57 protein-coding genes and 1 tRNA gene (1 of these 58 only partly in view) are annotated in these 56,247 nt (G+C 56.9%); 38 read left to right on the top strand and 20 right to left on the bottom strand.

Features of this window, described 5'->3' with window-relative positions; translation table 11 throughout:
* The 3 genes from ACFQDM_RS07750 to ACFQDM_RS07740 all read left to right on the top strand — a co-directional run.
* Positions 1-420 carry the 3' portion of an amidase family protein gene (locus ACFQDM_RS07750; protein WP_377377647.1) on the top strand. It extends 1,002 nt beyond the left edge of the window, so only the last 420 of its 1,422 coding nucleotides appear in the window; its start codon lies off the left edge, out of view; it ends in the stop codon at positions 418-420.
* Between the two features lie 23 nt (positions 421-443).
* Complete coding sequence (locus ACFQDM_RS07745; protein ID WP_377377646.1) at positions 444-1,226, top strand: tyrosine-protein phosphatase; 783 nt, start codon at positions 444-446, stop codon at positions 1,224-1,226.
* Positions 1,227-1,330: 104 nt separating this feature from the next.
* A complete protein-coding gene (locus ACFQDM_RS07740) occupies positions 1,331-2,836 on the top strand; it encodes an MFS transporter (protein ID WP_377377644.1) in 1,506 nt (501 codons plus the stop codon).
* A 22-nt stretch (positions 2,837-2,858) separates the two neighbouring features.
* On the opposite strand, the gene ACFQDM_RS07735 is transcribed toward ACFQDM_RS07740, so the two are convergent.
* From ACFQDM_RS07735 to ACFQDM_RS07725, 3 genes are all read right to left on the bottom strand, one after another.
* On the bottom strand, positions 2,859-3,398 hold the full coding sequence (locus ACFQDM_RS07735) for a TadE/TadG family type IV pilus assembly protein (protein WP_377377641.1): 540 nt from the start codon (positions 3,396-3,398) through the stop codon (positions 2,859-2,861).
* 5 nt (positions 3,399-3,403) lie between these two features.
* Complete coding sequence (locus ACFQDM_RS07730; RefSeq protein WP_377377640.1) at positions 3,404-3,973, bottom strand: TadE/TadG family type IV pilus assembly protein; 570 nt, start codon at positions 3,971-3,973, stop codon at positions 3,404-3,406.
* 125 nt (positions 3,974-4,098) lie between these two features.
* Positions 4,099-4,587: a pilus assembly protein N-terminal domain-containing protein gene (locus tag ACFQDM_RS07725; protein ID WP_377377637.1), complete on the bottom strand. Its 489-nt coding sequence runs from the start codon at positions 4,585-4,587 to the stop codon at positions 4,099-4,101.
* A 235-nt stretch (positions 4,588-4,822) separates the two neighbouring features.
* On the opposite strand from ACFQDM_RS07725, the gene ACFQDM_RS07720 reads away from it, so the two are divergent.
* The 10 genes from ACFQDM_RS07720 (at position 4,823) to ACFQDM_RS07675 (ending at position 14,231) form a co-directional block, all read left to right on the top strand.
* Positions 4,823-4,999, top strand: a complete 177-nt coding sequence (locus tag ACFQDM_RS07720; RefSeq protein WP_377378375.1) for a Flp family type IVb pilin — start codon at positions 4,823-4,825, stop codon at positions 4,997-4,999.
* A gap of 222 nt (positions 5,000-5,221) precedes the next feature.
* Positions 5,222-5,737, top strand: a complete 516-nt coding sequence (locus ACFQDM_RS07715) for an A24 family peptidase (protein WP_377377634.1) — start codon at positions 5,222-5,224, stop codon at positions 5,735-5,737.
* Positions 5,738-5,818: 81 nt separating this feature from the next.
* Positions 5,819-6,652 (top strand): Flp pilus assembly protein CpaB, encoded by an 834-nt coding sequence (gene cpaB / locus ACFQDM_RS07710; protein ID WP_377377631.1) that lies wholly within the window; start codon positions 5,819-5,821, stop codon positions 6,650-6,652.
* Complete coding sequence (locus tag ACFQDM_RS07705; RefSeq protein WP_377377628.1) at positions 6,649-8,190, top strand: type II and III secretion system protein family protein; 1,542 nt, start codon at positions 6,649-6,651, stop codon at positions 8,188-8,190. The genes cpaB and ACFQDM_RS07705 overlap by 4 nt, the downstream gene beginning before the upstream one ends.
* Before the next feature lie 13 nt (positions 8,191-8,203).
* Complete coding sequence (locus ACFQDM_RS07700) at positions 8,204-8,887, top strand: CpaD family pilus assembly protein (RefSeq protein ID WP_377377625.1); 684 nt, start codon at positions 8,204-8,206, stop codon at positions 8,885-8,887.
* A gap of 20 nt (positions 8,888-8,907) precedes the next feature.
* A complete protein-coding gene (locus ACFQDM_RS07695) occupies positions 8,908-10,311 on the top strand; it encodes an AAA family ATPase (protein ID WP_377377622.1) in 1,404 nt (467 codons plus the stop codon).
* 12 nt (positions 10,312-10,323) lie between these two features.
* Complete coding sequence (locus ACFQDM_RS07690; RefSeq protein WP_377377620.1) at positions 10,324-11,799, top strand: CpaF family protein; 1,476 nt, start codon at positions 10,324-10,326, stop codon at positions 11,797-11,799.
* Positions 11,799-12,815 carry a type II secretion system F family protein gene (locus tag ACFQDM_RS07685; protein WP_377377617.1) on the top strand — a complete coding sequence of 339 codons (1,017 nt, stop codon included), beginning with the start codon at positions 11,799-11,801 and terminating at the stop codon, positions 12,813-12,815. Before ACFQDM_RS07690 ends, ACFQDM_RS07685 begins: the two co-directional genes overlap by 1 nt.
* Before the next feature lie 9 nt (positions 12,816-12,824).
* Positions 12,825-13,799 carry a type II secretion system F family protein gene (locus ACFQDM_RS07680; RefSeq protein WP_377377615.1) on the top strand — a complete coding sequence of 325 codons (975 nt, stop codon included), beginning with the start codon at positions 12,825-12,827 and terminating at the stop codon, positions 13,797-13,799.
* Between the two features lie 24 nt (positions 13,800-13,823).
* Complete coding sequence (locus ACFQDM_RS07675; protein WP_377377612.1) at positions 13,824-14,231, top strand: hypothetical protein; 408 nt, start codon at positions 13,824-13,826, stop codon at positions 14,229-14,231.
* A 26-nt stretch (positions 14,232-14,257) separates the two neighbouring features.
* Here the strand turns inward: ACFQDM_RS07675 and ACFQDM_RS07670 are convergent, their stop codons facing one another.
* Positions 14,258-15,073, bottom strand: coding sequence for a tetratricopeptide repeat protein (locus ACFQDM_RS07670; protein WP_377377609.1), 816 nt, complete (start codon positions 15,071-15,073; stop codon positions 14,258-14,260).
* Positions 15,074-15,218: 145 nt separating this feature from the next.
* Between ACFQDM_RS07670 and ACFQDM_RS07665 the strand changes: the two genes are divergently transcribed.
* The gene (locus tag ACFQDM_RS07665; protein ID WP_377377606.1) at positions 15,219-16,595 is read left to right on the top strand and encodes a leucyl aminopeptidase family protein; all 1,377 of its coding nucleotides are present in this window, start codon (positions 15,219-15,221) and stop codon (positions 16,593-16,595) included.
* A 75-nt stretch (positions 16,596-16,670) separates the two neighbouring features.
* Here the strand turns inward: ACFQDM_RS07665 and ACFQDM_RS07660 are convergent, their stop codons facing one another.
* Positions 16,671-17,435 (bottom strand): Bax inhibitor-1/YccA family protein, encoded by a 765-nt coding sequence (locus tag ACFQDM_RS07660; RefSeq protein WP_377377604.1) that lies wholly within the window; start codon positions 17,433-17,435, stop codon positions 16,671-16,673.
* A 333-nt stretch (positions 17,436-17,768) separates the two neighbouring features.
* Between ACFQDM_RS07660 and rimP the strand changes: the two genes are divergently transcribed.
* The 8 genes from rimP (at position 17,769) to truB (ending at position 26,180) form a co-directional block, all read left to right on the top strand.
* On the top strand, positions 17,769-18,362 hold the full coding sequence (gene rimP, locus ACFQDM_RS07655; protein WP_377377601.1) for a ribosome maturation factor RimP: 594 nt from the start codon (positions 17,769-17,771) through the stop codon (positions 18,360-18,362).
* Positions 18,359-20,146, top strand: coding sequence for a transcription termination factor NusA (gene nusA / locus ACFQDM_RS07650; protein WP_377377598.1), 1,788 nt, complete (start codon positions 18,359-18,361; stop codon positions 20,144-20,146). The genes rimP and nusA overlap by 4 nt, the downstream gene beginning before the upstream one ends.
* Complete coding sequence (locus ACFQDM_RS07645; protein WP_377377597.1) at positions 20,124-20,822, top strand: RNA-binding protein; 699 nt, start codon at positions 20,124-20,126, stop codon at positions 20,820-20,822. Before nusA ends, ACFQDM_RS07645 begins: the two co-directional genes overlap by 23 nt.
* Positions 20,823-20,866: 44 nt before the next feature.
* Positions 20,867-23,446: a translation initiation factor IF-2 gene (gene infB / locus ACFQDM_RS07640; protein ID WP_377377594.1), complete on the top strand. Its 2,580-nt coding sequence runs from the start codon at positions 20,867-20,869 to the stop codon at positions 23,444-23,446.
* A 105-nt stretch (positions 23,447-23,551) separates the two neighbouring features.
* Entirely contained in the window at positions 23,552-24,136 is a 585-nt protein-coding gene (locus ACFQDM_RS07635) for a hypothetical protein (RefSeq protein ID WP_377377592.1), read from the top strand.
* Positions 24,137-24,179: 43 nt separating this feature from the next.
* Positions 24,180-24,587: a 30S ribosome-binding factor RbfA gene (rbfA, locus tag ACFQDM_RS07630; RefSeq protein ID WP_377377589.1), complete on the top strand. Its 408-nt coding sequence runs from the start codon at positions 24,180-24,182 to the stop codon at positions 24,585-24,587.
* A 132-nt stretch (positions 24,588-24,719) separates the two neighbouring features.
* Positions 24,720-25,085 (top strand): hypothetical protein, encoded by a 366-nt coding sequence (locus ACFQDM_RS07625; RefSeq protein WP_377377586.1) that lies wholly within the window; start codon positions 24,720-24,722, stop codon positions 25,083-25,085.
* A 141-nt stretch (positions 25,086-25,226) separates the two neighbouring features.
* The gene (gene truB, locus ACFQDM_RS07620) at positions 25,227-26,180 is read left to right on the top strand and encodes a tRNA pseudouridine(55) synthase TruB (protein WP_377377583.1); all 954 of its coding nucleotides are present in this window, start codon (positions 25,227-25,229) and stop codon (positions 26,178-26,180) included.
* 14 nt (positions 26,181-26,194) lie between these two features.
* Here the strand turns inward: truB and cobO are convergent, their stop codons facing one another.
* Both cobO and ACFQDM_RS07610 read right to left on the bottom strand, forming a co-directional pair.
* On the bottom strand, positions 26,195-26,827 hold the full coding sequence (cobO, locus tag ACFQDM_RS07615) for a cob(I)yrinic acid a,c-diamide adenosyltransferase (protein WP_377377581.1): 633 nt from the start codon (positions 26,825-26,827) through the stop codon (positions 26,195-26,197).
* Positions 26,828-27,001: 174 nt separating this feature from the next.
* Positions 27,002-27,172, bottom strand: a complete 171-nt coding sequence (locus ACFQDM_RS07610; RefSeq protein WP_377377578.1) for a DUF4278 domain-containing protein — start codon at positions 27,170-27,172, stop codon at positions 27,002-27,004.
* Between the two features lie 481 nt (positions 27,173-27,653).
* On the opposite strand from ACFQDM_RS07610, the gene rpsO reads away from it, so the two are divergent.
* The 4 genes from rpsO to udk all read left to right on the top strand — a co-directional run bounded on the left by rpsO (position 27,654) and on the right by udk (position 31,810).
* The gene (rpsO, locus tag ACFQDM_RS07605) at positions 27,654-27,923 is read left to right on the top strand and encodes a 30S ribosomal protein S15 (RefSeq protein ID WP_377377576.1); all 270 of its coding nucleotides are present in this window, start codon (positions 27,654-27,656) and stop codon (positions 27,921-27,923) included.
* Between the two features lie 66 nt (positions 27,924-27,989).
* Positions 27,990-30,122, top strand: a complete 2,133-nt coding sequence (pnp, locus tag ACFQDM_RS07600; protein ID WP_377377573.1) for a polyribonucleotide nucleotidyltransferase — start codon at positions 27,990-27,992, stop codon at positions 30,120-30,122.
* 25 nt (positions 30,123-30,147) lie between these two features.
* Positions 30,148-31,074, top strand: coding sequence for a CAP domain-containing protein (locus ACFQDM_RS07595; RefSeq protein ID WP_377377571.1), 927 nt, complete (start codon positions 30,148-30,150; stop codon positions 31,072-31,074).
* Positions 31,075-31,099: 25 nt separating this feature from the next.
* Positions 31,100-31,810, top strand: a complete 711-nt coding sequence (gene udk / locus ACFQDM_RS07590; RefSeq protein WP_377377568.1) for a uridine kinase — start codon at positions 31,100-31,102, stop codon at positions 31,808-31,810.
* Between the two features lie 38 nt (positions 31,811-31,848).
* Here the strand turns inward: udk and ACFQDM_RS07585 are convergent, their stop codons facing one another.
* Positions 31,849-32,298, bottom strand: a complete 450-nt coding sequence (locus tag ACFQDM_RS07585) for an NtrZ family periplasmic regulatory protein (protein WP_377377565.1) — start codon at positions 32,296-32,298, stop codon at positions 31,849-31,851.
* Between the two features lie 60 nt (positions 32,299-32,358).
* Complete coding sequence (locus ACFQDM_RS07580) at positions 32,359-33,504, bottom strand: porin (RefSeq protein ID WP_377377562.1); 1,146 nt, start codon at positions 33,502-33,504, stop codon at positions 32,359-32,361.
* 143 nt (positions 33,505-33,647) lie between these two features.
* On the opposite strand from ACFQDM_RS07580, the gene ACFQDM_RS07575 reads away from it, so the two are divergent.
* The 5 genes from ACFQDM_RS07575 to ACFQDM_RS07555 all read left to right on the top strand — a co-directional run bounded on the left by ACFQDM_RS07575 (position 33,648) and on the right by ACFQDM_RS07555 (position 38,489).
* Complete coding sequence (locus ACFQDM_RS07575) at positions 33,648-34,076, top strand: DUF3576 domain-containing protein (protein ID WP_377377559.1); 429 nt, start codon at positions 33,648-33,650, stop codon at positions 34,074-34,076.
* A gap of 36 nt (positions 34,077-34,112) precedes the next feature.
* A complete protein-coding gene (gene leuS / locus ACFQDM_RS07570) occupies positions 34,113-36,707 on the top strand; it encodes a leucine--tRNA ligase (RefSeq protein ID WP_377377556.1) in 2,595 nt (864 codons plus the stop codon).
* Positions 36,704-37,276, top strand: a complete 573-nt coding sequence (lptE, locus tag ACFQDM_RS07565; protein WP_377377554.1) for an LPS assembly lipoprotein LptE — start codon at positions 36,704-36,706, stop codon at positions 37,274-37,276. Before leuS ends, lptE begins: the two co-directional genes overlap by 4 nt.
* Positions 37,273-38,316 carry a DNA polymerase III subunit delta gene (gene holA / locus ACFQDM_RS07560; protein WP_377377551.1) on the top strand — a complete coding sequence of 348 codons (1,044 nt, stop codon included), beginning with the start codon at positions 37,273-37,275 and terminating at the stop codon, positions 38,314-38,316. Before lptE ends, holA begins: the two co-directional genes overlap by 4 nt.
* Positions 38,317-38,414: 98 nt before the next feature.
* A tRNA-Gly gene (locus ACFQDM_RS07555) sits at positions 38,415-38,489 on the top strand.
* 31 nt (positions 38,490-38,520) lie between these two features.
* Here the strand turns inward: ACFQDM_RS07555 and ACFQDM_RS07550 are convergent.
* From ACFQDM_RS07550 to ACFQDM_RS07510, 9 genes are all read right to left on the bottom strand, one after another.
* Positions 38,521-39,078: a hypothetical protein gene (locus ACFQDM_RS07550; RefSeq protein WP_377377549.1), complete on the bottom strand. Its 558-nt coding sequence runs from the start codon at positions 39,076-39,078 to the stop codon at positions 38,521-38,523.
* A gap of 230 nt (positions 39,079-39,308) precedes the next feature.
* Positions 39,309-41,702, bottom strand: a complete 2,394-nt coding sequence (gene pheT, locus ACFQDM_RS07545) for a phenylalanine--tRNA ligase subunit beta (RefSeq protein ID WP_377377547.1) — start codon at positions 41,700-41,702, stop codon at positions 39,309-39,311.
* Positions 41,699-42,334: a hypothetical protein gene (locus ACFQDM_RS07540; RefSeq protein WP_377377545.1), complete on the bottom strand. Its 636-nt coding sequence runs from the start codon at positions 42,332-42,334 to the stop codon at positions 41,699-41,701. Before ACFQDM_RS07540 ends, pheT begins: the two co-directional genes overlap by 4 nt.
* A gap of 18 nt (positions 42,335-42,352) precedes the next feature.
* Complete coding sequence (pheS, locus tag ACFQDM_RS07535) at positions 42,353-43,426, bottom strand: phenylalanine--tRNA ligase subunit alpha (protein WP_377377542.1); 1,074 nt, start codon at positions 43,424-43,426, stop codon at positions 42,353-42,355.
* A gap of 143 nt (positions 43,427-43,569) precedes the next feature.
* A complete protein-coding gene (gene rplT, locus ACFQDM_RS07530) occupies positions 43,570-43,935 on the bottom strand; it encodes a 50S ribosomal protein L20 (protein ID WP_377377540.1) in 366 nt (121 codons plus the stop codon).
* Between the two features lie 26 nt (positions 43,936-43,961).
* Positions 43,962-44,165, bottom strand: coding sequence for a 50S ribosomal protein L35 (gene rpmI, locus ACFQDM_RS07525; RefSeq protein WP_377377538.1), 204 nt, complete (start codon positions 44,163-44,165; stop codon positions 43,962-43,964).
* A 233-nt stretch (positions 44,166-44,398) separates the two neighbouring features.
* A complete protein-coding gene (locus tag ACFQDM_RS07520; RefSeq protein ID WP_377377536.1) occupies positions 44,399-45,244 on the bottom strand; it encodes an acyl-homoserine-lactone synthase in 846 nt (281 codons plus the stop codon).
* A gap of 188 nt (positions 45,245-45,432) precedes the next feature.
* On the bottom strand, positions 45,433-46,209 hold the full coding sequence (locus ACFQDM_RS07515; protein WP_377377534.1) for an SDR family NAD(P)-dependent oxidoreductase: 777 nt from the start codon (positions 46,207-46,209) through the stop codon (positions 45,433-45,435).
* A gap of 145 nt (positions 46,210-46,354) precedes the next feature.
* Positions 46,355-46,531: a DUF465 domain-containing protein gene (locus tag ACFQDM_RS07510; protein ID WP_377377532.1), complete on the bottom strand. Its 177-nt coding sequence runs from the start codon at positions 46,529-46,531 to the stop codon at positions 46,355-46,357.
* Between the two features lie 178 nt (positions 46,532-46,709).
* Between ACFQDM_RS07510 and ACFQDM_RS07505 the strand changes: the two genes are divergently transcribed.
* The 3 genes from ACFQDM_RS07505 (at position 46,710) to ACFQDM_RS07495 (ending at position 50,292) form a co-directional block, all read left to right on the top strand.
* A complete protein-coding gene (locus ACFQDM_RS07505) occupies positions 46,710-46,931 on the top strand; it encodes a YdcH family protein (protein ID WP_377377530.1) in 222 nt (73 codons plus the stop codon).
* A gap of 97 nt (positions 46,932-47,028) precedes the next feature.
* Positions 47,029-48,258 carry a TolB family protein gene (locus ACFQDM_RS07500; protein ID WP_377377527.1) on the top strand — a complete coding sequence of 410 codons (1,230 nt, stop codon included), beginning with the start codon at positions 47,029-47,031 and terminating at the stop codon, positions 48,256-48,258.
* A 264-nt stretch (positions 48,259-48,522) separates the two neighbouring features.
* Positions 48,523-50,292, top strand: coding sequence for a hypothetical protein (locus tag ACFQDM_RS07495; protein ID WP_377377524.1), 1,770 nt, complete (start codon positions 48,523-48,525; stop codon positions 50,290-50,292).
* A 2-nt stretch (positions 50,293-50,294) separates the two neighbouring features.
* On the opposite strand, the gene ACFQDM_RS07490 is transcribed toward ACFQDM_RS07495, so the two are convergent.
* Together ACFQDM_RS07490 and ACFQDM_RS07485 are read right to left on the bottom strand one after the other, a co-directional pair.
* Positions 50,295-51,665, bottom strand: a complete 1,371-nt coding sequence (locus ACFQDM_RS07490) for an ATP-binding protein (protein WP_377377521.1) — start codon at positions 51,663-51,665, stop codon at positions 50,295-50,297.
* On the bottom strand, positions 51,662-52,381 hold the full coding sequence (locus ACFQDM_RS07485) for a response regulator (protein WP_377377519.1): 720 nt from the start codon (positions 52,379-52,381) through the stop codon (positions 51,662-51,664). Before ACFQDM_RS07485 ends, ACFQDM_RS07490 begins: the two co-directional genes overlap by 4 nt.
* Positions 52,382-52,540: 159 nt before the next feature.
* Between ACFQDM_RS07485 and ACFQDM_RS07480 the strand changes: the two genes are divergently transcribed.
* From ACFQDM_RS07480 to pyk, 4 genes are all read left to right on the top strand, one after another.
* Positions 52,541-53,110 (top strand): hypothetical protein, encoded by a 570-nt coding sequence (locus ACFQDM_RS07480; protein ID WP_377377516.1) that lies wholly within the window; start codon positions 52,541-52,543, stop codon positions 53,108-53,110.
* Between the two features lie 137 nt (positions 53,111-53,247).
* On the top strand, positions 53,248-53,649 hold the full coding sequence (locus ACFQDM_RS07475; RefSeq protein WP_377377514.1) for an EF-hand domain-containing protein: 402 nt from the start codon (positions 53,248-53,250) through the stop codon (positions 53,647-53,649).
* A 66-nt stretch (positions 53,650-53,715) separates the two neighbouring features.
* Positions 53,716-54,555 carry an ion transporter gene (locus ACFQDM_RS07470; RefSeq protein ID WP_377377511.1) on the top strand — a complete coding sequence of 280 codons (840 nt, stop codon included), beginning with the start codon at positions 53,716-53,718 and terminating at the stop codon, positions 54,553-54,555.
* Between the two features lie 59 nt (positions 54,556-54,614).
* Entirely contained in the window at positions 54,615-56,060 is a 1,446-nt protein-coding gene (pyk, locus tag ACFQDM_RS07465; RefSeq protein WP_377377509.1) for a pyruvate kinase, read from the top strand.
* Positions 56,061-56,247 lie beyond the last annotated feature (187 nt).

Genomic DNA, 56,247 nt, shown 5'->3' with positions numbered 1-56,247 from the left:
CGCAACTGGGCGATCAAGGCAAGCCAGACCCATGTCGAGTGGATGCAGGCGGATGGTCGACGCGCCGCTCTGAAAGGCATGATGCGCGCCTTTTTTGAGTCGTACGATGCGCTGATCATGCCGGTCTCTCCGACACCGGCTTTCGAACACAAGCCGCGCGGCAATGTGCTGTCCCGCAAGCTCGATGTGAATGGCGAGAAAGTGCCTTATGGCACGCATCTCACCTGGATTGCCCTTGCGACAGCCTGCCATTTGCCGGTGGTCACCATTCCCATGGGACGGACCCGTGAGGGTCTGCCTGTCGGCATGCAGATTATCGGCGCGCAGGGCGAAGACGCACGTATTCTTGATATCGCGGAAGCTTGTGAAAGTGTTTTTGGGGGTTTCAGGCGCCCGCCTTCTGATTTAGGGCTCTTGTGAAAATCACGAAACAGGGGATGGAAATGGAAGATCGAGTCAAACCGCTGGAAGGTGTGCGCAACTTCCGGGATTTCGGTGGCTACGCCACGCCCAATGGTGTGATCCGTCCGGGTCTTCTGTTTCGGTCAGGCCATTACAATGAAGCGACCGACAAGGATGTAGCGTTTCTCGATTCTCTTGGCGTTTCCTATCACATCGATCTTCGCCGCCCTGATGAGCGCGACCGTCAGCCAAATCGCTGGCCAGCCGAGCATGTCGAGCAGATCAGCCATGAAGGTGGCCGCGAAGAAGTGCCAGCGCATATCGCTGCTCTCCAGGGTGACAATGTCACGCCGGAGTCCATCGAAGGCTATATGACGAAATACTATCGCGCGGCGCCGTTCAAAGAGCACCATATCGCGCTGTTCCGCGCCTGGTTTGACGGGCTGGCGCGTGAAGGCGGGGAAGGCGCTGCGGTGGTTCACTGCGCTGCCGGTAAAGACCGCACAGGCATTATCTGCGCGCTCACACATATCGTCCTGGGTGTGGATGAGAAGGATGTTGCAGAGGATTATATCCTGACCAATGAAGCCGTCGATATTGATCGCTTCCTGCCGGAGGCCCGCAAACGCTTTAACGAAGCGCTGGGCGCGAACCATGAAGCCGATGTCTATCGTCCTTTCATGGGTGTGCGGGACGTCTATCTCGAAAACGCGTTTGAAGTGATGTCAGATGCGCACGGGTCACCGCGCAATTATGCGCGAGAGGTGCTCGGCGTGGATGATGAAATGGGCGATCGCCTCAAGAAACGCTTCCTTCAGACATAACCCGGTCGAACTTCGGCCACGAAACTCTACTGGTTTTCTCCCGGTAAATGACGCAGTCTGCCTTTCGGAAGCGGCAGAAATAGTCGCGGGAGGAAGCAAAACCAATGACTCTGGCTAACAGCAATACCGGCAAGCCAGCCATGACGGCTGCGGTTGACGGCGATATGCCAACCAGCGTGCCACCCGAGCAGAGAGGCGGTGCGTGGGGCAAATCCGGAACAGCCTGGGTGCTGTTCGAATTCGCCCGGAATCCTTATTATCTTCTGGTCGTCGTTTACATCTTCGCGCCTTATCTGGCGCGCGATGTTGTGGGTGCGAATGCGCTCGCCGATGGCATGTTTGATGGCATGACGCCGGAAGCAGCTGCGCGCGCCGCCAATGCACATGGTCAGGCCTTCGTTGCAGGCGTCACGAAATGGGCAGGCTTTGCAGCGGCTTTGACCGCGCCGATCCTTGGGGCTGCGCTTGATCGCGGTGGCAAGCGAAAGCCGCTCGTCGCTGTGTTTCTGTTTACACTGGCCGCGATGGCGAGCCTGCTCTGGTTCGTTCAGCCGGGTGATGCCGGGATTTCCCTCTTTTGGGTCGCGGTGATCCTGATCGTCGGGTCGACCTGTTTCACCTATTCGGAGGTGATCCATAATTCCATGCTGGCAGATTCCGGGCGCCCGGAAGTGCTGCCGAGCATTTCCGGCCACGGGCTGGCTCTTGGTAATCTTGCCGGAACCCTGCTCATGCTCCTGATTGTGGTTGGGTTTGCCATGCCCGCCATGATGGGCTGGCCATTTGATGCACCGCTCTTTGGTGTGAATGTCGCTGAGAACGAGCATTACCGGCTGGCAGGGCCGATTGCGGCGGTCTGGCTGTGTGTGTTCATCTGGCCGTTCTTCATGAACTGTCCGGATTCCGGGCGTCGCGGGGCAAGCTGGGTGCGCGCCATCCGGGAAGGCATGCTGGGGCTCTGGAACACGATCAAGAAGGCGCGCGATCACAAGGAGATCATGAAATATCTCGTTGCGCGGATGATCTATGCAGATGGCATGCAGGCCCTTTTGGCACTTGGCGCGGTCTATGTGGCGGGCGCGTTGAACTGGAATGTGGTCGAGCTTGTGGGCTATGCGGTCTGGCTGTCCATCTTTGCGACGGTCGGCGGCTTTTTCGGTGCATTTCTGGACCGGGTCTTCGGATCGCGGAATGCGCTGATCGTGGAATTGTCAGCCCTGACCGTCATCCTGTTCCTGACCATTTCGATCACGCAGGAAAGCATTCTCTATGGCCTGATTGAATCAGAACGGGTTCTGCCGGGCAGTATTTACTCCCACACGCATGACTGGGCGTATCTGGCGATTGCCTCCCTGCTCGGGACGTTCGCGACGGCCTGTATTTCATCTTCCCGTGCCATGCTGGTGGGCATGGCGCCAAAACACATGATGGGGGAGTTCTTCGGGCTCTATGCGATTGCCGGCACGGTAACGGTCTGGCTCGGCCCGCTCCTGGTGGAGATTTTCACATCAGCGTTCAACAGCCAGCGGATTGGCATGTCGACCATCAGCGCGCTCTTCCTGATCGGATTGATTGCGCTCTTGCGTGTGAAATACCCCAAACAGACCTGAGGCGAGATTTGATAGAGCGGGGTTATCTCCGCTCTACCGTCTCCGTGCGACGCGGGCGCAGATAGAAGGTCTCATCGAGCACTTTGGTGGATGGCAGAAAGTATCCGAGCGTCGAGTCATAGTCATAACTGACCTCGGAAATGACCACGCTCTGTCCGTTTTCCAGAAGGCCGGACGGAATGGTGACGCTCGCACCCTTGCTATAGGCGGTCATGTTCTGCGCTTCTGACCAGAGCACTTCGGTTTTCGTGCCGTTCTGCTGCACGCTCGTGACACGCATCCGGGCCTTTGAGCCATCATAAGGCTGGAAAAGCGCGTTTGAGGCGTGAAAGATATCATCCAGATCACTGTTCGAGACCGCCGTTGCCCGGGCGACCAGGTCACCAAGTGTCGAGGCCGTCTGGGTCACTTTCCGGTCGACCAGCATCAGGAACGAGACCTCGATACTGGCGAAGAACAGAAGCGCGAAAACCGGCAGAATGAGCGCAAACTCAACCGCGGACACACCGGAGCGGTCTTCCCGAAACTTGCGCATCGCTTTGGTAAAAGGATTGATCAGCATGGGCCTTAGTCTCCGAACGGCTCGTTACGGAAGGCGACATTCGCCTGAAGCAGGCGCTTGTTTTCATCCATATTGGAAAGCGGGGCGCTGATAACGGGCGTGATCAGGTTCCACTCGTAAAAGACGCGAGCCAGAACGATGTCATTGCCTTCGCCCGCGTCGAATTGCAGGGCCGAATCGTCCACCTTGCCGTCCTTGATCGGGTTGTCATTGCTGGTGTTCGTGAAACTTTCGAACACACGCACATCGACTTTCAGGCGATCATTGCAGTCGAGAATGCCGAAGGAGTTATCGCAGACGAGCTGTTTGAAGGTTTCAGCAGACGCGCCGGATGACTGAAGCTCACCGGTGCGGATCTGGCGGGCCGCTTCAGACGCGCCGTGTTCCAGCGTCGTGGTGGCAATAAAGATCAGGCAGACTTCAAACAGGCCGATCAGCATGACGATAAAGGGGGCCGCAACGAGTGCGAACTCGACCACCGTTGATCCTTTTTCCTCACCCGCGAAGCGATGGAGGGCAGATCGGATGCGGTTTAGTCGGCGTTCCCCGCGTTTTCCCAGATGTCTTTCGACCAATGCGAACTCTCCTGACAAACAGTGAGCTCACATTAGGTGAACAGCGTTGGTTTCGCGTTTCATAAACCGGGTAAATTTAATCGAAATCGTCGCTCGAGGGTCGGCGCGAGGAAAAAACGAAGCGATTAGTCGCCGTCGTTCAGAACCCCGATCTGACCTGTTACGTCTTCGAAATAGGTTTTCTCATCGCCGGGTGTCGGTGCGACTTCACAGCCTGGTGCACAATCATATGTGTAGGTCGAGCCCGCTCTGACGAGGCTGAGCTTTGTCTGAGATCCGTCGACGACATGAATGACCGTATCAATGACGACACGTCCATCCTTATCAATCACATGCAGGCTGGTCCGCCCATAGGAACGCGCCGAGATGAAAAGTTTGTGCTCATCATGGACAGCGACATCTGCTATATATGGACTCCCCACGGAGACACCCGCAATGGTTTCAGGAATGTCGATGGACACCGCTTCCTGAAAGGAAAGGAGAATAGGTCCGACGCTTTCAGACGTCGTTTTCTGGACCTTCTGGACAGGAACCGGTGCACGACCCGCAACATCCGCTTGCGCGGCTGGCATGGCAGACAGTGAGAGTGCGGCAGCAAAAAACATCCATTTCATAGCGGAGCGGCTCCATTCGTTTTCGTCAAATTAAACGCAGAGCCTTGCTCTTTTGCTAACAAATACCGCTCTTCAGCGAAAAAGCCGTTTTATGGTGAACAGAATCCTTAACGGCAGGGGTCAAACTTTGGGGTCAGGTGAACCCTGTTTTCATTTCATTGCTGTAGCTTCCGAACATCCCGGGGCGAAAACCAAAACTTCCTCGGGTTGCCTTGCCAATGTGGGAGAAATGAAAATGAAAAACATCATGCGTTTTCTTAAAGACAAATCTGGTGCGACAGCTATCGAGTATGGCCTGATCGCAGCTCTGATCGCCGTTGCAGTTATTTCTGGCGTCACAGCACTCGGCGGCAACGCTGAGAAAACGTTCCAGAACGTTGCTACGGAAATCGGTAAAGGCGCTGGCTCTTAATAGCTGGTCGCACATACCACGATTTTCTTCGTGTTAAAGGAAACCGTCGGGCATTCGCCCGGCGGTTTTTCTTTTGTCCGCGCAGAATAGTTGACCGGTCTGTTAACGCGCCGGTGCCATTACTTAAGAAAATCGTTCAACTGCTTTTCGCTTCAGATCCCGCGTTCAGAAATTCTTGGCAGTTTTCGGGGCACACTCTGCGCAAGAAAATGAGGATCTGACATGCTTGCCTGGCTCATTCTGGCGCTATTCCTTTCAGGACTGGCATTCGCTGCCATTCACGATGTGGCGACCATGACCATCCCCAACTGGGTGTCGATTGCGTTTGCCGTTCTCTTCCTGCCAGCGGCGCTTCTGGTCGGAGCCGACTGGGCGAGCATTGGCTGGCATTATCTCTACGGTCTCATCGGACTCATTGTTTGTATTGGGCTTTTTTCCGTTGGCGTGTTCGGCGGAGGGGATGCAAAGCTCCTGCCTGCGGTGCTGATCTGGATGGGGCCGGGCGCAACGCTCCCTTATATATATGGTATCGCGCTATCGGGCGGCGTGCTCGCCCTGGTGTTTATTCTGTCCCGGCGGCTGATCCCCCAGACAGCGATTCCAGGTTTTCTGCACCGGTCCGTGGTGGAAGGTCCGGGGGTCCCTTATGCGGTCGCGATCGCCTTCGGAGCGATCTGGGCGGCCAAGTCCAGTGTCATCGTCAGTCAAATAATCGGCCTGACAGGCCTCGCTTATTAACGATGCCTTAGAGGCATTGTGCTTTTTTTACAGAAGTTTCCCGGAATATCGGCCGGTGGAGGAGCTTGAATCGTGTCAGTCATGCGCATCTTGATACTCGTTATTGCAGGGGGTGCTGCGCTCCTGGCGGCCATGCTGGTTCGGAATATGTCCAGTCAGCCAGCCGCGCCAGTCGTTCAGCTTGTCGAAGAAGGCCCGGAAGAACCGGCCATTCCACTCTCGCAGGTGCTCGTTGCCAATATCGACATGCAGGTCGGCCACCGGATCGCGCCGGATGATCTTGAATGGCAGTCCTGGCCGGAAGAGCGCCTGAGCGACGCTTATTTCACGGAAGCTTCCAATCCTGACGCCATGACGGAACTTGCTGGTGCGATTGTCCGCATTCCGGTGTTCTCTGGCGAACCTGTGCTTGCGCAGAAAGTTGTTCAGGTCGGCGACAAAAGCATGCTGACCGCGGTGTTGAGCGAAGGCATGCGCGCTGTGGCCGTTGAGATTTCGGTCGAAACAGCGGCAGGCGGCTTCATTCTGCCAGGCGACCGCGTTGACGTTATTCTCAGCTATGACCGCGAAGTCGCTGAAAACGACATGATTGTTGAGCGCCCTGCAACACGTACCGTGCTGCAGAATGTGCGCGTGCTCGCAATCGACCAGAGTTTCCAGAAAATTGAAGATGAAGACGTTGTTGTGGGCACGACAGCGACTTTGGAATTGAAGCCGGCGCATGCAGAAACCCTGATGCTGGCCACTCGGATGGGTGAGATTTCACTCTCTCTGCGTGGTCTGTCAGATTCTCGCGAAGATGCGCCGGATGTCATCGCAGCCGGCTCCCTGGAAGCGGCGCGCGATAATGGCGGCACTGTCCGGATTTACCGTAGTGGTTCCGTCGAACAGACGAGTATCGGAGGCAATCAATGATCGGCAAGATGATCGGGCCAGTGTTAACGGCTGGCCTCCTTGCTTTGTCAGGGCTGGGTGGGTTGTCTGCGACCGCACAATCAAATGTGCAGGTCGCTGTATCTGAATCCGGGAAAACCCCTGTCACACGCAATCTGTTATTACCGGTCAACAAATCCTCTGTGATTGAGCTGCCGGTTCCGGCGGCTGATGTGATCGTGACGAACCCGGCCATTGCAGACGCGGTCGTGCGAACCTCTCAACGCGTGATTTTCCGCGGTGTCAGCACGGGTGAAACCAATGCCTTCTTCTTTGATATCTATGGCAATCAGATTCTGGACCTGCAGATCCGTGTCGAGCAGGACCTGACAGGACTTGATGATCTGTATCGCCGCCTCCTGCCGGATGCGCGGATTAATGTTGAAGCGTCGAATGGCGCCATCATCCTGACGGGCCGGGTCGCGAATGCGGCTGAATCCATGCGCGCGGTTGAACTTGCGCAGAATTTTGTCGTCACGGCGAGCAGCAGCAGCGGTTCTGCCGGTTCAGGCGGCGCGGCTTCCGGATCTGGCGGCGGCGACGAATCCGACAGCAAGGTGATCAACCTGCTGAGCGTTGAAGGTAAGGATCAGGTGCTTCTGAAAGTGCGCATTGTTGAAATGCAGCGCACCCTGACCAAACAGCTCGGCGTCAATCTGAATGGCGGCAAGACGGTCGGCACGAACGGCGACTCCTTTATCAACGATGTGACCTTCTCGACGACCAACGCCTTTAACGTTGCAGGCCGCGTGCTTGGCGGTCTCGGCATCGGCATTGATGCCAATGACGCAGACTCTCAGTTCTCGCTCGGTGCAGAGGTGAATGCGCTGGAACGCGTCGGCCTGATCCGCACGCTGGCAGAACCAAACCTGACGGCGATCTCCGGTGAATCGGCGAAATTCCTGGCGGGTGGTGAGTATCCGGTTCCGGTTGGACAGGATGACAATGGCCAGATCTCGCTGGAATTCAAACCGTTCGGTGTCGGCCTTGGTTTCACACCGGTTGTCCTGTCAGAGGGTCGTATCTCTCTGCGCATTTCCACGGAAGTTTCAGAGCTGACGCAGGAAGGTGCCTTTGCGCCGCAATCGGTTGCCGGAACAGACGCCAATGGCAATGTGACGACGGTGCAGACCATCAACATTCCAGCGCTGACGGTGCGCCGCGCTGAGACGACGGTTGAGCTTCCTTCCGGCGGCAGCACGATGATTGCCGGTCTCATTCAGGAAAGCACGCAGCAAACGCTCGATTCCATTCCGGGCATCAAGAATGTGCCAATTCTCGGCGCGCTCTTCCGGTCCCGCGACTTCCAGAATGACGAGACGGAACTTGTCGTAATCGTCACGCCATATCTGGTTGATCCGACAGATCCGAACAAGCTGAAGACGCCGGGTGATGGCTATTCCACGGCCGGGGACCTCGCGACGATGTTCCTTGGACGCCTGAACGATATTTACGCTGTGCCGGGCGCAAACACCGAAGGCGAGACCTTCGATGCGCCAGTCGGTTTCATTATTGAGTAGCGGAGCGGAAAACATGAGCTATTTCAAACTCATTTCTGGTGTTGGCGCGCTCGCCCTTCTGGCGTCCTGCTCGACCTATGATCCGATGCTCAAGACCGGGCAGAATGATCGCTACAGCCACCAGATCGATGTGGTGGAAGAAACGGTCGTCATGGAAGTTGCCATGTCGGAAGCCGCACCGGGCCTGCCCTATCATGAAGTCAATCGCATGAAGGCTTTTCTGGCGGACTATAAATCACGTGGCGCGCGTCATGGCCCGCTTATTCTGTCTGTCCCGCAAGGCAGCCCATGGGCGGCCAAGCTCGAGCAGAGCGCTGAGCAGACTTATGACCTGGCTTATGATTACGGCGTTCGCGACGTGTCTCGCAGTGATTATGCGAGCAATGGGTCACCGGACGCACCGCTTGTGCTGGCGTATCGGGCCTTCAAGGCCGTTGGGCCGAACTGTCCTTCGCTGGCGCAGATTGATCTGTCCGCCACCAGCACAAACGACCCGACACCGGCTTTCGGCTGTTCTGTGAACGCAAACCTTGCTGCGATGATCGCCGATCCGGCTGATCTCCTGGGTGCGCGTCCGGAAGATCCGGCTGACACCGTCCGTCGTGTCGATGTTCTGACCAAATACCGAACCGGCCAACCAACTGCGACTGAGCGCACGGATTCTGAAACCGGCGCCATCAGCAACGCTGTTGAATAGTGAAGTGTGAGGATTAACCGATGAATGATCGCAACGCCTTACTGGACGACCTTCCATTCGAAGACGATTTCGACTCCTTTGGCGGATCGGATGACTTCGGCTCTGACGCGCTCTCTCTGGACGATCCGTTTGACGCGCCAATGAAGCGCACAAGCGAGGCAGGCATTGGTGGCAGCGCCAAGCTTGACCCGGATGCCATGATGCAGGTCGAGGCCGAAGGCGTCACGGGCAGCATCACGGTGCCCCGTATCACGGTGCATGCTTTCTGTGAGCGCGCAGCGACGGCGAAAGTCATCGAAGCCGCGTCCGGGGATCGTCGTCTTTCAAAAGCAAACTTCCAGATTGAGGAAGGCGGCCTCAGCCGCGCTGTCCAGTATTATCAGGAGGTCAACACACCTGATCTGCTGATCATTGAATCCAGCCTGCCAGCCAAGCAGATGCTTGCTCAGATCGATGCTCTGGCAGAATTGTGCGATCCGAACATCCGCGTGCTGGTCATCGGCGCGATGAACGATGTGCAGCTTTATCGCCAGCTCGTAAATCGCGGTGTCAGCGAATATCTCGTGCCGCCATTCCAGCCAACGCAGCTGATCCAGTCGATCAGCGCGCTTTATGTTGACCCGGATCGTCCGTTCGTCGGTCGCTCGGTGGCCGTTGTCGGTGCCAAGGGCGGCGTGGGCGCGTCCACAATTGCCCACAATCTGGCCTGGGCGATTTCTGAAAACATTCAGATCAACACAACCCTTGTCGATCTCGATCTCAGCTGGGGCACCAGCGCGCTCGATTTCAACCAGGAAAGCTCTCAGACGGTTGCGGACGCGCTGACCGATCCGGACCGGATTGATGATGCGGTTCTGGACCGACTTCTGTCCAAAGCGACCGAACGCCTGACCCTGTTCACGGCGCCAGCGTCTCTGAACACCATGTATGACATTTCCGACGAGGCGTATGACGAAGTCATTGACCGCGTGCGTCGCAATGTTCCGTTCGTGGTTCTGGACCTGCCGCATGTCTGGTCAGACTGGATGCGGTCTACGGTCGTGAACGCAGATGACGTCGTGGTGGTTTGTCAGCCGGATCTCGCATCGCTGCGGAATGGCAAGAATTTGATCGACTATCTGAAATCTGCGCGCGCGAACGAAGCGCCGCCGCGTCTCGTGGTCAATATGGTCGGCGTGCCAAAGCGCCCGGAAATTCCGGTGAAGGACTTTGCGGCTGCCATTGATATGGACCCGGCACTGGTTTTGCCTTTCGAGCCGCAGCTTTTCGGTCAGGCATCAAACAATGGTCAGATGATTTCTGAAACGGCGCCGGATGCCAAACCATCTGTTGGCATTGATCATCTGGCATCGCTTCTGACGGGCCGCGCGGTCGAGGAACGTCAGCAAAGTCTGATCAGCAAACTGTTGAAATTCGGAAAGTAAGGCTACGCCCACATGTTTGGCAAACGCACGGACTCCACACCTTCAAACGTCAAGGAAGCTAAGGCGCCTGTCGCACCGGCGCCGAAACCGGCTGCGAAAAAGCCGGAGGTGAAGAAAGAGAGTCTGCCGACCAAAGCCGCGTCCGCGCCAAAGCCGCGTCCGGAGAAGAAAAAGCGCTCTGAAAATCCGATCTCGCAGGTCGATGACCGTTCCGATGAATATTATCGCGTCAAGACGATGGTGTTCAACGCGCTGATCGACACGATCGATCTGGCGCAGCTCGCCCAGCTGGATTCAGACAGCGCACGCGAAGAAATCCGCGACATCGTCGTCGAAATCATTTCCATCAAGAATGTCGTCATGTCGATTGCCGAGCAGGAAAGCCTGCTGGAAGACATTTGTAACGACGTGCTTGGTTATGGCCCGCTTGAGCCTCTGCTCGCGCGCGATGACATTGCCGATATCATGGTGAACGGCGCGGGCACGACCTATATCGAGGTCGATGGCCGGATCGAACGGACAAACATCCGCTTCCGTGACAACGCCCAGCTGATGAATATCTGTCAGCGTATTGTGAGCCAGGTCGGCCGCCGCGTTGATGAAGCCAGCCCGATTTGTGACGCGCGTCTGCTGGATGGTTCTCGTGTGAACGTCATCGCGCCGCCGCTGGCGCTGGATGGCCCGACCCTCACCATTCGTAAGTTCAAGAAGGACAAGCTCAAGCTTCAGAACCTGGTTGATTACGGTTCTGTATCCGAAGCTGGCGCAGAAATCCTGCGTATTATCGGTGCCTGTCGCTGTAATGTCCTGATCTCGGGCGGTACCGGTTCTGGTAAAACGACGCTGCTGAACTCGCTGACCGCCTTTATCGATCCGACCGAGCGCGTCATCACCTGTGAGGACGCGGCCGAGCTTCAGCTCCAGCAGCCGCACGTGGTGCGTCTTGAAACCCGCCCGCCGAATATTGAAGGCACGGGCGCGGTGACGATGCGTGATCTCGTGAAAAACTGTCTGCGTATGCGTCCTGACCGGATCATCGTGGGCGAGGTGCGTGGCCCGGAGGCATTCGACCTCCTGCAGGCCATGAACACCGGTCACGATGGCTCCATGGGTACGCTGCACGCCAACACGCCGCGTGAGGGCCTGTCCCGTGTGGAGTCCATGATCACCATGGGTGGTTTCGCCCTGCCGGCCAAAACCATTCGCGAAATGATTGTCGGTTCGATTGATGTCGTGGTTCAGGCGTCGCGTCTGCGTGATGGTTCGCGTAAAATCATGTCCATTACCGAGGTGATGGGCCTTGAGGGCGAAGTCATCGTTACGCAGGACATCATGAAGTTCGAAGTCGATGGCGAAGATGAAAACGGCAAGGTTCGAGGCACGCACCGCGGTCTTGGCGTCGGTCGCCCGCGTTTCTGGGAACGTGCACGCTATTACAATATGGAGCGTGAGCTTGCCGAGGCGCTGGATGCGCTTGAGGGGGCCTGATGGACACCAACACCCTTCTGATTGCGGGTCTCGCTTTCGTCGTCATCGCCTGTATCGGCTTTCTGCTCGTCGGCGGCGATAAAAATGAAGCCGCTTCGAAGCGCGCCAAGCAGATTGCGGCCAGCACGCGTTCGCAAGGCAAGGCCAATGATCCGATGGCTGCGCGCCGTCGCCAGACCCAGGATCTTCTGAAGAATCTGCGCGAAGGCGAAGCGGAAAAGAAAAAGTCTCTGGTCCCGAAAGACATTGGTGCCCGCCTGGAACAGGCTGGCATGACGATTTCGCCGAGCATGTTCTGGATTTTCTCTGCGTTGACGGGGATGGGGCTGGCGGCCTTTGGTTTCATCATGGCGCCATCGAGTGTGACGAGCACGTTTCTGGGTGAGAGCGCGCGCATTCTGATCGCTGCCGGGTTCGGCATTGCAGGCTTTCTGGGTCTGCCGCGCTGGATTCTCGGCATGATGACGAAGGTGCGCCACCAGAAAATCACCAATCAGTTTGCTGATGCGCTGGACATCATTGTGCGCGGCGTGAAATCAGGTCTGCCGCTGAATGAGTGTCTGCGGATTATTGCCGTTGAAAGCCCTGAACCCCTGCGATCTGAGTTCAAGCAGATCACGGACGGTATCTCCATGGGCCAGTCCATTCCGCAGGCGCTGCAGAAATTCTATTATCGCGTACCCCTTCAGGAAGTGAACTTCTTCAACATCGTTCTGGGCATCCAGGCGACGACAGGTGGTAACCTTTCAGAGGCGCTGGGCAATCTGTCCACCGTGATCCGGTCCCGCAAAATGCTGCGTGAGAAGATCAAGGCGCTGTCTTCTGAGGCGAAAGCCTCGGCCATGATTATTGGCGCGCTGCCAATCGCGGTCATGGTGCTCGTTTATATCACCACGCCCGATTACATGATGGAGCTGTTCCTCAAGCCGACAGGACACCTCATCCTGCTCATTGGCGGGCTCCTGATGGGGCTTGGTATTTTCATCATGCGCCGCATGATCAACTTTGACTTCTAGGGGGACGCCATGGGCTCGATTGATGACATCGCATCCTATCTGACCGATCCGGGCTTTCTTGCGGCGGCTGCGGCCGCCATTGCCTGTTTCGCGACGATCATGACGGTCGCGCTCCCGGCCTTTCAGTCAGACAAGCTCGAAACGCGCCTGAAGGAAGTCACCAACCGCCGTGAACAACTGCGTCGCCAGAACCGCGCATCCCTGAACCAGCGCGGACTGAAGCAGAACCAGGGCGAAGGCTTCATGAAGAACACGGTCGACAAGCTCGACCTGCAAAAACTGCTCGAAGACCCGAACGTGAAGGACAAACTGCTTCAGGCGGGTCTGCGCGGCGGGGCGCCGGTTGCGACCTTCTACTTCTTCCGCTTTGCGCTTCCGATCGTTTTCGGCATTGCGACCTTCTTCTACATGTTCGTGCTGAATGTGGTCGACTGGATGCCGCAAATGAAGATTGGCGCCGTTCTGGTTGGTGTTGCCGTCGGATTTTACGGGCCAAATCTTTACGTCTCCAATCTGGTGACCAAGCGCAAGCAATCCATCATGCGCGCCTTTCCCGATGCGCTGGACATGATGCTGATCTGTGTCGAGGCGGGCATGTCGATTGAAATGGCGTTCGACAAGGTCGGTTCTGAAATTGGCCAGGCATCGACCGAGCTGGCCGAAGAGCTGAAGCTCACCAATGCTGAATTGTCCTATCTGCAAGACCGCCGCGTTGCCTATGACAATCTGGCCAAGCGGACCGACCATCCAGGCGTGAAAGCCGTTTGTATGGCGCTGGCACAGGCGGAACGATACGGTACGCCGCTGGGCTCAAGCTTGCGGGTCATGGCGAAGGAAAACCGCGACATGCGGATCGCTGAAGCCGAGAAAAAGGCGGCAGCTCTGCCGGCCAAGCTGACGGTTCCGATGATCGTCTTCTTCCTGCCGGTGCTGTTCCTGGTTATTCTTGGCCCGGCCTATATCAAATTCACCGAGATGGATTAGCAGAGAATTGCGGCTGGACAGACCATGACGCTCAAGAAGCACTTTGAATCGGTATTCGGCATGCTGGCCATGCTTCTGGCGCTCATCATGGCGCAGGCCGCAGCCTATAATCTTGGCGGACGGATCGGCGATACGCTGGTGCCGCTCCTCTCTCTCATCCTGACCGGTTATGCCATTCAGTACGCTATGCGCCAGCCGGGCAATGTCCTGCCGAGCATTGTTGCCATGACGGTGTCTTTTGGCCTGCTCAGCGTGTTTCTGTCTTTCAGCTGGTATCTGCGCCGTATGCTGTTCGACCTGAATACAAACTATTTCCTGACAGGTGAGCGCGACAGTCTGATCCTGTATGTGGTGCTGCCGCATATGATGCTGGCCATTCTCGCGCCGGTGCTGATCCGACGCGCGGGTCAGCTATCGCGCGATAAAGGCTGACCTGTCTTTCGTCATTTCTTGAAAAACTAGTCGTCCATCGAGCCACGAAGCTGGCCGTACACCCGTGTTGATGGTGTCAGCATGGCGCGGAAATAATCAATATTCTTGTCGACCTGACTGTCTGGCAGATCACCTGCGCTCAGCTCGCGGGCTTCATCAAACCGGCCAAGCAGGCTCAGCACCATGGCAAGATTCTGACGCTCGCGAACGCCGGCATTTGGCTGCTCGACGGCGCGGCGCAGAAAGGTTTCAGCCGCTTCCGGTTCACCTGACAGGGTCAGCGACAGCCCAAGATTGGAGAGGCTGGACGTCGAGGCGGGATTGCGCTGAAGGATCTGGCGATAGGTGGCCTGTGCTTCACGGTGGCGCCCGGTCTGATCATAGGCCACACCCAAGGCGCCAAGCACGGTCAGGTCTTCCGGATTGGCGGCATAAGCCTGACGCAGTGCATCGACGGCGTTTTCCATATCACCGGCTTTCAGAAGCGCCTTGCCCAGCAGGGTCAGCAACTCCGCATTGCCGGGATCGAGGGACAGGGTCTGTGAAGCGATTTCGGCGGCGCGTTTGTCACTGCCAATAGCGCGCAGGGATTTGGCAAACTCCGTGGCGGCTTCGACATCGCCTGGGTTTTTCTCATATTCGAGGCCCCAGAAGGTTGCCTGGGTCATCGGGTCCTGACGCTTGATCAGCGCGCGGTCATCCGCGGACGCTGGCATGATGGTTTCACTCTTCACCTTCGCTTCATAGGCTTTTTCTTCGGCAGTCGGCGCGGTCGCGCAGGCCGCAGCCAGCGTTCCCATGGAAACGGCGCAGAACAGGCGAGAGAGTTTGTGAAAGACCATGTGTCTGTCTCCGGAATTTTCCATCTATTTTGCGCGATAGGTTCAAGGATTCGTTAAGGCTTGCGGAAAAGACGGCTTTGTTTGCTGCTATCCATTGGAAGTCATGCGAACCGCCTCTAAGTTTGATGGAAAATGGAGTTACCGCATGCCTTCTTCCTGTTTCGTCGCCGACCATTCCGCACCAACGCCAGTGGACCTCGTGCCTGCGAGCGCGGTCGAAGCTTATCTGGAAGCGCATTCGGAATATGCCGCCACGGTTCTGCGTAGCGAAGGCTTTGCCGCAAAGGCTGGCGAGCTGGTGCGTCTGCCGGATATGACGGGCAATCTCTCGCGCATCGTGTTTGGTGTTGGCGACAACAAGGATGCGCTCTGCGTGGCGAAACTCTCCGCCTCTCTGAAAGAAGGCGTGTATCGCTTCGATTATATCCCTGAAGACTGCGATCCGCAGATGCTCGCGGTCGCCTGGGCTGATGGCGCCTACAAGTTCGATCGATATCTCTCGAAAAAGCACACCCCGCCGCAACTCGTCATCGCCGATGAAGCGGCGCTTGAAATCGCGACGAACTTTGCCGATGCGATCCATCTTCTGCGCGACCTCGTGAACACGCCTGCGCAGGATATGACGCCGGAAATTCTGGCCGGTCAGGTCGCCGACCTGGCAGAAGAATTTGGTGCAGACCTCACGGTGACCGCGGGTGATGATCTGGTCGAGGCCAATTTCCCATTGGTGCACGCTGTTGGGCGCGCCGCCGCAGATGCACCGCGTGTGATTGAGCTTTCCTGGGGCAATGCCGACCATCCCAAACTCGCTCTGGTCGGCAAGGGCATCACCTATGATACGGGCGGGCTCGATATCAAGACGGGTGGTTATATGCGCCTGATGAAAAAAGATATGGGCGGGTCAGCCCATGCGATTGCGCTGGCACGTCTGGTCATGAGCTTCAAACTGCCGGTTCGACTGAAACTGGTTGTGCCAGCGGCTGAAAACGCGATTGGCGCTGGCGCGTTCCGTCCGGGCGATGTCCTGTCCAGCCGCAAGGGCCTGACCGTGGAGATCGACAATACGGATGCGGAAGGCCGCCTTGTGCTCGCTGATGCGCTTGTGCGTGCGCAGGAAGAGGGTGATCCGGATCTCCTCATCGACTTTGCGACCCTGACAGGGGCTGCGCGCGTGGCGCTCGGACCGGAAGTTGCGCCGTTCTATACGCCGAGTGATGACGTTGCGAACGCGATTGCCGCGGCGGCTGAAAAGGCGGGTGATCCAGCATGGCGCATGCCGCTCTGGGAGCCCTATTATGAGATGCTCTCCAGTCCGATTGCGGACATGAAGAACTCTGCCAGCGGGCCGATGGGTGGCTCGATCACAGCCGCGCTCTTCCTGAAGAAATTCGTGGAAACCGAAAACTGGGTCCACTGGGATGTCTGGGCGTGGCGCAATGCCAAATACGGCAATTCCGAAGGTGCCGCGGCGCAGGGCCTTCGCGCCATGTTCGGCGTGCTATCGGCGCGCTACAAGGCTTAGAGCCAGCCTGAAGCGGACAATAAAAAACCCCGGCACTGCCGGGGTTTTTCGTATTCTGTCATCTGGTGAACCAGCTTATTCGCGACCGCTCATCAGCGCGAGAATGAACTGGAACATGTTGATGAAGTTGATGTACAGGCTCAGCGCACCGTAAGTGGTTGCCACAGACATCGCACGCTCATTGCCGCCCAGTTCATAATACTGGAACTTCAGGCGTTGCGTGTCGAATGCGGTGAGGCCCGCAAAGATCAGAACACCTGCCAGTGAGATGATGAAGCTGAGCAGGCTGCTGGCCAGGAACATGTTGACCAGAGACGCGACGATCAGGCCGATCACACCCATGATCAGGAATGTGCCCATGCCGGTCAGGTCTTTCTTGGTCGTGTAACCCCAGAGCGACATGCCGCCAAAGGCGATCGCTGTCGTCAGGAAGGCTTTTGCCATGGTGATCAGACCATCAGACATACCTGCGTAGATAAAGACCAGAAGGCCCATGCCTGTACCGATCAGGGAAACCACCGACCAGTACACGATATTGGCACCGACGGGTGACGGGTTCTTCATCAGGAAGGCCGATCCGAAAAGGATCGCGATCGGGCCAAACGCCACAATGTAGTAAAGCAGCGTCATGCCAGTGATCTGGCCGGCGCCATTTGTCGTGAAGAACAGATTGATCAGAGATGTGCTGCCAACAATAAAGGCCAGCACTGCCGTCAGGACGAGGCCGAGCGCCATCTTGTTGTACACGCCGAGCATGAATTTGCGCAGGCCTTTGTCGACCGACGCGTCCATGGCTCCTGCGGGCATCTGTCCGGCGCGAGCGAAATTGTGATTATTCATCGTTCTACCTATTCGATAACCGCCCGCAATTAAGCGGATTGCCTGAAATATCGTACGTCTCATATCGATTTGCAAGAAGATGCGGTGAGTCTGACCACGAATTCATCCATACGAATTTCTGGAGTTTTTGATCGGAAAAACCGATCGTTTCAGATTGGCGCGGCCAGAAATAGTTATGACTTGTGCGGCGTGCTGGTGATTCAATCAGCAGACGCCCCGGATGAAACGCTCGACAAGCCATCTGAAAAGTTTTATACGATAGGAAATCGCTAGAACACATGGCGGCGGCTCGGGATAACCCGGGCCGCCGTTTTCATTGCCGGAAGCTGTGACTTGAGAACCATTAAGGACAATGAACGCCGTATCCTGAACGCCATCGAACCCGAAGCGGAAGCGATGGGGATCGAGATTGTGCGCGTGCGCATGATGGGCGGCAAGACGCCGACGCTGCAGCTGATGATCGAGAAATCAGAAGGCGGCACGGATGTTGAGGATTGCGCGGACTTCTCGCATGCGATCTCGCCATTGCTGGACGTGGTGGACCCGGTATCGGGCGCCTATCATCTGGAAGTCTCCACACCGGGTATTGATCGTCCACTGACGCGTGCAAAGGATTTCGCGAAATGGGTTGGCCATCTGGCCAAGATCGAGCTGAAAATTCCGGCACCGAACGGTCAGCGTCGTTTTACCGGCGAACTGACAGAGGAAAAAGATGGCGTCATCAAGCTGTTGCTGGATGACGAAACAGAGCTGGAGTGCGCTGTCGACGAAATGTCGAAAGCCAGCCTCGTGCTCACCGAAGAATTGATTGAAGCCGCCCGCAAGGCAGGAACGCTTGCGCCGCAACCGGGCGATGAAGGCTTTGAAGGCATGGAAACTGATGACGACGATGAGTCGGACATCGATGAGAAGGAAGAAAACGCATGAGTGCGATTGGCGTTTCCGCAAACCGTCTTGAAATCCTGCAGATCGCAAACGCGGTCGCAGCCGAGAAAGGCATCGACAAGACCATCGTGATCGAAGCGATGGAAGAGGCGATCCAGAAAGCTGCGCGTTCGCGTTACGGTCAGGAACATGACATCCGCGCTCACATCGATGCGCGCACCGGTGAGCAGACGCTGTGGCGTGTTCAGACCGTTGTGCCGGAAGAAGAGCTGGAAGACGAAGTCCAGCAGCTCACGCTTGATCAGGCGCGCGAAATCGATCCTGACATCGAAATCGGCGGCGAGATCCGTGAAGAACTGCCGCCGTTTGATTTTGGCCGTGTTGCCGCGCAGACCGCGAAACAGGTCATCATGCAGAAGGTGCGCGACGCTGAGCGCGACCGCCAGTATGACGAATACAAGGACCGCGTTGGCGAGGTGATCAACGGCATCGTCAAGCGTGTTGAATATGGTCACATCATTGTCGACCTCGGCCGCGCAGAAGGCATTGTTCGCCGCGGCGATGCGATCCCGCGCGAAAACTTCCAGAACGGCGATCGTATCCGCGCTTATCTGTATAAAGTGAGCCGCGAGCAAAAAGGCCCGCAAATCTTCCTGTCCCGCGCACACCCTGACTTCATGGTGGCTCTGTTCGCGCAGGAAGTGCCGGAAGTTTATGAGGGCGTGATCGAGATCAAGTCCTGTGCCCGTGACCCGGGGTCGCGTGCGAAGATCGGTGTCTGGTCGAACGATTCGTCCATTGACCCGGTCGGTGCCTGTGTCGGTATGCGCGGTGCGCGCGTTCAGGCCGTTGTTGGCGAGCTGGGCGGCGAGAAAATCGACATCATTCCATGGTCTGAAGATCCGGCGACCTTCATTGTGAACGCGCTTCAGCCGGCGGAAGTCTCCAAGGTTGTTCTGGACGAGGACGAACAGCGTGTTGAGGTCGTGGTTGCTGACAGCCAGTTCCCGCTGGCGATTGGTCGTCGCGGTCAGAACGTCCGTCTCGCATCACAGCTTTCCGGCTGGCAGATCGATCTGATGACGGAAACGCAGGATTCCGAACGCTTCCAGCGCGAATTCCAGGAGCGCTCTGCTCTGTTCATGAAAGCGCTCGATGCAGACGAAACGCTTGCGCAGCTTCTGGCCTCTGAAGGCTTCGAAACGGTCGAGGAGATCGCTTATGTCGAACAGGAAGACCTGTCTGACATTGAAGGTTTCGACGAAGAGATCGCTGAAGAGCTGCAAACACGTGCCCGCGAATATCTTGAGCGCCTGAGCGAGGAGCTCAATGAGAAGCGCCGTGAGCTGGGCGTCGAGGATGACGTTCTGGAACTCGAAGGCATGACCCTGCAAATGGCCGTGACCTTCGGCGAGAACGACGTCAAGACGATGGAAGATGTTGCAGGTCTGGTTCCGGACGACATCACGGGCTGGCGTGAGCCGGGCAAGGATGGCAAGCCAGTCTTCCAGGCAGGTATTCTGGCCAAGGGCGAGATGAGCGCTGACGAGGCGCAACTCTTCATCATGCGTGCCCGTAACAAGGTGGGCTGGATTGATGACGAGGCGCTTGCCGCGATCGAACAGGAAGCTGAACCTGACGTCGAAGAGATCGAAGGTGAAGATGGCGACGAAGCGAGCGAACTGACAGAAGAAGAGCGCGCACTCATGGCGCTTGATGATCTGTCCGGTGATGTCAGCCTCGAGGAAATCGCTGAACTGGATGAGTCTGATTTTTCTGACGATGTAGACGAGGAGGGCGCCGATGACGACGCAGAGCCTCGATGAGTCGGGGAATGACGACACAATAGACTGGCTGGATAACGGCCCGGTAAAAGGAAAATCAGCTCCCACACGCATGTGTCTTGCCACACGCGAGCACATGCCTGTGTCGAGATTGATCCGATTTGTCCGCTCGCCTGATGGCGATGTGGTGCCGGACCTTGCCGCCAAACTTCCCGGACGTGGTGTCTGGGTCCGTGCGGACCGTGACGCGCTGGCAGGCCTTCTGACCAGCAAATCCGGCTTTGCGCGCGGCTTCAAACAGTCCGTTCAGGTGAGCGAAGATCTGGTCGAACAGGTCGATTTGCAGCTTTTACAGCGATGTCAGGCCAGTCTGGGGCTGGCAAAACGCTCTGGAGCTATTATCTTAGGGTTTGATCAGGTCCGTAACGAGCTGCAAAAGCGACGTCCCGGCTGGCTTCTTGAGGCAAGTGATGGCGCTCAGGATGGTCGGAGGCGCATTGTGGGCCTGGCGGTCGCGCTCTATGAGCGTGTTCGCGTTGCAACAGCACTTGCCGGTGAAGAATTAGGCATGGCCTTTGGCCGTGACCATGTGGTACATGGGCTGTTGAAAACGGGTCAGTTCACCGATGTGTGGACAAAAGACTATCGTAGACTGTACGAGTTTCGTCGATTGACGGACGACGTATGGGTTTCTGGGACGGTCGGAAAGAACGTATGACCTCGCCTGCTGGCGAGGATTGATGGTATGAGAATTGGTGGTCGATGAGCGATACGAAGAACGTAAATTCAGAGTCTGATGGTGGTCGTAAGCCCCTTTCCGTAGGTCGCGGAAAGGATTCCGGGACTGTGAAGCAAAGTTTTTCTCACGGACGGTCCAAGCAGGTTGTCGTCGAGAAAAAGAAAAAGCGTATCACTCAACCCGCGGGCAAAACCGGTAAGCCAGCTGCGGCTGGTGCATCTGGTGGCAAGCCAAAAGTGTCCAAGGCAGCGGAACTCGCGAAGAAGCTCGGTATCACCGAAGCAGAACTTCGCGCGCGCCAGATGGCTCTGAAGAAGCGGGAAGAGGACGAGAAGAAGCGTAAGGCGGAAGACGAAGCGCGCGCAGAAGCGCAGCGCCGTCTGGCTGAAGAGCAGGAACGCCGTCAGCAGGAAGAAGAACAACGCGTCGAAGAAGAAGCCCGTCGCAAGGCTGAGGAAGAAGCGCGTAAGAAAGCTGAAGCCGAAGCGGCTCGCCTTGCGGAAGAAGAAGCCCGCAAGCCGAAAGCCGAGCGCAAGGCACCTGCGAAACGCGAACCGGTACGCAATGAGCCTGTTCCGGAAGCTGAGCCGGATGCAAGCCCGCTCGCGGAACTTGGTGGCCGTGTCAAACGTGCGAAGCCAGCGGCGCCGCCGCCAGCCAAGCCGGCACGTCGCGGTGAGCCGAAGCGTCGTCAGGGCAAGCTGACCATCGCGGCAGCTCTTGACGGTGATGAAGTGCGTCAGCGCTCTCTCGCATCGGTACGTCGTGCCCGCGAAAAAGAAAAAGAACGCCGTATGGCGGGGCAGAAGGACAATAAGGAAAAGTCGAGCCGCGAGGTTATCGTTCCTGAGACCATCACCCTGCAGGAACTTGCAAACCGTATGACGGAACGCGTCGCTGACGTTGTGAAGTTCATGATGAAGCAAGGCGAGATGATGCGCGCCAACGACATGCTCGATGCCGATATGGCAGAGCTGATCGTTGAGGAGTTCGGTCACACTGTGAAACGTGTGTCGGAAGCCGACGTCGAGATCGGTCTGGAAGGACCGGATGATGACGAAGGAGATCTCGTTGGCCGTCCGCCGGTTGTGACCATTATGGGTCACGTTGACCACGGTAAGACATCTCTGCTCGACGCCATGCGCTCTACGGACGTTGTGTCCGGTGAAGCGGGCGGTATCACGCAGCATATTGGTGCCTATCAGGTGACGCTGGAATCCGGTGACAAGATCACCTTCCTCGACACGCCAGGCCACGCGGCATTCTCTGCCATGCGTGCGCGTGGTGCCGATATCACCGATATCGTCATTATCGTCGTCGCGGCTGATGATGGTGTCATGCCGCAGACAATCGAGGCGATCAGCCACGCGAAAGCCGCTGGCGTTCCGATCATCATTGCGGTGAACAAGATCGATAAGCCTGAAGCCGATGCGAACAAGGTTCTGACCGAGCTTCTGCAATACGACATTCAGGTCGAAGCCATGGGCGGTGAAGTCCAGGCGATCGAAGTCTCTGCGAAAGAGAAAATGGGTCTGGATAACCTGACAGAAGCGATCACGCTTCAAGCGGAAATCCTCGAACTTCAGGCAAACCCGGATCGTGATGCCGATGGCGTCGTGGTCGAGAGCCAGCTCGACAAGGGCCGCGGTCCTGTCGCGACCGTACTCGTCAAGCGCGGTACGCTGAAACGTGGTGATATTGTTGTTGCCGGTTCTCAGTGGGGTAAGGTCCGTGCCCTCGTGAACGAGCGCGGCCAGCAGCTGAAAGAAGCGGGTCCAACCGTTCCTGCCGAGATCCTTGGTCTCGACGGTGCGCCGGACCCAGGCGACCCATTCGTTGTTGTCGACAATGAGCAGCGTGCCCGCGAGATTACGGAATACCGTATCCGCATGAAGAAACAGGCGCGTGGTGCAGGTCCGACGGCAAAAGCATCTCTGGAGCAAATGCTCTCAAGACTGCAGTCGGGTGCTGGTGAAACATCTGAAGCTCCGCTTGTTGTCAAAGGCGACGTTCAGGGCTCTGTCGAAGCGATCACGCAAGCGGTCGAGAAAATGTCGACGGAAGAGGTTCGTGCACGTGTCATCTATGGCGCGGTTGGCGGTATCTCTGAATCCGACGTTCTGCTCGCTCAGTCGTCCGGTGCACCGATCATCGCGTTCAACACACGTGCGAACAAACAGGCGCGTGAACTTGCTGAACGTGAAGGCGTCGAGATCCGTTATTACTCAGTCATCTACGACCTGATTGATGACGTTCGTGACACGCTGTCCGGCATGCTGGCGCCAGAAAAACGCGAAACCTTCATCGGTTACGCCGAAATTCTGGAAGTCTTCAACATCACGAAGGTCGGCAAGGTTGCTGGTTGCCGTGTGACCGAAGGCGTCGTGAAGCGTGGTTGTGGTGTTCGCCTGCTGCGTGATGACGTTGTCATCCATGAAGGCATGCTGAAAACGCTCAAGCGCTTCAAGGACGAAGTTCCAGAGGTCAAAGAAGGCAATGAATGCGGTATGGCGTTCGAACGCTATGAAGACATTCGTGTCGGCGACCTCATCGAGTGTTTCCAGGTCGAAATGATCGAACGGAAACTCGAAGTCACCAACTAGACCATTCATCGGCCAGCCCCTCAAAAGGCTGGCCGATTTGCATTCCGGCAGAATTTCTGGCCCGATGTTTTCACCCCATTAGGGCTTCATGCTTAGGGTGGCTTTATGTTGCGTGCTGTCTCTTCCCCTTCATCCGAAGACGATCTTCAGGCCGACCAGGTTCTGTCGGCGGGCGGATCGTATAAACAGCGCGAGCTGAAACGCATTGCGCGTCGTATGCGCCGCAGCGTGCTGGGTCCAACCTCCGTTTATTATGCAGGCGTGACAGCGCCTGCGATTGCAGCCGGCATGGCGACGGTCTGTTCGGCGGCCTTCAGCCGTGCGGGCTGGGACCCTTACTGGGTGCTGATGGCGTCTGCCATTATGGCTTCGATGGCGGGCATTTCCTGGTATCTCATCTTCATGCGCCTTGCGTATCGCCATGGCTTTGGCCGCGGCACAGAGAAGAATGAAACGACCAATATGCGGTTTGACTGGCAGGGCGTGACCTGGGAGCGGGGCCAGATGCGGGCAGAAGTCGCCTGGCCGGGTATTTCCGGCATCGATCTGAAGAAAAGCTTCATCCATGTGCGTGTAATTGACGGCGAAGATCTGATCCTGCCGCGCAGCTGGTTTCAGCGCCGCACCGATATGAAAGATTTCGCTGACAAGCTGACCCGCATGCGCAAGGAATTCTCAGCGCGCGGCTAAACAGGCAGTGCCATTGCCGGGTAATTTCTGTTAGATAGCCCTCATGACAAAACACAAGAACATGTCCGCTCAAGGACCTTCACAACGACAGCTGCGGGCCGGTGAACTCATCCGCCACGCGCTTGTGGATATTATGGCGCGCGAAGAGTTCCGCGACCCGGCCCTGCAAGGGGTGTCCGTCACGATCGGCGAGGTGCGTACCTCGCCGGACCTGAAGCATGCGACCATCTTCTGCTCGCCTCTGGTGGGAAGCCAGGACGCTGATGGCGTTGCTGATGCGCTGAACCGGGCGAGTGCCTTTATCCGGGGCAAGCTTGGCCGCGTGATCGATATGAAGTTCACACCGCAACTGCGTTTTCTGGCTGACAAAAGCTATGACGATGCCAATGCGATGGAGCGTCTGCTCGACAATGTGGCCGAGCGCGAAGGCTTCCACGACGAAGACGAGTAACCCGCGCGTCTTTCGCGGATGCAGGCCTGTTTTCCAATGAAATTACGTTCATGCCGCGTTATGCGACATCCGTTCAACTTGTCCTGAATTGAGACAGTCGCTAGTTTGCTTGCCACTAGGGAAAGACTGGGCATGAAATCAAACACGATTCTGGCAGGCGTGATGGCGGTGTGCTGTCTTATGCCAACGGCGATGGGCCAATCCGTCTCTCCGGACGGCGAAACCTATCGTACGCCAGATCGCATGGAACAATATGACTGGGCTGCCAACGTCACCATGACCAATCTTGGTGAGGTGACGATCCCCTATGACGGAAACTCTGAGTGGGAAGTCGATGACCCGGCTTATTGCAGCCAGGCCTGTGGTGCTTTCATGGGGTGTGAAGCGTTTCTCTTTTCCGAGCCGCTCGTCAGAAACAAGCGGCCGACCTGCCGGATGCTGACCGGGCTGACCGATCTTGAGGTTGCGAGCGGTCGTCACCTCTATATTCGCAAATAAGCCGCTCAGGCAGCGCTTTACGCCGCTCAAGGACTTCGCTAGAAGCCGTCTCTTCTCGAAGAATAATTATGGAACGAAGTGTTCTATATTGAAAATGGGTGATGAACCGTCCGATCCGGTTCATGTCCTGAAAGGTGAATGATGGCACGACAACGCAAGCGCAAGGGCGATCCGGTTCATGGCTGGCTGAATCTCAACAAGCCTTATGAAATGACCTCGACCCAGGCTGTTGCCATCGTCAAACGTCTGTTCAATGCCCAGAAGGTCGGCCATGGCGGCACGCTCGATCCGCTTGCCGATGGCATTCTGCCCATCGCGCTGGGTGAGGCGACGAAAACCAGTGCCTACGCCATGGATGCAGACAAGGATTATACCTTTCGCATTGCCTGGGGCAGTTCCACGACCACGCAGGACAAGGAAGGCGAGGTCACCGCGACGAGCGATGCGCGCGCAAGCCTTGATGATGTCCGCGCGGCACTCGCCAAATTCGTCGGCGATATCGAACAGGTGCCGCCGCAGTTTTCCGCCATCAAGGTGAATGGTGAGCGTGCCTATGATCTTGCGCGCGACGGTGAAACGGTTGAGCTTAAATCCCGCGCTGTCACGCTTTATGAGGCGGAGCTCGATGATGCCTCGACGCAGGACGAAGCCATTATTCATGTGACCTGTGGCAAGGGGTTCTACATCCGGGCGCTGGTGCGTGATCTGGCTTTCGAGCTTGGGCTCGAAGGCCATGTGTCAGCGCTGAAGCGAACCCGCGTAGGTGCCTTTGAGCTCGAGCATGCGGTGTCGATTGACGATCTGGAAGCCATGGAAGACGCGCTTTCGCGCCGGGATGCGCTCATCCCGATTGAAGAGGCGATTGATCAGATTCCAACGGTGAATATCTCCGGTCAGGAACTCGCGCGGCTCCGAAATGGCAATGATGTCCTGATCATGCCGCATGACATGGCGAGCTATCGCGATCAGCGAGATGAGCTGTTCGGTGAGGATAGCGATGATCGCATCGCGCTTGGGCTGAGCGACGGCAAGGCCATTGCGCTGGGTGAGGTGCGTGCCGGGCGGTTCATGCCGTCACGCGTCTTCCAGATGTAGAGGCCGCGCGCGTCCTAAAACTCAATGCCTTGCTGAGCTTTCACGCCGTCCCGGAAGGGGTGTTTGATCTGGGTCATTTCGGTGACCAGGTCGGCGATCTCGATCAGACCTTCTTTCGCATTTCGACCGGTGATGACGACGTGAACGTCATCGGGCTTTTCCGTCTTCAGAAATTCAATCACTTCCTCGACGGGGATATAGTCATACCGCAGAACGATGTTGAGCTCGTCGCACATGACCAGCCTGTAGTCGCCGCTTCGGATCATGTCTTTCGCAGCTTCCCATGCTTTTCGCGCCGCGGCGATATCGCGCTGGCGGTCCTGCGTTTCCCAGGTGAAACCCTCACCCATGCGCTTCAGCGTGACGAGATCTGAAAACCGATCCAGCGCGAGGCGTTCGCCAGTGTCGATTTTGCCTTTCACGAACTGAACAACGCCAACCCTGTGACCATGGCCGAGCGAGCGGAACACCATGCCAAAGGCCGCCGTGGATTTGCCCTTACCCTTGCCGGTGTGGACGATCAGCAGACCTTTTTCGATGGTCTTGGATGCCATCTTCTTGTCGTGCGCTGCTTTATGCTTTCGCATTTTTTCCGCATGGCGTGCGTCCCGTTCGGCGTCATTCATGTCTCCGGGCGTTTTCGTCATGGGATGTCCTCTCATTGGGGCGGGGCTTGAGCTGAGAGGGGTAGCGGGCCTTGATGGCCTCCGTCCAGTGAGAAAGCGAACAGAATCGCGCACAAAAAGAAAGGACTGCCGGGTGGGGCAGTCCTTTCACAAGCCCTTGAGGGTGTGGGGGGACAGTCGGGCTTGGGGTTCGGTTTAAGCCGCGGCGCCGCGATACATCAGGCGCTTGGCTTTCCTGGAGTCTTTCGCCTTCTTCTCAGCAGGGGCGTAGTTCACGCCGCGATAGACCAGATTGTGTTTCTCGGTTGCAACTGGTGCATTGTCGTTCGCTGCAGCTTCGAAACCACGGTAAAATAGCTTGCTCATATCATGTCTCCTTTCGGGGCGGCTGCGGTTGTCTTATGTCCGCGCCGCTGTCGTTTCCTTCTATGCATTCATATATATGCAAGGTGTGTAAGTTTGTCAACATATCTATGAAAAAATTTCGACATCTCCACCTGCGCGCGTATATCTCTGTTTTTATGGGGAAATTGGCCTGCCACTCGGTGTCGCGCAAAAGACGGGCATGAAAAAAGTTTCGTAGGGGAAGCCTGGTTGAACACTGGCGCGCTGGTTCGGCGGAAGAGGCCGCGCTTCACAGGCCTGCATGTCAGTGTGCGATTGCGAACAGGCCTTTCCTTTCAGGCCATTTTCTGTCATATGAGCGCATCCGGCTGAGTAACTGCCACTCTAGCCTTGCTGGACGACATCCCGGCAAGCGCTGAATCGGTAAGACAGTCCGGGCTTCAACGCCAATTTGGCTATATCAACCGCCGTCCTCCGGGGCGACAGATAAGAAAGTATTGCGATGTCGATTACGGCTGAAAAAAAATCAGAACTGATCAAGAAGTTTGCTCGCGGTGAAGGCGACACAGGCTCACCAGAAGTACAGGTTGCGATCCTCACAGAGCGCATTGCGAACCTCACAGAGCACTTCAAAGACAACAAAAAAGACAACCACTCACGCCGCGGGCTCCTGAAAATGGTCGCAACGCGTCGTAAACTTCTGGACTATGTGAAGTCCCGTGACGAGAGCCGTTACCAGGCTCTTATTGAAGAACTGAATTTGCGCCGATAGCGCCAGTTCAACGCCCGCCAGCAGCAATCCGGCTCCTGGCGGGTTTTTGTATGAAAAGAGAGATGTATGTTCGATAAACATGTTGTGTCGACAGAATGGGCAGGACGCCCACTAATTCTGGAGACAGGCCGCGTAGCCCGTCAGGCTGACGGTGCGGTCATCGCCACCTACGGCGAAACGTCAGTCCTCGCCACGGTTGTGGGCGCCAAACAGGCGAAACCAGGCCAGGACTTCTTCCCGCTGACTGTCAATTATCAGGAGAAATACTCCGCAGCGGGCCGTATTCCAGGTGGCTTCTTCAAACGTGAAGGCCGCCCGACCGAAAAAGAAACCCTCACTTCACGTCTGATTGACCGTCCGATCCGTCCGCTGTTCGTTGATGGCTTCAAGAATGAAGTTCAAGTTGTTCTGACCGTCATGTCCTATGACGGCGAAAACGATCCTGATATTGTTGCCATGGTTGGTGCGTCTGCGGCGCTGACGCTGTCTGGCCTCCCATTCATGGGCCCGATCGGCGCTGCGCGCGTTGGCTATAAGGATGGCGAATACGTCATCAACCCAACGATCCAGCAAATGGAAGAAACCGACCTTGATCTCGTCGTTGCGGGTACGCAGGACGCGGTCATGATGGTTGAATCTGAAGCGAAAGAGCTTTCAGAAGATGTGATGCTCGGCGCTGTTATGGCTGGCCACAAATCCTTCCAGCAAGTGATCGACCTGGTCATCGACCTTGGCGAGCGCGCTGCGAAAGAGCCATGGGACTATGAACCAGCTGACCACTCTGCTGAGCTGAAGCAAATTCAGGATCTCGTTGGTGCGGACCTTTCTGCGGCTTACAAGATCAAGGACAAGGGCGAGCGTCAGGCGGCGGTCGCTGCGGCACGCGAAAAAGCTGTTGAAGCTCTGGTCGCAACGGAAGAAAAGCCAGAGGGCATGGACGCTCTGGTCTTCAAGGATCAGTTCAAGAAAGCCGAAGCGAAAGTCGTTCGCGGTGACATCATCAAGACCGGCGTTCGTATCGATGGCCGTAAGCTCGATGAAGTTCGCGACATCGTTTCAGAAGTCGGCATTCTGCCACGCACGCACGGTTCTGCACTCTTCACCCGTGGTGAAACGCAGGCGCTTTGTGTTGCAACACTCGGCACGGCTGATGATGAGCAGATGATTGATGGTCTGGACGGCCTCCGTAAGGAAGGCTTCATGCTGCACTATAACTTCCCGCCATATTCTGTCGGTGAAGCGGGTCGCATGGGCTCTCCGGGTCGTCGTGAAATCGGTCACGGCAAGCTCGCATGGCGCGCGACAAAGGCAATCCTTCCAACACGCGAAGAATTCCCTTACGTCCTGCGTGTTCTTTCTGAGATCACTGAATCCAACGGTTCGTCTTCCATGGCGACGGTTTGTGGTACGTCTCTCGCGCTGATGGATGCCGGTGTTCCGATCAAGCGTCCGGCGTCTGGTATCGCAATGGGTCTGATCAAGGATGATGACGGCGTTGCTGTCCTGTCAGACATTCTGGGTGATGAAGATCACCTGGGCGACATGGACTTCAAAGTGGCTGGTACCTCCGAAGGCATCACGTCGCTTCAGATGGACATCAAAATTGCCGGTATCACCGAAGACATCATGAAGACAGCCCTCGCTCAGGCGAATGGCGGTCGTATGCATATCCTCGGCGAAATGGCCAAAGCCCTGACGGAATCGCGCTCTGAACTGTCGGCGAACGCGCCGCAAATGGAGACAATGCAGATTCCAACCGACAAGATCCGTGAAGTCATCGGTTCTGGCGGTAAGGTCATCCGTGAGATCGTGGACACGACGGGTGCCAAGGTCAGCATTGAAGATGATGGCAGTGTCACACTTTCCGCAATGGATCGCTCTGCGATTGAAGCGGCACGCAAGTGGATCCTCGGCATCACGGCTGAGCCGGAAGTCGGCGAAATCTATCAGGGCAAAGTCGTTGCCGTGAAAGACTTCGGTGCATTCGTGAACTTCTTTGGTCCAAAAGACGGCCTCGTGCATGTCAGCCAGCTCGCTCAGGAGCGTGTGAAGCACCCGAAAGACGTTGTTTCCGAAGGCGATAGCGTTTGGGTAAAACTTTTGGGCTTTGATGATCGCGGTAAAGTTCGCCTGTCCATGAAAGTCGTTGACCAGGAAACCGGTCAGGCGATTGAAGAAGACAAAGGCGAAGACAGCTAGGACAGAGGACAAGGAGGGCAGTTTCATGCCGGCGTTACGGCGTTTCGGTCAAACCGACTTCCCTCCTGTTTTTGTGTCTTTGCTGGCTGTCATCAGTCTGTTTTTGATGGAGCCGTTTTCAGCTGTTCAGGCTGAAACGGCTCTTTCTGTATCTGCTTCGGTGCCGGATTATTCCCGTTCCCACACTGTGGAGTCGCCCTGTGATCCGACGCTCGACATTCCCATGTCGATCACGCCCTATGTCGCCTATGCCAATCTGTGCGTTTTCTCGGATCAGGAAGACATTACCGCGCTCAGCGGCGATGAAATCCAGATGTTCAATCGCCTGAACGAGATCCGAGAGGCAAATGGACTTCCCCGCCTGATGTGGCATCCGGGGGCGGCGCGTGCCGCGCGTATGCATGGCGTCGACATGATGAAGCGGGACTATTTTGCGCATGCCTCTCTTGAAGGATTACGCGCTTCCGATCGCCTGCGTCGTCTGAACCGGCGTGAAGTGTTCGGTGTGGTCGCCGAGAATCTGGCCTGGTTTCGCGATGGATATCCGCAAACCTATTCCGGCCTGACGCTGCAGCGCCAGCTCGAGCAAAGTCCCAAACATTATAAATCCATGGTGGATGGGTCCTATACCCATGTTGGTCTGTCGATTGTGCGCCAGGGCGATACGTATATTGCCGTGCAGGTCTTCCTGAGTTCCGAAGGTCAGCTGGAAGTGCCCGTTCCGAGCATGGTGCATTCGGGCGATGGCTTTGAATTGCCGCCGCGCCTCGGCCTGCGCGAAGTGGGCGGCTGGCGGCTGGTCGATGAAACCGGCGCAATTGTCGCAAAAGGCTATGATCGCATTGTTCGTATCCCGGAAATTCAGCACAAGCGCTTGCGTTTGATGATATTGGCTGCTGAAACGCCAACCTCATATCTGATCCTCAACGGACCTTCAGCGGATTACCAATAGGTCCCCTCATTTTCCGGGAGAACACATGACCCCTTATCTGATCGGCATTACGGGCGGTTCAGGGTCTGGCAAATCAACACTGGCGGATGCGCTAAAGCTTCGTCTGGGTGATGAGCAATGTACGCTTCTCGAAGAGGATCATTACTACAAGGCACGCACCGATCAGGCAGAGGGTGCCGAGACCTGGAGCCTTGAGGAAGTGGAAGCAAACGTCAATTTCGACGCCACCACCTCAAAGGATATGGCGCTGATGACATCCAATATCGCGGCGCTGAAGCGTGGCGAGACCATCCGTCAGCCGATCTATGATTTTGCCACCCATGACCGGGTGGCCGGTGAGAGCGTGACGGTGCGCCCGACGCCGGTGATCATCGTTGAAGGCATTCACGTGCTCAGCGAGCCGGAACTGGCGGATTTGTTCGACCTGAAAATCTATGTCGATACGCCTGATGACCTTCGTCTTTCGCGGCGCATTCTGAGGGATGTGATCCCGAAATCGGAAGGCGGACGCGGACGCAGTGTTGATCGGGTGATTTCCCAGTATCTGAAATTCGTGCGCGCATCGCACCACCGCTTCACAGAGCCTGCCAAGTTCATCTGTGATCTGGTGATTGCGGATGAAGGCCTGCCAGCTTATGGCAATGCCTGTCCATCCAAAGCGGCGATTGACCGTATGGTGGCGCCGGTCATGGCACAGATTCCAAAAGCCGTGATCAAATCCATTCATCGCGATTAGATGAAGGGTCTTCCGGTGTGCTCAGCCCTGGCTGACGACTAGAATTTGAAGGTAGATTTCAGCTGAACGCCGGCTTCGACTTCCTGCTCTTCCCAGGTCGAAACATCGTTCAGTTCCTGCGCACCGACGCTGACCTGACCGCCAACGCTGAAGCGTGGTGTGAACTGATAGCTTGCACCTGCGCGCATTTCCTCGCGTGGGAGCGGGGATTCTTCCGGGCGCGTCACCATGTGCAGATTCATTTTCCAGCGACCAATACCGCCCCATTGAAATGCGCGGGCATTTTCCTGGAAGGTCATATTGTTCGTTGGGTCTGCGTTCGGCACCTGCTCGGACAGGGTAAAGTTTTTATACCATGCCGGTGTCGGAGAATTCGCTGCGGTCGAATTTGCGTTCGCAATATCATCCTGCACGTCCTGCGATTGCGCAGACGCGGCCCCGCAAAGCAGGAGCACTGAAGCAGAACATATGACAGCAGCTAATTTCATGAGACCTATTAGGAACGGAAATGCGTAAATTTAAAGACAAATGCGAATTAAATTCCGGAATTATTCGGATATGCGGATTTCGAGCAACACTCCTTCACGATCAAGGCTCTGAGTTGTGCCAAACTGGCGCAAATTGGACTCTGTTTGGGCAAACCGATAGCCTAACGTAAAGTCAACATGATCGCCTAGCGAGCGGCCGAAACCAATGGTTGAAGTCCACCCTTCCAAGCCAAGCGCTTCATCTTCGCTTTTGTTCCCCGAAAGCTTGAAGGCCCAGTCCTTCCAGTACCAGGCGCCGCCCGCGGCCATGGAGTGATAGTCACCCAGCCCCCCATTGCTGGACGTCAGATAGCTTGCGCCAATCTGATAGACATCACGCTTTTCCAGCTCGAAGCCATAGCTCCAGGTTTCGACATCATCATAGATCGCGGTTTCAACGCTGGCCTGACTCCAGGTCAGAGAGCCGCGCAGGCGCAGATCGGCTTCGCGAAAGAAATGATAGCCCTGAATGCCGACTTCCCAGGCCTCGCCAAGTTCGGCCTCCAGCACATTGTCAAAGGTCTCGCCCGTGTTCAGATCAAGACGGCGAACGGAAGCATCCGGCGTGTAGGACCCGCCAATGCGAAAGCCCAGAATACGCGGACTGACGACGCTCACTTTTTCGGCCGTTGAAGATATATCGTTGCGAACGCGGGCAATGTTGATCCCGGACGGGTCCAGAATCGGATTTTCACTGCGCGCCAGGCTGAAGACAGTCGGTCCGCCTTCATAGAAACGCTGTGCGACGCCGGTATCGCGTCCGAGCACCAGCTCTCCCCAGCCGCCATCAAAGGCGAGATAAGCCGATTCGAGGCTGCCGCGCGCGCCGTATTCCTGGCCGTCGCTCGTGGAGGTCAGACGGGAAAAAGCGCCCTGAATGCCTTCGCCATTCACATTCGGGCATCCGGCGACGGTTGGCGGGCAGTCAATGACATGGCCAGCAAAGCCCGGACGGTCGGGGTGATCATTCTGTGCGCGAAAAGCAAAGCGCGCCGTCACTTCGACGCCGTTTTGCAGCACCTTGGACGCATGTCCTGACAATGAAAGCTCTGCCATGGCGTTTTCAGGCTGCGGTTCGCCGTCAATATCGCCATATCCGGAGAGGACTGTGACCAGTTCTGCATCAAGATCTGATTCGATCTGAGCCTGCGCTGAGGCGGTAAACACGGTGAAAGTGGAAAAGATTAAAAAGAATATACGCATTTCAAGGCCACTCATTGTCATTCAGGACTTTTAGCCTGAAAGTCACATGCTATACACCGAACGCTAAAAGTGTTGAACTGAGTGTTGCGAATTCGCCGGGAGTGATCATGAGCAAGTATCGAGCCTTAGCTGTAGCAATGGGTGCGTGTGCGCTCCTGACTGCTGGATGTATGTCTTCTGGCCGCAGTGATACTGTCGAGGCGGATACCGCGAAAGTCGGTGTCAACGCATTCCTCTGGCGCGCAACGCTGGACACATTGTCTTTCATGCCGCTGGCAAGTGCTGACCCTCAGGGCGGTATCATCATCACTGATTGGTATTCCAACCCGGATCTTGCCAATGAGCGCTTCAAGCTGACCGTTTACATTCTCGACACGCGCCTGCGCGCAGACGGTGTGAACGTCTCTGTCTTCAAACAGGTGAAGAATGAAGCGGGCGAGTGGATGGATGCGGCGACGGATCCGGACACAGAAATTCAGCTGGAAAACGCAATTCTGACGCGTGCGCGCGAACTTAAAGTCGGCGATTTCAGCTAACCCCAGTTTTAAAAAATATCCGGAAGGAGGACGCCAGTGGCGTCGCGATACAATCACCGCACCACAGAGCCGAAATGGCAATCTGTGTGGGCTGAGCAACGTATTTTTGAAGCGGGCGATCCGGAACCGGGTCGCCCGAAAGCCTATGTATTGGAGATGTTCCCCTATCCGTCGGGACGTCTGCATATGGGCCATGTGCGCAATTACGCCATGGGCGATGTCGTTGCTCGCTACAAGCTGATGAATGGCTTCAAAGTGCTTCACCCAATGGGGTGGGACGCTTTCGGTATGCCAGCGGAAAACGCAGCCATGCAGCGCGGTGTCCACCCGAAGGGTTGGACGTATGACAATATCGCCGCCATGAAGGCGCAGTTTGCGCTGCTCGGTCTGTCGCTCGACTGGACGCGCGAGTTTGCGACCTGCGATCCGAGCTATTACGCGCAGCAGCAGCGTATTTTCATCGCATTGCTCGAAAAAGGCCTCGTCTACCGCAAATCATCCAAGGTGAACTGGGACCCGGTCGATATGACCGTGCTCGCCAATGAGCAGGTCGTTGACGGCAAGGGCTGGCGCTCCGGCGCAGAGGTCGAGACCCGCGAGCTCGAGCAATGGTTCTTCAAGATCACCGAATATGCCGATGATCTGCTGGAAGAAGTCCGGAAACTCGAAAACTGGCCGGAGAAGGTTCGCAGCATGCAGGCGAACTGGATCGGTAAAAGCTTGGGCGCAAACCTGCGCTGGCCGCTGATTGGCGGCGATGCGGAACGTTTCGGCGACCATATCGAGGTTTTCACCACGCGTCCCGATACGCTCTATGGTGCGAGCTTTGTCGCGCTGGCACCCGATCACCCGATCACCAAAGAGCTGGCAAAAGAGAACCCTGCCATTGCTGACTTCCAGAAAGCCTGCGCAAAGCTGGGAACGTCTGAAGAAGCCATCGAAAAGGCACCAAAGCTTGGCATTGATCTGGGCATCAAGGTTCGCCACCCGTTTAATCCCGATTGGGAAATCCCGGTCTGGAGCGCGAATTTCGTGCTCTCAACCTATGGCTCCGGTGCCGTCTTCGGGTCACCGGCAGGTGATCAGCGCGACCTCGATTTCGCGCGCAAATATGACCTGCCTGTCCAGCCGGTTGTCTTGCCGCCGGAGGTGAAACCGGAAGATCATGAGATCACCGACGAGGCCTATACCGGCCCGGGCACGATCTATAATTCCGATTTCCTGAACGGCCTTTCGACAACCGATGCGATCCAGGCGGCGATTGCCAGACTGGAAGAAAATGGTCTCGGTGAAGGTGCAACGACTTATCGCCTGCGTGACTGGGGTGTCTCACGTCAGCGTTATTGGGGCTGTCCGATTCCGGTCGTCAAATGCGCAAGCTGCGGCACGCTGCCTGTGCCGGACGACCAATTGCCGGTTACTCTGCCGGAAGACGTGACATTCGATGTGCCGGGCAATCCGCTGGAGCGCCATCCGACCTGGAAGCATACGACCTGCCCGAAATGCGGCGGGGAAGCGGTCCGCGAGACGGACACGCTGGATACGTTTGCCGACAGTTCCTGGTATTTTGCCCGTTTCGCGGCGCCGGCTGATGACAAGCCGGTCGATCTGGAAGCTGCGAAATACTGGCTGCCGGTCGATCAGTATATTGGCGGTGTCGAGCATGCGGTTCTGCACCTTCTCTATTCGCGCTTTTTCTGCCGCGCGATGCGGGATGCCGGTCTGTTGCCGCTGGAATCGGGTGAACCCTTCCAGGCGCTCTTCACGCAGGGCATGGTCACGCACGAAACCTATAAATCGACGGATGGCCAATGGCTCTCTCCTGAGGAGATCGAAGAGTCAGACAATGGCTATATAGAAATCTCGACTCAGAAGCCGGTCACGACCGGTCCGATCGAGAAAATGTCCAAGTCCAAGAAGAACACGGTGGACCCGACCGAAATCATTTCAGATTTTGGTGCAGACGTCGCGCGCTGGTTCGTCCTGTCGGACTCGCCGCCGGAACGTGATGTGGAATGGACCCAGTCCGGTGTTGAGGGCTCCTGGCGTTTTGCACAAAAGGTCTGGGCCGTGGTCGATGCCTTGCCAGAGGGCGCGCCATCTGAAGGCGCGGCTCTGCCGGAAATGGATGATGCGGGTCTGGAACTTCGTAAGCTCAGCCACCGCGCCGTTCAGGCGATTTCGGACGCGATTGATGGTTTCCGTTTCAACTCGGCAATTGCGACGATCCATGAATGGATCAATGCGCTGCGCAAAGCGGAAAGTCAGGCAGAAACCGATGCCCTGCTTGCCGCGCGTATCGAGTCGATCTCATTCCTGGCGCGTGCGCTCACCCCTTTCATGCCGCACCTGGCGGAAGAAATCTGGGGCCGTATTGGCGGTGAAGGCCTTGTCAGCATCGCGAGCTGGCCTGTGGTTGATGAGGCGCTTCTGAAAGACGACACCATCACCTTGCCTGTTCAGGTGAATGGCAAGAAGCGCGCTGAGATCCAAGTCTCAGTCGATGCCGCAAAAGACGACATCGAAGCCATCGCCTTGTCACATTCCAATGTGAAAAGCTTTACGGATGGCCAAACCATCCGCAAGATCATTGTGGTGCCGGGGCGCATCGTCAACATTGTGGTGTCATGAAACAGCTTCTCCTCTCCGCCCTCATCTTCGGTTCAGCTGCGGCCTTGTCGGGCTGTGGTTTCACCCCGGTTTACGGGTCTTCGATGAATGCGGAAGAGGGCAGCATTCAGATCTCGCAGATTGACGGCCGCAGCGGTCAGATTCTGCGCCGTGAATTGCTGATGCTGTTGCGGCCGGGCCTGCCGAATGTTGATAGCGGCGCGCTGGATGTGACCTTGCAGATCCGTTCAACGGACTTTGCCATTCAGCCTGCCGGAGCGAACAGCCGGACGAATACCACGCTTCGCGCCAAATACACGCTGACGACGCCGGAAGGCACGCTTACGGGACGTGTTTCGGGCTTTACCAGCTTTGCGGCACCATCGTCACCTTACGCTGACATCATGGCGCGCCGTAATGCCGAAGACCGTGCAGCGGTTGATGTCGCGCGCAATCTGGTCACAGAGCTGCAGCTTCGTCTCGCCAGCGAGGAACGTTTTGCGGGTGAGGACACGGTCAATGAGGGCGACGCCGAAATCTTCGGTGATGAAGATGACTTCACCGATGTCGGCAGCGAAAGCGAGCTGTGAAACGACAAGGACGACAGGCTGAAGCGTTTTGCTCGGCGCCTGATCCACAGAGCGCTGCCATTCTCCTGTTCGGCAAGCCAGGCGCACCGATCGCAGAGCATGTCTCTCAGCTTGGTGATACCCTTCTGAAAGCCTCGAAAGACCCGATGGAGCGCAAACGGGTCTCTTATGAGGATGCCAAACAGGATCCGGGCTCAATCGTCGATGACCTGTTCTCGGCCTCTCTTTTTGGCGGCGTGAGCCTGGTGGAATACACCCTTCAGAAAGAGAGCGAGGCCGGGCCTGCACTCGACGCTCTGAAAGCGATTGATGAGCGCGGTGAAATGCCGGCCGGCCGCCTGATCGTGATCGCTGGTGACCTTGGTCCGCGATCCAAGACACGCAAGGCATTTGAAGCGTCCAAACATGCGACCGCGCTGCAGTTCTTTGAACGCACGCCTCAGGATTTTGCGCGATGGGTCGAAGATCATCTGCGCGAAAGCCAGATCGAGATCGAGCCGGATGCGCGCCAGCTGCTTGTTCAGATGCTGATGGAGGATCAGTCTCTGGCAGAGAGCGAGCTTGGCAAGCTGGCTCTGTTCTCAGACAGCCTCGGGCGTCCATTGACCACATCGGATGTGAACAATCTCGTCGCGCTGGAGGATCAGTCGTCACATTTCGAGCTGATTGATTTTGCGCTCGACGGCAAGACACGGGAACTGGCGAATATGCTGCCGCATATTGCGATGGAGACCGCGGCCATACCTTTGCTGATCGGGCTTTTGAACCAGCTGAAACGGCTCTCCACGGCGCATGAGATTTCGGCCAGCGGCATTCAGGGTGCCCGCATCGGTGAAAAGCTCTTCCCGCGTATATATGAGCGCCAATGGCCGGCTTTTGACCGTCGTATGCGGGTCTGGAGCCCGACGATTCTCTTGTCACTGGCCAACCGTGTTGCCGAAATTGATGGCGAGTGTCGGCGCGCTTCCAGTCCGCAGGACGCGCTGGTTGGCCACCTGCTTCTCGATATTGCGCGCACAGCACAGGCCCGCGCGAGATAATCGAAAAAAGAGTCGTTATTCCTGTATTTTTCCTCTTGCATCCGAGCGCCAGATGCGCTTTATCACCGCTTCCGGCGCTGCCGGACTACCCATTGTGAGCGGGCGTAGCTCAGGGGTAGAGCGCAACCTTGCCAAGGTTGATGTCGTGAGTTCGAATCTCATCGCCCGCTCCATTTTCCACTAAGAAAGTCAGTTTTCTATTCCCTAGCGTTTCAGGCGCCGGAGGAATGGAATGCGATCCGGCTTATAGCGATGGGGCCGGTTGTGCAGCCAGCTCTGCGCCAGAACCGGTACAAGGATCACCAGTCCAAGACTCATCACAGCGATCAGCCAGACAAACATGGTGACAATGGCAAAGCTGAGAATGCCAATCATGCAAACCAGCACAGCAAGACTGATGACAAGGCGGCAGAGAAAGACCGGCCAGCGCGTGAAGGAGCGATAGGCTGTGTCAGGGTTCGCCTGTGACAGCTCTGCATGCAGCTGCTCGATGAAGGCCGCGAACGCTTTGGAGCGATCCTCCACCTGGCCATCATCGCGCACATGCTTATTTGATAGCCAGTATTTCGGACCAGCATAAAGGCGCAGTGTGTAGCGGCCCGGCTTGTCGCGATGGGATTCATACTGATAGCTGACCGTTCGAATGGCGGAAAACGGCACTTTGCCCGACCGCCCGGTTTCATCGCGCCACACGAGACCCGTGCCGTTCAGATGCCAGTGTGTAACGGGTCGGGATGGATGAATACGCTGTGTGTAATCCATGTCTGTCCCCCAACAGGTGATTCCACAGTTCCAAACTTAGTGAAAAATGAAATCACCTGCGCGGGGGAGGTGCAAAGGAAAAAGCACCGAAACACGCCGGAGAAAGAAAATATCTGCGTTCACGAAAACGACAGGGTGAAAAGCAAGAAAATTCCCCTTATGTGTCGTGCGCGGGCATGAAAAAGCCGGCATTGCTGCCGGCTTCCTTGTTTGATGACGTTAGGATGCGATCAGCCGCGCAGCGTGCCGCCGATCTTCTCAGCTGATTTGATCACCTTTTTCGCGATCGCATCGATCTGCTCATCGGTGAGCGTGGCGTCTGATGGCTGGATGGTCACTTCGATCGCCACAGACTTGTGTCCAGGCTCAACGCCCTTGCCCTGATAGACATCGAACACATCAACGCTGGAAATCAGCTTCTTGTCTGCGCCGGCTGCGGCCTTGGCAAGTTCACCTGCGCTCATGGCTTCTTCAACGACAAAGGCAAAGTCACGGCGGATTGGCGTCAGGTCGAGCTTTTCCAGAACCGGTTTCGTCTTCACGCCAGCTGCGCGCGGCAGGGGCACGGCATCGAGATTGATCTCGAAGCCGATAATCCGGCCATCCACACCCAGTGCCTTGAGCACTTTCGGGTGGATCTCACCGAAATGGACAATCGTGTTCTTCGGGCCCAGGCGCAGGGTGGCCGACCGGCCCGGGTGCCAGTGTGCGCGCGTTGGCTCCATCACCATCAGCTTGTCGGGTTGCTGGCCGATGGCATCCAGAAGCTGGAAGACTTCTGCCTTCGCATCATAAATGTCGTAAGCGGCTGCCTTGCCGTCCCAATGGCGCAGGGTTTCCGGGCGAACAATCCCGGCAATCGTGCGACGCTGGTCTTTTGGGCCATCGCCGCGATAGACCGGGCCAGCCTCAAACAGGCGAATGTCACGCTGGCTGAAGTCAGCATTGCGCTGCGCCGCCTTGATCAGGTTTGGCAGAATGCTCGGGCGCATCCAGCCAAGTTCAGAGGCAACGGGGTTGGCCACCTGCAATTCGCGCTCACCACCGCCGAACAGCTTCGCTTCGGCTTCGGAGACGAAGCTCCAGGTCACGGTTTCGAGAAAGCCATTCGCGGCGAGCACGCGGCGGCAAGTGCGGACACGGCGCTGTGGTTCTGTCAGGACCTGGCGCACGCCGCCTTCCGGCGCTGGCAGAGACGTCAGCGGCAGGGCATCAAAGCCCTTCACGCGGATGATTTCCTCAACGATATCGGCAGAGCCTTCAATGTCATGACGCCAGCTTGGCGGGGTCATGTACCAGGCCTCGCCCGTGTCCTCGAGCGTGAAGCCAAGATCCTTCAGGATCTTGCGCATATCCGATGTCTTCATCTCCACGCCGGTCAGGCGCTTCACATCATTTGGATAGAATGCCACGGCTGCCGGATTGGCAGGCACAGCGCCAGCCATCGTAACTTCAGAGGCTTCGCCACCGCAAACATCCATGATGAGCTGTGTTGCAAGCTCCAGCCCTTCCAGGCTGCTCTGCGTATCAATGCCGCGCTCGAAACGATAACGCGCATCGGAAATGATGCCGGTCGCCCGGCCTGTGCGTGCGGTCCGCAGCGGATCGAAATAGGCCGCTTCGATGAACACATCCGTTGTGTCTTCGGAAACGGCCGTGCCTTTACCGCCCATCACGCCGCCAAGTCCGATCATGCCGGATTCGTCAGCGATCACGCACATGTCTTCACTGGCTTCATATTCCTTGTCGTCCAGCGCCATGAAGCGGTCGCCCTCGCGGCCAAGCCGGGCACTGACCTTGCCTTGGAGCTTCACCAGATCATAGGCGTGCAGCGGACGTGCCCGATCAATGGACAGATAGTTCGTCACATCGACCAGCATGTTTTTCGGATTGATGCCGACGGCTTTCAGGCGCGCCTGCATCCAGTCCGGCGACGGGCCGTTTTTAACACCGCGAATGACACGGCCAAAGAAAACCGGGCAGGCCTCTGTGTTCTCGGTCGCAATCTCGACCGGGCAGGGGAACCCGCCGACAACGGATTTCACAGCCATCGGGTCGAAACGGCCAAGACCGGTCGCGGCCAGATCGCGCGCAATGCCGAGCACGCCAAGCCAGTCCGGACGGTTTGGTGTGACTTCGAAATCGATCACCGGGTCATCATGGCCCACGGCGGCTGCCAGCGGTTCGCCAACCTTGTACTGACCTTTCAGGTCCATAATGCCGTCATGGTCTTCACCCAGCCCCAGCTCTTTTGACGAGCACAGCATGCCATGGCTCTCAATGCCGCGGATCTTGCGCGCCTTCTTGTCGAGCGTCATGTCATGGCCGGGAATGTAAGCGCCCAGCGGTGCGTAGGCGACCCACATGTCTTCATGCACATTCGGTGCGCCGCAAACGATCTGCAGCTCGCCGTCTTTCGTCGCGACGGTACAGATGTTCAGCTTGTCGGCATCCGGGTGCTTATGCACTTCGACCACATGGCCAACCGTGAATTCGGACAGTTCCGCAGCCGGGTCTTCGACGCTCTCGACCTCCAGGCCAGCCTTGGTCATGCTGTCCAGGATTTCGTCGAGGCTGGCTTTCGTCTGCAAATGATCCTGCAGCCAGGAAACAGTGAACTTCATTCTTGGGCCTCTTTCGGCTTTTCCATCTCAGTCGATGGCGGCATCAGTTTGTTTGCAACAGATGTGAGCTCTGTGCAGGCTTTGACTTCGGTTGGGCGCAGATTGTCCGTCATGGTCGATGTCACCCAGCAATCATCGAGGATGGAGCAGTAACAGATGAACACTTCGGCTGGCTGGCGTTCGCCTGCCAGGAATTCATCAATCCGGCTCTGAATGGCCTCTGTGATGTCTGGTGTGCCCGGCCAGGCCGCGCGCACCGTGCTGAGCTTGTCTCCCTGTCGCATCACCCGGCCTGACAGGCTGGTGTTTGCGCGTGTCGGGACGCCCATCTCTTCGGGCATCAGATAGTCGACAAGCTTGTTGAACTCCTGCGTGTCACCTTCGCCGGGAATGCGGATCAGGTAATTGTCGATCAGGGCAGGTCCGACGCCCGCATTGCGCAGCTCAAAAGCATAAATATTGCCGTTCTCGCCCACATCCGTCTGGTGTGTGGTCTGAAGAATCGGCCAGACATCCGCCTTTTCCTGACTGCGCATGACACGCGCCTGGTCCCAGGCAATGTAAACGGCCGCAATACTGGATATCACCGCGCAGACGGCGATCAGCATCTCAGCCTTGCTGCCATTTCCCATGCCGGTCCCCTTCGGCTGTTAGCTCAATCCGCCCGACAGGCTCGGCAGAAGCCATGGCTTGAAGCCATAGTGAGAGAGCCAGCGAACATCACTTTCGAAATATGGACGCAGATCCGGCATGCCGTATTTCAGCATGGCCAGGCGGTCGACGCCCATGCCAAACGCAAAACCCTGATATTCATTCGGGTCCAGACCACAATTGCGCAGGACATTCGGGTGCACCATGCCGGAGCCCAGAATTTCCAGCCAGTCATCGCCCTGACCAATCTTCACATTGCCGCCGGAACGGTCGCATTTCACGTCCATTTCAGCAGAAGGTTCGGTGAATGGGAAGAAGTGCGGGCGAAAGCGGGTCTCAACTTCGTCGACTTCGAAGAACGCGCGCGCGAAATCCGTGAGGCAGCCCTTCAGATGGCCCATATGGGTCACCTTGTCGATCACAAGACCTTCGACCTGGTGGAACATTGGCGTGTGAGTGGCATCCCAGTCATTGCGATAGACACGGCCCGGAATGATCACGCGGATCGGTGGCTCTTTCGACATCATGGTGCGAACCTGAACTGGGCTTGTATGCGTGCGCAGCACTTTGCGCTCGCCTTCCGCATCGGGCACCATGAAGAATGTGTCGTGCTCTTCGCGGGCCGGATGGCCGACCGGGAAGTTCAGCGCTGTGAAGTTGTGAAAATCGTCTTCAATGTCCGGGCCTTCGGCAACCGAAAAGCCCATCGCGCCGAAGATTTCCTCGATCTCTTCAAACACCTGCATGACCGGGTGCAGTGCGCCGGATTTCCACGGCGCTGCCGGAAGCGAGAGGTCGGCCTTTTCAGAGGCAAGCCGCGCATCCAGCTCGGCATCTTCCAGCTCGACCTTGCGCGCATCAATCGCGTCATTCAGCTTGTTCTTCAGCGCATTGAGCTTCGGGCCCATCACCTTGCGCTCTTCCGGGTCCATCTTGCCCAGCGTCTTCATCAGGCCGGAGACGCGCCCCTTCTTGCCAAGTTCGCCGACCCGGATGCTATCGAGAACAGCCAGATCATCAGCGACCGCAATGGCGCCGAGCACTTCAGATTCCAGGGTTTCAATATCTGACATGGTTTCGTGCTTTCGCTCGTTCAGAAGGTTTTTGCCTTCTTATCAGTCTTACGCGTCAAGACCAGAGGTCTGTCGCTCAAACGCAAACGACCGCTGCCGGTAAGCAACGGTCGTTGACAGGAACAGTCGGTAATCCGTTTGGATTAAGCAGCCAGAGCAGCTTTCGCCTGTTCCAGAACAGCTTTAAACGCAGCTGGTTCGTTGATGGCAAGATCAGACAGAACCTTACGGTCCATGTCGATGCCAGCTTTGTGGACACCATCAATGAAACGGGAATACGTCATTGTATCGTCGAGCTCGCGAACCGCAGCGTTCAGACGCTGAATCCAGAGTGAGCGATAAACGCGTTTCTTCTGCTTACGGCCAACATAAGCGTACTGACCAGCTTTCTGGACAGCAGAGTTTGCCGTGCGGAAGGTATTTTTGCGGCGGCCATAATAGCCTTTGGCAGCCTTGAGAACTTTTTTGTGACGAGCGTGCGCCGGCACCTTGTTACGTGAACGAGCCATGGGTCTTAATCCTTATCAGCTATGCGTTACTTGGTGCCGTAAGGCAGCCAGCTTTTGACACGTGGCGTATCAGCATCCGAAACCATGGTCGTGCCGCGGTTCGTACGGATGTATTTCGCATTGTGGCTGATGAGGCGGTGACGCTTGCCGGCTACGCCGTGCTTGATCTTGCCCGTGGCCGTGATCTTGAACCGCTTTGCAGCGGCCTTTTTCGTTTTCATCTTCGGCATTTTCATCTCCTGCGCCTGGCGCTATTTTTCACAATCTCCTGGAGGCAATGCCTGACGCCTCTTTGGAGCAAAGCGCGCTTATACGCGGCAGAGCAGAAATTTCAAGCCCTCATGCACGCAAAAACCGGAGCATACCGTGTCCCTGCGGGCATGTCTGAGGCGATAGGCATCAACCTCAGACACAGGGACCGGCATGCCCCGGCTCTTGGGGCCACACCCAGCTTTTCAGCGGATCAGGCGTCTTCCATCACGTCTGTCTTTGAGACATGGCGGATAAGCGTGGTGAATTCCTCGACTGCGCGTATCTGAGAGCTGACATCATCAGCATTGGTCGTCTTCAGACTTTCCAGCAGCTGATCGGCGGCGGCCCGAACCAGACCAATATGGGCTGGTGGCTCTTCCGGTTGTTCTGACAAGGCATCCTCCCGTAGTTTTCTTTCGTGATTATCGTTCGGCGGGGTCGGTTCGAGCTCGAACAGAACCGGCGTGTAAACACCGGTCCGGTCGCGCGTTTGTGCCAGCACATGCGGGCCGGCCTCGATCAGCACGGCGACCGCCTCGCCATCACCGTCTTCATAACGCTTGGGCTGGCCCAGATAGGTCATCGGCCACATCTTGCCGATCCGCTCCAGAAACACTGTGTCCGTCAGGGTGGTGAAATGCGTGATGCCGTATTTGACAGCATATTCCATCACGCCGCAGATCAGTTCCTTCTGGGCGATCGAGATTTCGTTGGCGCCATTCTTGCGGGAGGTCGGCGCGATCATCCAGCGTGTCAGATCCCAGATCTGCTCGCTGCGCGGGGCGTCCCCGTCCAGATATTCTGGCAGTTTGTCGGCCAGCAGATAAGGCGTGTTGGTCGGGTTCAGGCGGAAGGTCGACTGAATATCGCCGAAGCGATCGAGATGCATCAGATAGACAGCATGCTCATTGTCGAACTCATCTGTTTCCTTGCCATCGCTCGCCGTCAGATTGGTCCAGCCACGATCACGGACATAATAGTCATGGCGCATGCGGAACATCTGATCCAGCTGGCGCGCGAAGAGATGCTGGTTGTCGATTGTCACGACGTAGATCAATGCCCTGTCTCCATTCTGGTTGTGACCGCTCAATGAGCGTTCGATCACTTCTTTGTGGAGTTCAGATTGGCCTGAATAATGCTGTGCGGCTATTGGGGTAAAATACCCAAACGGATGTGAATTTCCCTATGTTTTCAAAGAGAAAAACGACCTTAGGTTATCGCGTTATAAAAAAATAAAACTTTAAGTTACTTTGCGGTTTCGTCTAATTTCATGACGCCATTCAGCACAGAGCGCCCACCGTCCAGCTCAAGGCCTTGTCCGGTGATGAAGCGGGCTTCCGCTGATGCCAGAAAGAACACCGTGTCTGCCACTTCCGAAGGCTTGGCAGAGCGCTCAAGAGGCGTTCGCATTTTCAGCCAGGGCTCGGTATTCTCGGCGCGTGGCCGGATGGCGACGACGGCGTTTGACCGGATTTTAAAAGGCGCAAATTCAATCGCCAGCGCCTTTACAGCTGCCAGCATGGCGCCCTGCGTGACGGAGGCGGCCAGATAGCCAGGGTCAGAGGAAATGGCGGCGCGGCTGAGCACGTGTATGAAGGATTTGCCCTGTGGCAGCTTCTCGACCTGACGGTCTTCGGTCTCCAGCTCGCCAATCATTTCCTTTGAGAAAATCTGCGCTGCCAGCAGTGTCGCCTGAACCGATTGCTTGGAATAGGTCGTCATGGCCTCTGCCGTCATGCTGGCGAGGTCGCCCGGTTCCGGGATTGGTGGCACGGAAACCACCACATCGACACCGTCAAACTGTTCCAGCGTGCCGGACAGCGCATTCTTCAGGCCGAGCCGCGTAAACTGGTCTTCATGCAGATAATGGCAGGAGGTGCCGAGATCCTTCTCGGCGAGGCTGAGCGTGTTGTGATTGCCGTCGACAATGACGACATTCCATTTGGCATCGACAAATTTGTGTGCGCAGGCAAGTCCTGCACCTTTGCCGATGCCAAGCAATACAACGCAAGGGGCTCTCATACTGGCAATCACTCCCGCTCGGTGACATCAGCTTCAGGTGCTAACCCGGCTATAGCCTGAGTCAACGAAAACCTTTGAGACCGGATATCGGTGGACGGCCTGTCAGATGCCGTTCTTCAATTGGATGAGAGCTGTGCGGCGGGCGCTAACCCGCGGCCGAACTTCGCAATGACTGAATTTCTTCTTTGAGTTTGAGTTTTTCACGTTTGAGCTTTGAGAGGGTAATTGTGTCAGCCGAAGGTCGTTTCATTTCCTCCTGGAGCACCTCGTCGAGTTTCCTGTGACGAGACGCCAGTTGCTGCAGATGATTATCAAGGCTCATCGTTTGGCTCCTCTTTTATGGGAGAAAAAGTGTGACATGAAACTGTCATCCCGTCACGTCAGTTGAATCTAAATTTTCGGCAAAACGGGGCTTGAAAAATTCGCCTAACGAAAGAATCGACTTCGTAAAAACCCCATTATCTGGTAGGAGAAGGCCTTGGTTTTTTAAGGTTACCGGCATGGACGACATGCATTTCAGTTTCGATGAAAACGAGCGCGTGCTGGAATCGCGCTTGTCGGAGCTTGAAAATCGACACCGCGAACTGGACTCTCTTGTGGCACAACTGCACGAAGAAGGTGCAGATATGCTGCGTTTGCAACGCCTGAAGCGTGACAAGCTGCGACTGCGCGACGAAATCAGCCGCATCCGCAACGCCCTGTACCCGAATATTATCGCCTGAGACGCTGACCTGTCTCAGACAAAGGCGTTGAGGAAAGACGCTGTCGACATTAGCCTGACACCGGCGGCGTTGCGCCGATGTGAAGGTGACATACGATATGCGCGCTCCTCGTCTTTGGATTACACTGCTGACCGCTGCCCTGCTCGGCAGCTGTGCGGCGTCGCAAAAGGAACCACCGCAGAGGCGCAGCGAGCAAGCTGATTGGACGAACAAGCGAAACGTCCACAAGGACCATCCGCGATATGCTATTTCAGGCGATGGGAAATGGGTGGCCTTTACGACGCAGGGCAGGCCGCAAAATTCACTGACCATTCTGAATGTGGAGACCGGTGAATTCTACGACCTCCAGTCGGAAGATCCTGACACAGTTCTATTTGATGCGGACCTGTCTGATGATGGGGCGCGCCTTGCTGTCGTTCGAGGGAGACGTGATGAGTATTCTTCACACGTGGTTGAAAGCGATATCGTGATAACGGACTTACAGGGTAAGATTCTCGACTCAGTCCCATCCTGCAATGATCTTTACAGTTCTCCGTCGTTTTCTCCGGATGGTGAACGCATCGCCTATTATCAGTTCGCCAATAACGGCATTCGCAGCGACAGAATCGAAAACCGGGGTTCGACGCTTCTCACGCCAGATCTGGCGATGGAGTTTGATCTGGTTTCCCGGTCCGAGCGGCAGCTCGTTGATTTGGCCTGGCTATCAACGGGATGGATCGATTACACAGGCAGTGGTGACGTGTTTGCGTTGCGGGCGGGGGAAGTAGCCCGGCGAAAGCCAGAAACAGCGCCAGGTTTCGCCAGACCTGTCTTGTGGGGATACCTTGGAGGGGAATCCGTCCTCGACCAGTTTTCAGAAGAAAAACGCGGAACGTTGTATTTGCCGGCACTTTATCTGCTCAATCCGGATGCCGAGAGGCCCGAAGATCAGATCACAGGATCTTTTGATCGAAATGGTGACTGGGTCTTCCGGGGTGCGGCTCGATCAGGCTATCTGGTTCAGTACAACAATCCAAGAAGAACCCAATCCGGATTGTGGTTGGTTCCGGAAGACTTTCTTGCGGCGCATCCGGACGATGTCGATGTTGAAAGCGGCAATGTTCCGCCGGATTGGCCATTTATTTCAAGTTCAGGTGACTTCGTTCATGCCGCAGCCATCAGTTATAATGGGTGCTTTGTAGTTGATGCCAGAAAACAAAGAGTGCTTCGAGACGTCACAATTCATGTCTGGAATATCTGCTCCGGCGAGCTGCTTCAAACTGTTGAAGAGCCGAAGACCATCGCCAGGACGGTGGTGATGGAAGGGGGATATCGCGATGAATGTTAATCTCTTCAAACAACATATCCGCAACGCCCTGTACCCGAATATTATCGCCTGAGGCGCGAAGCGCTGTGCCGGATTCCCCGGCACCATGAAGGCACTTCTCTTTTTCTTCAGTCTTTTCCACATTGTGGTCGTAATTTCCGGGTTCAAACCCTGCGAAACGCGTCCCTTTGCGTGGGGAAGGGGATGCTATCTGATGACACATGCGGTTTGTCGCGCTGCCACCCCAGCGCGCGGCGCTGACCGCATGGAAGTGGAGACGGGCAATTGTCAGAGAAAAAAGATTCCGAACACAGCTCTTTGGGATTTCGAAGCGCGGTCATTGCCAGCCTGGTTCTGTCCGTTGTTTCCTTTCTGACGACCTGGAGCGGTCTGCGTGCTGCGGACCCGATCCAGAACCGCATTGCCAATGGGGAAAGTCTGGAAGGCATTGGCTTCTGGCAGGGCGCCGAAAGCCTCGCCATCACGCTTGGTCTGTCCTTCGGTATTCAGGCGCTCATGCTGGCGCTGGCCTGGATTGCCAGCCGCCTTGTCATGGTCGAGCAGCGAAAACGCTGGGCGCTGATCAGCTCGATTTTCCTCGGCTACTTCGCGGCTTTGTCGATCTCGGTCACCTTCTCCTATGTCGATCTGTTTGACCGGATGTTCAGCACGCAGAAGTCAGACTGGTCCTCGGAAACCATTCGGGAGCGCGGCGATGTCATCGTTGAGCAGCTGGTTGAGGATCTGGAAGATGAAGCCCGCAAGACGCGTTCGGAGTTTGCCTCGCTGCAGGCAAGCTTCCAGGCGCAGATCAATCTCCTGTCGGATGCCTCGACCTCTCAGCGCCAGCTCATCCTGGCTGAGCTGGATGCACGTCAGGCAGACCTCGAAGAGTATCTTACCCGGATTGGCAGCGCCAAGGCCGAAGCGCGAAAGGCTGCCGTCAGCCGTGATATTCGCGTGGCACAGCTCCGTGAAAGCGTGGCCCAGTTCGAAAGCAAGGTGAGCGAACTTTCCGCGCAGCAGAGCGAACTCCGTGAGAATGTCGACGAACTCGATGCGCAGAGCCGCGAAAAATCAGACCAGAAACTGCTCGAAGAGCGCGGCGCGCAGGAAAGCGGCCAGTCCGGGCGCGGCCCCGTCTGGCGTGAGCTTGATCGTGAGCATGACATCATCAAGGCCAATCTCGAAGTGGCTGAAAACCGTCTGGAGCGGGTTGAGCGTGAGCTTGAAAATGCGCAGCAGGCCTTGCTCAGCGGTCGCCAGCAACTCGCAACGGTCACCTCTTCTACCGATGATGCCGAAGTCGATAACGCGCTGAATGCTGAAAATGATGTGCGCGTTGCCTTCCTCGAGGAAGAAATCCGTGCGCTGAAGCAACAGGCCGATGCGCTGGATCTGCCGCCGCTGGATCTCGGCGCGGGCCGTATCAGTGAGGAACAGATCAATCAGGTCGAAACCACCTGTACACAGATCAAGAGCGAGCTGATCGCAGCGCGCACCTCAGGTACAACGGACTCAGAATCGCCGCTCAGCAATTTCAATCCGGACAGCATTGATTGCACATCCGGCGGTGCGTTCGATACGGCGCGCCGTCTGTTCGCGCTGGAAGACAGCATCGAGATGGTCGAAACCAATTGCCGGGCAACCGACAGCGAAGTGTATGCGACTTTGTCCGGCGGGGAGTTGCTGCAATACATCCGCGGTGCCTGCATCAACCAGTCTGCGCTCTCGGCCAGCCGCAAGGCGAACTATCTGGAAGACCTGCGCCGCGTCTCGCGGACGCGTGACCCGGATGCGGCGCCGATCGCCTATGCATTTGTGGCGCTTCAGGACCGTGAAACGCAGGCCATCTTTGCCTTCTGTCTGGCACTGGCAGCCGACATGCTGATCCTGATCGTCAGCCTGTTTGGCAATGCAGGCCATCATCATCTCGAACCCGCGCCTGCGGAATACCGTCTGCCATATCGTGAACGTCGTGAGCCCGCCCTCTTTGGGCATGATGACGATAACGATCTGAATGACGGACCAACGGACCCGCGATATCGAAGCTGACCTCAGATCGCCCGTTTCAGTGTGACACGGGCGATCAGTCCACCACCCGGGCGGTCTGCAAGCGCCAGCGTTCCGCCTGCGCGTTCGATGATTGTGTGAGCAATGGCAAGTCCCAGTCCGGCGCCCTCCGTGTGGCGATTGCGCGAGGCATCGCGCCGGTAAAACGGTTCGAGCACCAGCTTTTTCTCGGCGTCGGGAATGCCGGGGCCATGATCTGCAATCTCGAGAATGACCGCGCGATCAGGCGTTCTGAGGGTCAGTTCGACCGCCTCACCATATTTCTCAGCATTGGTGATCAGATTGACCAGCGCACGCTGTAATCGATCCGCGCGCCCGGCCACAAAGATCCGTTTTCTCTGAAATGCGCTTTGATTGGCCCAGCAGACCTGATCGGAGAACTGGCCAGACGTCATCAGCTCTGACAAGACGTGAGCGATGTCGGCTTCTTCACCGGTTTCTGCTCCTTCGGCAGCTTCGGCGAAGGCGAGCGTATCGTTCAGAAGCGCCTGGATTTCCTCAATCGTTGCTTCAGCGGCATCGCGGTTCTTCTCGTCCAGCATTTCAACGCGCAGGCGCAGACGTGTCAGATATGTGCGAACGTCATGGGACATGGCGGACATCATCAGAGTGCGATTGGCAAGCAGCGCCTCAATGCGTGTCTGCATGTCGTTGAAAGCCTGAGCAAGGTCGCGCACGTCGCGGCTGCCACCGGGTTTGACGGGGCTCGATTTGCCCGTTTCGGAAAAAGACCTGGCAGCTTTTGCCATGTCACGGACGGGCCGGAATTGCTGCCAGATGCTGAACAGCGCAAGGCTCGCAACGATCAGCCCGAAAATACCTGCTCCCACACCGACCGGCAGATTGCGAAACCGGATTTCGAACAGGCTTGGTGTTTCGATCGCCAGCCATTCTCCGCTTCCGAGTTCAATGACGAGGCGCATGGGATAGTCCGCGCGCAGGCCGATCTCGGTTTCGACAGGGGAACCGAAGGAGCCCGCATCGCCATCGACCATGGCAAACATGCGTCGTCCTTCGAGCGCCTCGCCATATCGGCTCAGTGAACGACGCAACGCTCTCAGGCGGATGGTCTCGCTCGCCGCATCTGCCGGATCGAACGCATCGACCATGGCGATGCGCAGCTGAGACGTGTTCAGGCTCTCAAGCAGAACGGCGCGATCTTCTTCTCCCGTGGCCTCCACAATCTCTACAATGGACGCGACGCGTGAGGGCAGTGGCAAGAGAAAGTCACGCGCGGTCTTGTTCTGAGCCTGAAACAGGAAGACCAGCACCAGCATTTGCGAGGCGAAGATCACAAGGATCGCGGCTGCGACCAGACGTATGCCGGTGATGGAGCGCATGCCAGGCATCGTCATGCTGAGCGTACCTTTTCCGATAACACATAGCCGACATTGCGGATGGTCTTGATGAGAACCGGATTGGCCGGGTCCGGTTCGATCTTTCGGCGCAACCGGCTGACCTGTACATCAATCGACCGGTCAAAGGCGGCATTGAAAACGCGCCCATTCAACAGATCCATCAGCACATCCCGGTCGAGCACGCGTTGCGGTCGGCTGAGAAAGATCGTCAGAAGATCGTACTCTCCACTTGAAAGGATCAGCAGCTCGCCTGCTTCGGTGCGAACTTCCCGGCGTTCATGGTGAATGATCAGATGACCGCAATAGGATGTATGCGCCGTGTCTTTCACGTCATTCTGACCATGCGTTCGCCGCAGCACCGCATTGATCCTTGCGGTCAGTTCGCGTGGATTGAAGGGCTTGGCGAGATAGTCATCAGCGCCAAGCTCAATGCCGATAATCCGGTCAATGTCATCGCCGCGTGCGGTCAGCATGATGATGGGTGTGTTCGAGCTGGCGCGTATGCGCCGACATATGGACAGGCCGTCTTCACCGCCAGGCAGCATGATATCCAGCACGATCAGGTCGGCAGCCTGACGGGCGAGGAATGTAGACATGGCCGCACCGTCCCGTACGCCGCGCGCGTCAAAGCCATTGGCTGACAGATAGTCACAAACCAGCTCGCGGATTTCATCGTCATCTTCGACGATCAGGATAAGGGGCACATGGGTCATGAATCGCTCTCTGCCCTGAAAATGCGGGGTCATCCAGATGTCCGGCCAGCTTGTTACAAAACGTTACGCACCGATACGCGCCAGACATTCGCTCGTTACGAGGCTCGGTCAGATTGGGTCTCGCCGGAGGGACACCACCCACCTGAAAGGAGCTAGAAAATGAACGCCTCAACCAAAATGCTTATGCTGGCCTCTGCTGCGATTTTGTCCAGTCATCTCTTCTTTGCCTCATCTGCTGAGGCGCAAACCCGTGAGCGCCGCGCAACCATCCAGACGGATCAGGGCCGCAACGCCACGCGCACCACCCGCAACACCTTTGAAAACGGTGCCCGAACCCGCAGCAAATCCGTTCAGACAGGATCAGGGCGCGGTTATGATCGCACACGGACGACGGGATATGACGAGGATGCGAATGCGCTTTATCGCAACCGGACCGTCACCACGAATTCCGGACAGACTGCGACGGCAGGCAAGGAAGCTGCCTGCGCGGATGGTACATGTTATCGCTCCAGAGCCTTCACAGGCCCGCAGGGCGCAGAGGCCGGGAGCTATCGATCCCGCAGTGTCGATGACAATGGTGATTACGTGAAATCCCGCGATGTTTACGGGCCGAACGGCCAGACCGCCTCACGCGATGTCGTTCGCGACGGAGAGGGTGGGAAAACCACCACCGTCACCGGGCCCGAAGGCGAAAGCCGGTCCCGCACGCGCTGGCTCACCGTCGACTAGTTCCAAAGCTCTGATGTGAAGACTGTGTTCTGGTTATCCGCCCACACACCTGGAAAGCCCGGTCTTTGCATCATGGCGGGCAGTCAAGCCCCGAAAAGGCTGCCCGCCACTCCCCTTTGTTTAGAAAGAAACCCCTCATGAAAATTGCATATCTGCTTGTTATTCCGCTCACCCTGAGTGCGCCTGCGCTCGCTCAGCACGCAATCCCCTGGACTCTGGATGATCTGATCCAGACCGCTGATCTTGATGGAGACGGCAATGTTTCCCGCGATGAATTTCTGACACTTCGCTCAGAGGCATTTGCCCGCGTTGATACTGATACGTCCGGCAGCGTCACACAGGCTGAGTTCGCTGAAGTTCTCAGCCAGCGCATTCAGCGTTTCTCCGGTCGCGCCTTTGCCCGCGTCGATGGGAATGGAGATGGCATCGTTACGCATGCGGAATGGGATGCGATCCCGCCCACAGCCTTTGATCGTGCCGATGTGAATGGCGATGGTGTCCTCACACCGGGCGAGCGCGATCGAAAACGGAGACCATAGCCTGCAGGTGATTGTCTGATATGGAAAAACCGGTCTACCCTTTCTGGCGACAGAAGGGGTAGACGCATGTCCGTCGCTACAGATTTCCGCGCCAGACTATATCGCGCTTTCGAACCGGGCCAGAATGACCGCGACCGTCTGTCCACGGTCAATCGCCTGCTCGTGGCGCTTGTCCTTCTGAGCTTTATTCTCCTGGCTCTGGAGACCGAGCCTGCGCTCGGAAAGCAGGGCATTCAGATCATTCGCTGGATCAACACCTTCGTGGTGATCGTGTTCGCGGTCGAATATGCCGTCCGGCTCTGGATTGCGCCGGAAAACCCGAAATATCGCGGCAAGTCCGGGCGCTTTCGCTATGCCTGCAGCTTTTACGCGATTGCTGACCTCGCCGCCTTTCTGCCGGAGCTTCTGCTCATGGTCTTTCTGACCGATCAGGTGGACCCGCGCATGCTGGCCATACTGAAAGCCTTCAGGCTCTTTCGGCTCTTCAAGCTGGCGCGTTATGTGCCTGCGTTCGACCTGCTGGGCGAGGCGCTTCGCAAGGCCGGCGGGCAGCTTCTGACCAGCCTGCTTCTGGCGCTTGCGCTGGTCTATATCTCTGCCATCGCGCTCTATCTGATTGAGGGGGAGATCCAGCCCGAAGCCTTCGGGTCCATTCCGCGCGCCATCTGGTGGGCCATCGCAACGCTGACCACTGTTGGCTATGGCGATGTCTATCCGGTGACGCCGTTCGGGCGTCTTGCAGCCTCTGCCATCGCTCTGGCCGGTATTGGTGTGGTGGCTTTACCGGCAGGTGTCTTTGCCAGTGCCTTTACCGATGTCATTCGTGAGGAAGCCGAGCGCAAGAAGGAAGAAAAGGCGCGCAATGCCTTGACGGGCAACGCCGATCCGCCGTCTCCTGAACACTGACAGGGCGTCACGCCCGCATCATGTCATGCCAACCGGCATGCTCAGCAGGGACACGCCGCATGACTTTGTCCAGCATCAAAGCCCGAAACTGCAAGATTGTTGCGACGGTTGGCCCGTCCAGCAATTCGCCGAGCCGACTGGCACTGCTCGCCAAAACCGGGGTGAATGTCTTCCGGATCAATTTCAGCCATGGCGAGGCGGACAAGCACCGCGAGGTCATTCGCGCCATCCGCCAGATGGAGGATCTGCTGGGCCAGCGTGTCGGCATTCTCGCAGACATGCAGGGGCCGAAAATTCGCGTGGGCAAGCTGAAGGGCGAAGAGATGAAGCTTGGCTGGGGCGAAGCGATTGATCTTGTCTGTCAGGAAGAACAGCCATCCGCTGGCAAAGCCATTCCCATTCCGCATCCGGAAATCTTTGAGGTCAGCGAACCGGGCGACCAGCTGCTCTTCGATGACGGGCGTCTTGCCTGTGAGCTGACATCGGTCTCCAGGGATCGGGCAGAAGCGCGCGTGACCATGGCGGGTACACTGAAAGACCGCAAGGGCGTCAATGTGCCGGACAAACGCCTGCGCATTTCGGCCATCACGGAGAAAGACCGCGCCGACATGAAAGTGGCGCTGGAAGAGGGCGTGGACTATATCGCGCTAAGCTTTGTTCAGCATCCGGATGATGTCGCCGAAGCGCGTGAGCTGATCGGCGATAAAGCGCGCATTCTGGTGAAAATCGAAAAGCCAAGCGCGCTTGAATATCTCTCTGAAATTCTGGGCGCAGCGGACGCTGCCATGGTGGCACGCGGCGATCTGGGTGTGGAATTGCCGCCTGAACAGGTGCCGGTCCATCAGAGGCGCATTGTGCGAGAGGCGCGCAGGCTGGGCCGTCCTGTCGTGGTTGCCACGCAAATGCTGGAATCCATGATCGAGTCGTCCACGCCCACCCGGGCGGAAGCCTCAGACGTTGCGACGGCCGTTTATCAGGGCGCAGATGCCGTCATGCTCAGCGCGGAAAGCGCGGTGGGGCGTCATCCGCAAACCGTGGTCGCCATTATGGACCGGATCATCCGCGCCATTGAAGGCGCGCCGGATTATTATGATGCGCTGTCGCAATACCGCGCCGAACCGGAAGAAACGACGGCAGATGCCATCTGCCATGCCGCTGCTGATATCGCTGAAACGCTGGACTGCAAGGCCATTATGGCCTTCACGACGACAGGCTCGACGGTGAAGCGCATTTCGCGTGCCCGTCCGCGCGCACCGATCATCATGCTGACCGAAAAGGTTGAAACGGCCCGGCGCGGCGCGCTCTATTGGGGCGTCAGTCCGGTGATCGCCGAAGAGATTGGCAGTCATGAAAGCATGATGGAAACCGCCAAGCGTTTCGCCGTAGAGCTGGGCGTTGAGGAAAATGAGCGGATCGTCATCACCGCGGGCGTTCCCTTTGGCCGCCCCGGCAAAACCAATCTTGTGCAGGTCACCCGAGCCTCTAGTCAGGACGAGGAGGATTAGATGCTGGAACGCGCTGAAAAAGTGTGCAGACAGCCGTAGCAGCAGCGAAACGCTGTTTCGCTGTAGCAACTGTTAGCACGGAAGTGGTTTGAACCGGTAGTTTCGATCCTCTTTGACCATGCTGTTGAGCCGGGTGAGCAGGCGTCTGGCGAGGGCGATGATGACCACTTTGAACGGTTTCCCGGCT

The organism is Ponticaulis profundi, assembly GCF_042659465.1.
GTDB lineage: Bacteria > Pseudomonadota > Alphaproteobacteria > Caulobacterales > Hyphomonadaceae > Ponticaulis > Ponticaulis profundi.
This window is presented reverse-complemented; position numbering and strand designations above follow the sequence as displayed.

Coding starts and splice junctions, on each gene's coding strand:
- ACFQDM_RS07745 (WP_377377646.1), top strand. CDS start 444: ATGGAAGATCGAGTCAAACCGCTGGAAGGTGTGCGCAACTTCCGGGAT.
- ACFQDM_RS07740 (WP_377377644.1), top strand. CDS start 1,331: ATGACTCTGGCTAACAGCAATACCGGCAAGCCAGCCATGACGGCTGCG.
- ACFQDM_RS07735 (WP_377377641.1), bottom strand. CDS start 3,398: ATGCTGATCAATCCTTTTACCAAAGCGATGCGCAAGTTTCGGGAAGAC.
- ACFQDM_RS07725 (WP_377377637.1), bottom strand. CDS start 4,587: ATGAAATGGATGTTTTTTGCTGCCGCACTCTCACTGTCTGCCATGCCA.
- ACFQDM_RS07720 (WP_377378375.1), top strand. CDS start 4,823: ATGAAAAACATCATGCGTTTTCTTAAAGACAAATCTGGTGCGACAGCT.
- ACFQDM_RS07715 (WP_377377634.1), top strand. CDS start 5,222: ATGCTTGCCTGGCTCATTCTGGCGCTATTCCTTTCAGGACTGGCATTC.
- cpaB (WP_377377631.1), top strand. CDS start 5,819: ATGCGCATCTTGATACTCGTTATTGCAGGGGGTGCTGCGCTCCTGGCG.
- ACFQDM_RS07705 (WP_377377628.1), top strand. CDS start 6,649: ATGATCGGCAAGATGATCGGGCCAGTGTTAACGGCTGGCCTCCTTGCT.
- ACFQDM_RS07700 (WP_377377625.1), top strand. CDS start 8,204: ATGAGCTATTTCAAACTCATTTCTGGTGTTGGCGCGCTCGCCCTTCTG.
- ACFQDM_RS07695 (WP_377377622.1), top strand. CDS start 8,908: ATGAATGATCGCAACGCCTTACTGGACGACCTTCCATTCGAAGACGAT.
- ACFQDM_RS07690 (WP_377377620.1), top strand. CDS start 10,324: ATGTTTGGCAAACGCACGGACTCCACACCTTCAAACGTCAAGGAAGCT.
- ACFQDM_RS07685 (WP_377377617.1), top strand. CDS start 11,799: ATGGACACCAACACCCTTCTGATTGCGGGTCTCGCTTTCGTCGTCATC.
- ACFQDM_RS07680 (WP_377377615.1), top strand. CDS start 12,825: ATGGGCTCGATTGATGACATCGCATCCTATCTGACCGATCCGGGCTTT.
- ACFQDM_RS07675 (WP_377377612.1), top strand. CDS start 13,824: ATGACGCTCAAGAAGCACTTTGAATCGGTATTCGGCATGCTGGCCATG.
- ACFQDM_RS07670 (WP_377377609.1), bottom strand. CDS start 15,073: ATGGTCTTTCACAAACTCTCTCGCCTGTTCTGCGCCGTTTCCATGGGA.
- ACFQDM_RS07665 (WP_377377606.1), top strand. CDS start 15,219: ATGCCTTCTTCCTGTTTCGTCGCCGACCATTCCGCACCAACGCCAGTG.
- ACFQDM_RS07660 (WP_377377604.1), bottom strand. CDS start 17,435: ATGAATAATCACAATTTCGCTCGCGCCGGACAGATGCCCGCAGGAGCC.
- nusA (WP_377377598.1), top strand. CDS start 18,359: ATGAGTGCGATTGGCGTTTCCGCAAACCGTCTTGAAATCCTGCAGATC.
- ACFQDM_RS07645 (WP_377377597.1), top strand. CDS start 20,124: ATGACGACGCAGAGCCTCGATGAGTCGGGGAATGACGACACAATAGAC.
- infB (WP_377377594.1), top strand. CDS start 20,867: ATGAGCGATACGAAGAACGTAAATTCAGAGTCTGATGGTGGTCGTAAG.
- ACFQDM_RS07635 (WP_377377592.1), top strand. CDS start 23,552: ATGTTGCGTGCTGTCTCTTCCCCTTCATCCGAAGACGATCTTCAGGCC.
- rbfA (WP_377377589.1), top strand. CDS start 24,180: ATGACAAAACACAAGAACATGTCCGCTCAAGGACCTTCACAACGACAG.
- ACFQDM_RS07625 (WP_377377586.1), top strand. CDS start 24,720: ATGAAATCAAACACGATTCTGGCAGGCGTGATGGCGGTGTGCTGTCTT.
- truB (WP_377377583.1), top strand. CDS start 25,227: ATGGCACGACAACGCAAGCGCAAGGGCGATCCGGTTCATGGCTGGCTG.
- cobO (WP_377377581.1), bottom strand. CDS start 26,827: ATGACGAAAACGCCCGGAGACATGAATGACGCCGAACGGGACGCACGC.
- ACFQDM_RS07610 (WP_377377578.1), bottom strand. CDS start 27,172: ATGAGCAAGCTATTTTACCGTGGTTTCGAAGCTGCAGCGAACGACAAT.
- rpsO (WP_377377576.1), top strand. CDS start 27,654: ATGTCGATTACGGCTGAAAAAAAATCAGAACTGATCAAGAAGTTTGCT.
- pnp (WP_377377573.1), top strand. CDS start 27,990: ATGTTCGATAAACATGTTGTGTCGACAGAATGGGCAGGACGCCCACTA.
- ACFQDM_RS07595 (WP_377377571.1), top strand. CDS start 30,148: ATGCCGGCGTTACGGCGTTTCGGTCAAACCGACTTCCCTCCTGTTTTT.
- udk (WP_377377568.1), top strand. CDS start 31,100: ATGACCCCTTATCTGATCGGCATTACGGGCGGTTCAGGGTCTGGCAAA.
- ACFQDM_RS07585 (WP_377377565.1), bottom strand. CDS start 32,298: ATGAAATTAGCTGCTGTCATATGTTCTGCTTCAGTGCTCCTGCTTTGC.
- ACFQDM_RS07575 (WP_377377559.1), top strand. CDS start 33,648: ATGAGCAAGTATCGAGCCTTAGCTGTAGCAATGGGTGCGTGTGCGCTC.
- lptE (WP_377377554.1), top strand. CDS start 36,704: ATGAAACAGCTTCTCCTCTCCGCCCTCATCTTCGGTTCAGCTGCGGCC.
- ACFQDM_RS07550 (WP_377377549.1), bottom strand. CDS start 39,078: ATGGATTACACACAGCGTATTCATCCATCCCGACCCGTTACACACTGG.
- pheT (WP_377377547.1), bottom strand. CDS start 41,702: ATGAAGTTCACTGTTTCCTGGCTGCAGGATCATTTGCAGACGAAAGCC.
- ACFQDM_RS07540 (WP_377377545.1), bottom strand. CDS start 42,334: ATGGGAAATGGCAGCAAGGCTGAGATGCTGATCGCCGTCTGCGCGGTG.
- pheS (WP_377377542.1), bottom strand. CDS start 43,426: ATGTCAGATATTGAAACCCTGGAATCTGAAGTGCTCGGCGCCATTGCG.
- rplT (WP_377377540.1), bottom strand. CDS start 43,935: ATGGCTCGTTCACGTAACAAGGTGCCGGCGCACGCTCGTCACAAAAAA.
- rpmI (WP_377377538.1), bottom strand. CDS start 44,165: ATGCCGAAGATGAAAACGAAAAAGGCCGCTGCAAAGCGGTTCAAGATC.
- ACFQDM_RS07515 (WP_377377534.1), bottom strand. CDS start 46,209: ATGAGAGCCCCTTGCGTTGTATTGCTTGGCATCGGCAAAGGTGCAGGA.
- ACFQDM_RS07510 (WP_377377532.1), bottom strand. CDS start 46,531: ATGAGCCTTGATAATCATCTGCAGCAACTGGCGTCTCGTCACAGGAAA.
- ACFQDM_RS07505 (WP_377377530.1), top strand. CDS start 46,710: ATGGACGACATGCATTTCAGTTTCGATGAAAACGAGCGCGTGCTGGAA.
- ACFQDM_RS07500 (WP_377377527.1), top strand. CDS start 47,029: ATGCGCGCTCCTCGTCTTTGGATTACACTGCTGACCGCTGCCCTGCTC.
- ACFQDM_RS07490 (WP_377377521.1), bottom strand. CDS start 51,665: ATGACGATGCCTGGCATGCGCTCCATCACCGGCATACGTCTGGTCGCA.
- ACFQDM_RS07485 (WP_377377519.1), bottom strand. CDS start 52,381: ATGACCCATGTGCCCCTTATCCTGATCGTCGAAGATGACGATGAAATC.
- ACFQDM_RS07480 (WP_377377516.1), top strand. CDS start 52,541: ATGAACGCCTCAACCAAAATGCTTATGCTGGCCTCTGCTGCGATTTTG.
- ACFQDM_RS07475 (WP_377377514.1), top strand. CDS start 53,248: ATGAAAATTGCATATCTGCTTGTTATTCCGCTCACCCTGAGTGCGCCT.
- ACFQDM_RS07470 (WP_377377511.1), top strand. CDS start 53,716: ATGTCCGTCGCTACAGATTTCCGCGCCAGACTATATCGCGCTTTCGAA.
- pyk (WP_377377509.1), top strand. CDS start 54,615: ATGACTTTGTCCAGCATCAAAGCCCGAAACTGCAAGATTGTTGCGACG.